Source organism: Pseudomonas sp. ES3-33, from assembly GCF_000952175.1.
Taxonomy (GTDB): domain Bacteria; phylum Pseudomonadota; class Gammaproteobacteria; order Pseudomonadales; family Pseudomonadaceae; genus Aquipseudomonas; species Aquipseudomonas gregormendelii.
Genome location: NZ_JZRI01000103.1, coordinates 1 through 57,069, shown reverse-complemented (window position 1 = coordinate 57,069; position 57,069 = coordinate 1). Strand labels below are relative to the sequence as shown.

Below are 57,069 nucleotides of genomic sequence, written 5' to 3'. Positions count from 1 at the left end.
GACCTTGAATTCCAGCTCTTTGCCTTCCAGGTGCGTGGTATCGCGCACAGGACGGACGTCAACCAGGGAACCTGGCAGGAACGCACGGATGCCGTTAACGTCGACAGTGAAGCCGCCTTTAACCTTACCGTTGATAACGCCCTTGACCACTTCCTCAGCTGCGAAGGCTGCTTCCAGAACGATCCAGCACTCAGCGCGCTTGGCTTTTTCACGGGACAGCTTGGTTTCACCGAAACCGTCTTCTACCGAGTCCAGAGCAACGTGAACTTCGTCACCGACATTGATAGTCAGATCGCCAGCGTCGTTGTAGAACTGCTCAAGCGGGATGAGTGCTTCAGACTTCAGGCCAGCGTGAACGGTTACCCAGCGAGCTTGGTAATCGATATCAACGATAACACCGGTGATGATGGAGCCTGCCTGAAGGTTCAGGGTTTTTAGGCTTTCTTCAAAGAGTTCCGCAAAGCTTTCGCTCATTTTAATTCCTGAGTATAAGGGCGAAGAATACGCCCATCTCCACATCCCAGACGACGTGGGTTACGTTCATTTAAAGAAGCACTGCAGGACTATGACTGGTCCCCTGTTGCGCTTCTTGGTCACCCGGCGATATCGCGAATGGCGATCTCGCTCATGATGCGTTGCAGCACCTGGTCGATGGATAATTCCGTGGAATCCAGCTGTATGGCGTCAGCCGCCGGCTTGAGCGGGGCTACCGCTCGCTGGGTGTCACGCTCGTCGCGGACACGTATCTCATCTAGCAGACTCGACAGACTAACACCATCGACTTTGCCCTTCAACTGCAAGTATCGACGGCGCGCACGTTCCTCGGCACTGGCGGTGAGGAAAATCTTCAATGGCGCGTCCGGAAAAACCACCGTACCCATGTCGCGGCCATCGGCTACCAGCCCCGGAGCTTCCTGAAAAGCCCGCTGGCGCTGCAGCAGAGCGTCGCGCACGGCCGGCAAGGCGGCCACTTGGGAAGCCCAGGCGCCGACCTGTTCGTTGCGCAAGTCATCGGTCACATCGTCGCCTTCGAGGATGATGCGCTGCGGATGACCTTCGGTTGCGCCGACGAACTGCACGTCCAGATGAGCGGCCAGCAGCTTCAGCGACTCTTCATTCGTCAGGTCGACACCGTGGTTGCGTGCGGCAAAAGCCAGCAGGCGGTACAGCGCACCGGAATCCAGCAGGCACCAGCCCAGGCGCTTGGCCAGTATGCCGGCGATGGTGCCCTTGCCCGACCCGCTTGGGCCGTCGATGGTAATGACCGGTGGCTTGATGTTCACGACTGAGCCTCTTGAGCAACGCGGATGCCGACCTGCGCGCACAGCGCGAGGAAGTTGGGGAACGAGGTCGCGACGTTCGCGCAATCATGGATGCGAATCGGCGCAGTGGCGCGCAGGGACGCAACGCTGAAGGCCATGGCAATCCGGTGGTCGCCGTGACCGTGCACTTCGCCGCCGCCAATCAGGCCGCCGTCGATGATGATGCCGTCCGGGGTCGGTTCGCATTTCACACCCAGCGCCAGCAGGCCGTCGGCCATGACCTGGATGCGGTCCGACTCCTTGACCCGCAGTTCTTCGGCGCCACGCAGGATGGTCCGACCTTCGGCGCACGCAGCTGCGACGAACAATACCGGGAACTCGTCGATCGCCAGTGGAACCAGCGCTTCGGGAATCTCGATACCCTTGAGCTTAGCTGCACGAACGCGCAGGTCCGCCACCGGCTCGCCGCCCACTTCACGCTGGTTTTCCAGGGTGATGTCGGCGCCCATCAGGCGCAGGATGTCGATCACGCCGGTACGGGTCGGGTTGATGCCGACGTGCTCAAGCACCAGCTCAGAGCCCTCAGCGATCGACGCCGCCACCAGGAAGAACGCCGAGGACGAGATATCGCCCGGCACTTCAATGTGGGTAGCGGTCAGTTTGTGCCCGGACTCGACCGACGCGGTAGCGCCCTCGACGCTGACCGGGTAGCCGAAGCCACGCAGCATGCGCTCGGTATGGTCGCGAGTCGGTGCCGGCTCGGTGACGGTAGTCTTGCCTTCGGCGTACAGGCCAGCGAGCAGCAGGCAGGATTTAACCTGGGCACTGGCCATTGGCATGGTGTAGGTCAGGCCTTTGAGCTTGTTGCCACCGCGAATGACCATCGGCGGACGACCTTCGGCCGCCGTCTCGATCACTGCGCCCATTTCGCGCAGCGGATTGGCGACGCGGTTCATCGGGCGCTTGGACAGCGAGGCATCGCCGGTCAGGGTGCTGTCGAAGTCCTGCGCAGCCAGCAGGCCGGACAACAGGCGCATCGAAGTACCGGAGTTACCCAGGTAGATCGGGCCTGGAGCAGGCTTGAGGCCATGCAGGCCGACGCCATGAATGGTCACGCGCCCGTGGTGCGGACCTTCGATCACGACGCCCATGTCGCGGAAGGCTTGCAAGGTCGCCAGGGCATCTTCGCCCTCGAGGAAACCTTCCACTTCGGTGACGCCTTCGGCGAGGGAGCCGAGCATGATCGAACGGTGGGAAATCGATTTGTCGCCTGGTACTCGAATCCGCCCAGTCAGGCGGCCACCAGGTTGTGCCAGGAAAATCAGGTCGTTGGAGTTCATAGCGTCCACATAAGCCCGGCGGGCCAGGATTTTACTGAAATGTTCGCGGGCAACCCGGGCGCGAGTGAATACGCCCAACAATTGGTGCCCATCCCCTGCATCGACCGCGTCGCGCAAGGCGTCGAGGTCGCTGCGAAATGTATCGAGTGTGCGCAGCACAGCTTCGCGGTTGGCGAGGAAGATGTCGTGCCACATGACCGGGTCGCTGCCCGCGATTCTCGTGAAATCGCGGAAACCGCCGGCAGCGTAACGGAAGATCTCAAGATTTTCATTGCGCTTGGCCAATGAATCGACCAAACCGAATGCGAGCAGGTGCGGCAAATGGCTGGTAGCCGCCAGTACTTCGTCGTGACGCTCGACCTGCATATGCTCGACATCGGCACCCAGTTCGCGCCACAGACGATCGACCACCGCCAAAGCGGCCGGATCCGTTTGCGCAAGCGGCGTCAGGATGACTTTATGGCGACGGAACAGCTCGGCATTGGAGGCTTCCACCCCACTCTGCTCGGAACCGGCGATCGGATGCCCCGGCACGAAGCGCGACGGCATGCCGCCGAACGCCTCGGTGGCCGCACGCACCACGTTGCCCTTGGCGCTGCCGACATCGGTCAGGATCGCCTGGCCCAAGTCCATGCCGGCCAACCGGGCGAGCATTTTCTCCATGGCCAGGATCGGCACGGCGAGCTGGATCACGTCGGCACCCTGACAGGCCAGCGCCAGGTCTTCTTCGCAGCGATCCACCACACCCAGCTCAACCGCCAGCTTGCGCGACTGCGGATCAAGATCGACCCCCACCACTTCGCGGCACAGGCCACTTTCGCGCAACCCCTTGGCAAAGGAACCACCGATCAAGCCCAGGCCGACCACCACCAGGCGCCCGATCATAGGCGCCGCAGGTTGCAGTGCAGTGACATCAACCACGGGCCAGAACCTTGGTCAGCGCCTCGAGGAAGCGGCTGTTTTCGGCAGGCAAGCCGATGGTGATGCGCAGGTGGTTCGGCATGCCGTAGTTGGCCACCGGCCGCACGATCACCCCTTCACGCAGCAACCCCTGGAAGACCGGCGCCGCAACGCGACCCAGGTCCACGCAGATGAAGTTGCCCTTGGACGGGATCCAGCTCAGCCCCAGCTCACGGAAACCCGCTTGCAGCTGCTGCATGCCGGCTTCGTTCAGGCGTCGGCTTTCAGCCAGGTAGTCGCTGTCCTGCAACGCCGCACACGCCGCGGCGAGGGCGAGGCTGTTGACGTTGAATGGCTGGCGCACCCGATTGAGCACATCGGCCACTACGGCGGTAGACAACCCGTAGCCAACGCGCAGCGCCGCCAGGCCATAGGCCTTGGAGAAGGTACGCGACACCAGCAGGTTCGGGTAAGCCGCCAGGTAGTCGAGGCCGTCCGGCAAGTCGCTGCCTTCGGCGTATTCGATGTAGGCCTCGTCCAGCACGACCAGCACATGCTCCGGAACGTCCTGGAGGAATTCATCCAGGGCTTCGGCGCCGAACCAGGTGCCGGTCGGGTTGTTCGGGTTGGCGATGAAAATCACGCGGGTATTGGCATCGATCGCCGCCAGCATGGCCGTCAGGTCGTGCCCCCAGTCTTTCGCCGGGATCACTCGCGCCTCGGCGCCAACGGCCTGGGTCACGATCGGATAGACGGCAAACGCGTGCTCGCTGAATATCGCGTTCAGGCCCGGCGCCAGGTAAGCCCGCGCGACCAGTTCGAGGATGTCGTTGGAACCATTGCCCAGGGTCACCTGATCAAGTTCGACGCGGCACTGCTGGGCCAGCAGGGTCTTGAGGGCAAAACCGTTGCCGTCCGGATAGCGGGTGAGCTCGGCCAGCGCTTCGCGGATGGCGGCCAGGACCTTGGAACTGGCGCCCAGCGGGTTTTCGTTGCTCGCCAGTTTGACGATGCTGGCCGGATCGATGTCCAGCTCGCGCGCCAGTTCGTCCACGGGCTTGCCCGGAACGTAAGGCGAAAGTTGTTGCACGCCCGGCTGTGCCAGAGCGAGGAAGTTACCACTCATGTGCTATCGCCCTTAGAGAACTGCTTTGGGGTAGGAGCCCAGCACTTTAAGCGCCACGGCCTCCTGACTGATCTTTTCCAGTACACCCTTGATCAACGGATCACGGTGATGGCCGACGAAGTCGATAAAGAACACATAGGTCCATTTACCACTGCGCGAAGGACGCGTCTCGATTCGAGTCAGGTCGATGCCATTGTCGTGGAAAGGCACCAGCAGCTCGTGGAGCGCGCCCGGCTTGTTGCTCATGGAAACGATGATCGAGGTCTTGTCATCACCGGTCGGCGGCACTTCCTGGCTGCCGATCATCAGGAATCGCGTGGAGTTATCCGGGCGATCCTCGATTTTCTCAGCCAGGCGCGTCAGCCCGTACAGGCCTGCGGCCATGTCACCGGCAATCGCCGCCGAGTTCCACTCGCCCTTGACCCGCTTGGCCGCTTCGGCGTTGCTGGAAACCGCCACGCGCTCGACGTTTGGGTAGTGCGCGTCCAGCCACTTGCGGCACTGGGCCAGGGACTGGGCATGGGAATAGATACGGCTGATGCTATCGGTCTTGGTGTTTTCACCGACCAGCAGATGGTGGTGGATGCGCAGCTCGACTTCGCCACAGATCACCATGTCGTGTTCCAGGAAGCTGTCGAGGGTGTGGTTGACCGCGCCTTCGGTGGAGTTTTCCACCGGCACCACGCCAAAATTCACCGCCCCCGCCGCCACTTCACGGAACACTTCGTCGATCGCCGCCATCGGCTTGCTGATCACTGCATGGCCGAAGTGTTTCATGGCAGCTGCCTGGGTGAACGTGCCCTCAGGGCCGAGGTAGGCCACTTTCAGCGGCTGCTCGAGGGCCAGGCACGAGGACATGATTTCGCGAAACAACCGCGCCATCTCTTCGTTGCCCAGCGGCCCCTGGTTACGCTCCATCACGCGCTTGAGCACCTGGGCTTCACGCTCAGGACGATAGAACACTGGCACTTCGCCTTCGGCCAGGGAGGCCATCTTTACTCGCGCAACTTCCTGGGCACACCGTGCACGCTCGCTGATCAGCTCCATGACCTTGGTGTCCAGGGCGTCAATGCGAACGCGCAGTGCCTTGAGTTCTTGCTCAGACATTAGCCGTGTTCCTTCTCGAACTCTGCCATGTACGAAATCAGTGCGTTGACCGCAACGATATCGACGGCGTTATAGATGGAGGCGCGCATGCCGCCCACGGAACGATGGCCCTTGAGGTTCAGCAGGCCACGTTCTTCGGCACCGGCCAGGAACGGCTTGTCTAGACGGTCGTCCGCCAGGCGGAACGGCACGTTCATCCACGAGCGGTCGGACTTGTTGATCGGGTTGCTGTACAGGCCGCTGGCATCGATAAAGTCATACAGCGTGCGCTGTTTCACTTCGTTGAGCTTGCCGATGGCCTCGACGCCGCCCTGCTCCTTGAGCCATTCGAACACCAGGCCGGACAGGTACCAGGCCAGGGTCGGCGGAGTGTTGTACATCGAGCCGTTGTCGGCCGCGACCTTGTAGTTGAGCATGGTCGGGCACAGGGAACGGGCGCGCCCGAGCAGGTCTTCGCGAACGATGTTGACCACGATACCGCTCGGGCCGATGTTCTTCTGGGCGCCGGCGTAGATCATGCCGAAGCGCGACACATCGATTGGACGCGAGAGGATGTCCGAGGACATGTCGGCAACCAGCGGGACGTCACCGGTTTCCGGGACCCACTGGAATTCCAGGCCGCCGATGGTTTCGTTCGGGGCGTAGTGGACGTAGGCGGCGTCTTTGGACAGCTGCCACTCGTTCTGGCCAGGAATGGCGAAGTAGTCGTAGGGCTTGGCAGTGCCGGCAACGTTGACGTGACCGTAGCGCGAAGCTTCTTCGATGGCTTTTTGCGACCAGATACCGGTGTCGATGTAGTCGGCAGAGCCGCTTTCCGGCAGCAGGTTCAGCGGAATCTGGGCGAATTGCTGGCTGGCGCCCCCCTGCAGGAACAGCACTTTGTAGTTGGAGGGGATATTGAGCAGATCACGCAGATCCTGCTCGGCCTTGGTGGCGATGGACACGAACTCATCGCTGCGATGGCTCATTTCCATGACCGACAGGCCCTTGCCATGCCAATCAAGGAGTTCACCCTGAGCGCGCTTCAGGACAGCTTCAGGAAGCGCCGCAGGACCGGCACAGAAGTTATAGGCTCTCTTGCTCACATCCAATCTCGCTCTGATTTGGTGGTAGTCACGCAATAAATCTGAAAACTGAAGACTCTGGAAACTCTGGATATCTGGACATGTTGATATCTGTAGGAGCTGCCGAGTGAAACGAGGCTGCGATCTTTTGATAGTACGGACAAGGCAAGATCAAAAGATCGCAGCCTCGTTTCACTCGGCAGCTCCTACGGGTTCTACATTCCATATTCAAACAGGCGAAACAACAAGGGGGCGAATTTTCATCCGCCCCCCTGTGTGTCCGCTTATTCCTGCGGTTCTTCGTCGGCTGCGGCGTCGAGTTGCTGGTCTTCACCAGCGTCGTCGATCACGACTTCACCGTCGAACACTGCACCTTCTTCACCTTCTTCCAGTTCTTCGCCCTCGACTTCCGAAGGCTCCTGGACCCGCTCCAGGCCTACCAGCGTTTCGTCGCTGGCCAGCTTGATCAGGGTCACGCCCTGGGTGTTACGACCCAGGCTGGAGACTTCGTCGACTCGGGTACGAACCAGGGTGCCCTGGTCGGAAATCAGCATGATCTCCTCGCCATCGAGCACCTGAACCGCGCCAACCAGGCGGCCGTTACGATCGTTGCTGACCATGGCGATGACGCCCTGACCACCACGCTTGTACTCAGGGAACTCGGAGATCGCCGTGCGCTTGCCGTAACCACGCGCCGAAGCGGTGAGGATCTGGCTGCCTTCTTCAGGGATCAGCATCGAAATCAGCTTCTGCCCTTCTGGCAGGCGCATGCCGCGCACGCCGCGGGCGGTACGGCCCATGGCACGTACGTCGGATTCCTTGAAGCGAGTGACCTTGCCGCCGTCGGAGAACAGCATGACTTCACGCTCGCCGTCGGTGATCGCGGCGCTGATCAATACGTCGCCTTCGTCCAGCTCCAGCGCGATCAGGCCAACGCTGCGTTGGCGGCTGAAGGATTCCAGCGGGGTCTTCTTCACGGTGCCTTTGGCAGTCGCCATGAAGATGAAGTGACCTTCGGTGTATTCCTCGACCGGCAGCATGGTGGTGATGTATTCATCACTGTCCAGCGGCAGCAGGTTGACCAGCGGACGACCACGGGCAGCGCGGGACGCTTCCGGGATTTCGTAGGTTTTGAGCCAGTACACCTTGCCTTTGCTGGAGAACAGCAGCAGCGTGGTGTGGCTGTTGGCTACCAGCAGGTGAGCGATGTAGTCCTCATCCTTGACGCCGGTGGCCGACTTGCCTTTACCGCCACGACGCTGGGCCTGGTACGCAGCCAATGGCTGGGTCTTGGCATAGCCACCGTGGGAGATGGTCACGACGCGCTCTTCTTCCGGGATCATGTCACCCAGGGTCAGGTCGAGACGGGCATCGAGGATTTCGGTGCGACGCACGTCGCCGTATTCGGCGCGGATCACTTCCAGCTCTTCGCGGATCACTTCCATCAGGCGCGTGGCGCTGTTGAGGATGCGGATCAGCTCGCCGATCTGGTTGAGAATCTCCTGGTATTCAGCCAGCAGCTTCTCGTGCTCCAGACCGGTCAGGCGGTGCAGGCGCAGTTCCAGGATGGCTTGCGCCTGCTCTGGCGACAGGAAGTACTTGCCTTCGCGCAGACCGTATTGCGGGTCCAGGGTCTCTGGACGGCAAGAATCAGCACCGGCGCGTTCGACCATCGCAACCACGGCGGAAGATTCCCACGCAGTCTTGATCAGGGCTTCCTTGGCTTCCGATGGTGTTGGCGAAGCCTTGATCAGGGCGATGACCGGGTCGATGTTCGACAGGGCAACCGCTTGACCTTCCAGGATGTGACCGCGTTCGCGGGCTTTACGCAGCTCGAACACGGTACGACGGGTAACGACTTCGCGACGGTGACGAACGAAGGCTTCCAGCAGGTCCTTGAGGTTCAGGATCCGCGGACGGCCGTCGATCAGCGCGACGATGTTGATACCGAACACTGCTTGCAGCTGGGTCTGGGCGTAGAGGTTGTTGAGGATCACCTCAGGCACTTCGCCGCGACGCAACTCGATCACGACGCGCATACCGTCCTTGTCGGACTCGTCGCGCAGTTCGGTGATGCCTTCGAGCTTCTTCTCTTTGACCAGCTCGGCGATCTTCTCGATCAGGCGGGCCTTGTTCAGCTGGTAGGGCAGTTCGGTGATGACGATCTGCTGGCGACCACCGACCTTGTCGATGTCTTCGATCGTCGAGCGGGCACGCATGTAGATGCGCCCGCGACCGGTACGGTAGGCTTCGATGATGCCGGCGCGACCGTTGATGATCGCGGCGGTCGGGAAGTCCGGACCCGGGATGTATTGCATCAGCTCATCGATGGTCAACTCAGGGTTGTCGATGAGGGCCAGGCAACCGTCGATGACTTCACCGAGGTTGTGCGGCGGGATGTTGGTCGCCATGCCCACGGCGATACCGCTGGAGCCGTTGACCAGCAGGTTGGGAATACGGGTCGGCATGACCGCCGGGATCATTTCGGTGCCGTCGTAGTTCGGCACCCAGTCCACGGTTTCTTTGTGCAGGTCAGCCAGCAGCTCGTGCGCCAGCTTGGTCATGCGCACTTCGGTGTATCGCATGGCTGCGGCGTTATCGCCGTCCACCGAACCGAAGTTGCCCTGGCCGTCTACCAGCAGGTAGCGCAGCGAGAATGGCTGCGCCATCCGAACGATGGTGTCGTACACCGCGGTATCACCGTGCGGGTGATACTTACCGATCACGTCACCGACAACACGGGCAGATTTCTTGTACGGCTTGTTGAAGTCGTTGCCCAGCTCGCTCATCGCGAACAGCACACGCCGGTGCACGGGCTTCAAGCCATCGCGCGCATCCGGCAGTGCCCGCCCGACAATTACGCTCATTGCGTAGTCGAGGTAGGACTGCTTCAGCTCGTCTTCGATATTGACCGGGAGGATTTCTTTGGCCAGTTCGCCCATGAGAAGCCTGATTCCTTTTTCTGGTGAAACCTCGTCACATCCATATGGGACGAACGAAGCTCGCCGCTGCAGGCTGAGTGCCATGCACCGACTTACGACAAATCACGAGTTATGCATGGATCTGCGCAGTAAAGACAGCCGCATCGGGCTACCTTGGAAACCGCCGAATGTTATCACAAGAGCCGCCACGCACCTATCCCCTTGATGCGCATGGAGTGTAGTTAGTTGACTGGTGGCGGGCTTGAAGAGGACGAGAGAGGCTCAGAGCTACTGAAAATGCAGAATCAGGCGCCAAATTACGACGGTTTACTGACTTTCAGACCCTAATCGCCAGCAGGCTGGCTCCCACATTGATCTGAAACGATCACAAACCCTGCAAGAGCCAGCCTTACTGACTTTCAGACCCTAGTCGCCAGCAGGCTGGCTCCCACATTGATCCGAATCGATCACAAACCCTGCAAGAGCCAGCCTTACTGACTTTCAGACCCTAGTCGCCAGCAGGCTGGCTCCCACATTGATCCGAATCGATCACAAACCCTGTGGGAGCCAGCCTGCTGGCGATGGCGTCCCGTGGAACGCCACTAATAATCAATGCAGACGCTTGCGGCACATCAACTGCGCCATCTTCGCGGTGTCCGGACGCTCGACAATGCCCTTCTCGGTCACGATCGCATCGATCAGGTCCGCAGGCGTCACGTCAAACACCGGGTTGAACGCATCGACATCCGCGCCGACCCGCTTGCCGCCGACTTCCAGCAACTCGCGCCCGTCACGCTCCTCGATCGGAATGTCGTCGCCGCTCGCCAGTTGCATGTCGATGGTCGAACTCGGCGCCACCACCATGAAGCGTACGCCGTGGTGCATGGCATTGACCGCCAGCTGATAGGTGCCGATCTTGTTCGCCACATCGCCATTGGCCGTGATCCGGTCAGCGCCGACGATGACCCAGGTAATGCCTTTGGTCTTCATGATATGCGCTGCCGCGGAGTCGGCGTTGACCGTGACCGGGATGCCTTCATTGGCCAGCTCCCAGGCCGTCAGCCGTGAACCCTGCAGCCACGGCCGGGTTTCGTCGGCATAAACGCGCTCGACCATGCCTTCGATGAACGCACCGCGGATCACCCCCAGCGCCGTGCCGAACCCGCCAGTGGCAAGCGCGCCGGTGTTGCAATGGGTGAGGATCGCCTGGGCGTTACCCTGGTGCTTGCGGATCAGGTCCACGCCCAGTTGTGCCATGGTCAGGTTGGCTTCGCGATCACTTTCGTGAATGGCAATGGCTTCAGCTTCCAGCGCCGCCAGCGGGTCAGCCTGACTCTTCACGCGATCAAGCCGATCATGCATGCGCCCCAGGGCCCAGAACAGGTTGACCGCAGTAGGTCGAGAGTCGGCCAGCAGGGCAAAATCCACTTCCAGCGCCGCATACCAGTCGCCGCCTTGGGCAACACGGGCGCGCGCCGCCAGCACGATGCCATAGGCCGCACTGATGCCAATCGCCGGAGCGCCACGCACCACCATCGAGCGAATAGCCTCGGCGACACCGGCGGCATCGGTATAGGCGATCCAGGTTTCCTCGAACGGCAGAACACGCTGATCCAGCAGGTACAGGGCGCCATCGCGCCAATCGATGGCCTTCACTTTCTCCGCAGCCAACAGTCGATCGCGCATTATTCACCCCGCACTCAGAAACAAAGCCGCCGATTATAGCGATCCCCCCGCCAAGACGCTCGGGTATACTTCGCCATCATTTACAAAAGCCCTGGAACCGATCCTCGATGCCGAACACTGCCGCTGCGCTCGACCTGTTGTTGCTGCCGACCTGGCTGGTACCCGTCGAACCCGCTGGCGTAGTCCTCAAGGAGCACGCCATCGGCATCCGCGACGGGCGCATCGTATTTATCGGCCCACGCAGCGCGGCATTGAAGCTTGAGGCCCGCGAAGTACGGGAATTGCCGGACATGCTGCTCAGCCCGGGCCTGATCAATGCCCACGGCCATGCGGCCATGACGCTGTTCCGTGGCCTGGCCGATGACCTGCCCCTGATGACCTGGCTGGAAAACCACATCTGGCCCGCCGAAGCCAAGTGGGTCGATGAAGAATTCGTGCGTGACGGCACCGACCTGGCAATCGCCGAACAGATCAAAGGCGGCATCACCTGCTTCTCTGACATGTACTTCTTCCCCAAGGTTGCCAGCGAGCGCGTGCACAACAGCGGTATTCGAGCGCAAATCGCGATTCCGATCCTCGACTTCCCCATTCCCGGCGCCAGCACGGCGGACGAAGCCATTCGTCAGGGCGTGGAGCTGTTTGGCGATCTCAAGCACCATGAGCGCATCAGGATCACCTTCGGCCCCCATGCACCCTACACGGTGGGCGACGAAAACCTGGAGAAAATCCGCGTGATCGCCGAAGAGCTGGATGCCTCCATTCACATGCACGTGCATGAGACAGCTTTTGAAGTGCAGCAGTCGGTAGAACAGCGCGGCGAACGCCCGCTGGCCCGGCTCGCTCGCCTGGGACTGTTGGGGCCGCGCTTCCAGGCGGTGCACATGACCCAGATCAGCGATGAAGACCTGCAACTGCTGGTAGAAAGCAATACCAACGTTATCCACTGCCCGGAGTCGAACCTCAAGCTGGCCAGCGGATTCTGCCCGGTGGAGCGTTTATGGCAGGCCGGGGTCAATGTAGCCGTGGGTACCGATGGTGCCGCCAGCAACAATGACCTGGATCTGCTCGGCGAAACCCGCACCGCTGCGTTGCTGGCCAAGGCCGTCGCCGGCTCGGCCACCGCCCTGGATGCCCATCGCGCGCTGCGCATGGCCACGCTCAACGGCGCCCGGGCGCTGGGGATCGATGCCGAAGTGGGTTCGCTGGAAGTCGGCAAGGCGGCGGACATCGTGGCGTTCGATCTGTCCGGGCTGGCGCAACAACCCGTGTATGACCCGGTTTCGCAGCTTATATATGCCACCGGTCGCGACTGCGTGAAACACCTGTGGGTCGCCGGCAAGCAATTGCTCGACGACCGTCGCCTGACCCGCCTTGACGAAGAGCACCTGTGTGCCACCGCCAAGGCCTGGGGCCAGCGCATCAGCGGCCGCACCGAATCGTAAGCCCCCCGGAACAGATTCCGGGGCAACAGGATTTTTCAAGTTTTAGAGGATTGAACCATGAGCAACGTCGACTACGCCGAAATCGCCAAATTCGAAGCCCTGGCCCATCGCTGGTGGGACCGCGAGAGCGAGTTCAAGCCGCTGCACGATATCAACCCGCTGCGGGTCAACTGGATTGACGAACGCGTCAACCTGGCCGGCAAGAAAGTCCTCGACGTCGGTTGCGGCGGCGGCATTCTCAGTGAGGCCATGGCCCAGCGCGGCGCGACAGTCATGGGCATCGACATGGGCGAAGCCCCGCTGGCGGTCGCTCAATTGCACCAGCTGGAATCGGGTGTCACCGTCGAATACCGGCAGATCACTGCCGAAGCCCTGGCCGAAGAAATGCCCGAGCAGTTCGACGTCGTTACCTGCCTGGAAATGCTCGAGCACGTACCGGATCCGTCCTCGGTGATCCGCGCCTGCTACCGCATGGTCAAGCCCGGCGGCCAGGTGTTCTTCTCCACCATCAACCGCAATCCCAAGGCCTACCTGTTCGCCATCGTCGGCGCCGAATACATCATGAAGCTGCTGCCTCGCGGCACCCATGACTTCAAGAAATTCATTCGTCCCTCGGAACTGGGTGCCTGGAGCCGCATGGCCGGCCTGACGGTCAAGGACATCATCGGCCTGACCTACAACCCGCTGACCAAGCACTACAAACTGGCCTCCGATGTGGACGTCAACTACATGATCCAGACCCTGCGCGAGGAGTAAGCCGATGCGTATCAGAGCGGTCCTTTTCGACATGGATGGCACGCTGCTCGACACCGCGCCGGACTTCATTGCCATTTGCCAGTCCATGCTCGCCGAGCGCGGCCTGCCGGCCATCAATGACAAGTACATCCGCGACGAAATCTCCGGTGGCGCCAAGGCGATGGTCGCAGCGACCTTTGCCATGGACCCGGAGGCGCCCGGCTTCGAAGCGCTGCGCCTGGAATTCCTCGAGCGCTACCTCAAGGGATGCGCGGTGCACAGCAAGCTGTTCGACGGCATGGGCGAACTGCTGGCCGACATCGAGAAAGCCAACCTGATCTGGGGCGTGGTCACCAACAAACCGGTGCGCTTCGCCGAGCCGATCATGCAGCAGTTGGGCCTGGCCGAGCGTTCGGCACTGCTGATCTGCCCGGATCATGTGAAGAACAGCAAGCCGGACCCGGAGCCGTTGATCCTTGCGTGCAAGATGCTCGACCTGGACCCGGCCAGCGTGCTGTTCGTGGGCGATGACCTGCGCGATATCGAGTCCGGCCGTGATGCCGGGACCCGCACTGCGGCGGTCACCTACGGCTACATTCATCCGGACGATAACCCGCGGCACTGGGGTGCGGATGTGGTGGTGGATCATCCGCTGGAGTTGCGCAAGGTGCTTGATAGCGCTTTGTGTAGTTGCTGATTAAAGTCAAAAGATCGCAGCCTTCGGCAGCTCCTACGCCGACCACTGTAGGAGCTGCCGCAGGCTGCGATCTTTTGGGCTCGCTAATGGTTTTTGTTCGAGGTTCTCATGTTTGATTATTCCGCCCCCCCCGACCTGCTCAACGGCCGGGTCATCCTGGTCACCGGTGCCGGCCGTGGCATCGGCGCTGCCGCAGCCAAGACCTACGCCGCTCACGGCGCCACCGTATTGCTGCTGGGCAAGACCGAAGCCAATCTGACCCAGGTCTACGACGAGATCGAAGCCGCTGGCCACCCGCAACCGGCCGTCATCCCGTTCAACCTCGAAACCGCCCTGCCCCATCAATACGATGAACTGGCGGCGATGATCGAAACCGAGTTCGGCCACCTCGACGGCCTGCTGCACAACGCCTCGATCATTGGCCCGCGTACGCCGATCGAACAGCTGTCGGGCGAAAACTTCATGCGCGTCATGCAAGTCAACGTCAATGCCATGTTCATGCTCACCAGCACCCTGCTGCCGCTGCTCAAGCTGTCCCAGGACGCCTCGGTGGTGTTCACCTCCAGCAGCGTCGGGCGCAAGGGCCGGGCGTACTGGGGCGCTTACGGTGTGTCCAAGTTCGCCACCGAAGGCCTGATGCAAACGCTGGCCGACGAGGTCGATACCGTTGCGCCGGTGCGCTCCAACAGCATCAACCCGGGCGCGACCCGCACCAGCATGCGCGCCCAGGCTTACCCCGGGGAAAATCCGCTGAACAACCCGACTCCCGAGGAGATCATGCCGGTCTATCTGTACCTGATGGGCCCGGACAGTTCCGGGGTCAACGGTCAGGCTTTTAACGCCCAGTAATACCGCACGTCGCCTTCGTGCCGCGCCGGCTTTTCGCCGCGGCACCTGTCAGGCGACGCAACTAACCCTTATTTAAGTCAAACATCCGTCACCGACTCCTGGCCAAACGCCTTAGCCAGCAGATAACCTGTTGATTTAAAGTAATTTTGATTCAAATGAACCGAATGGCATGAGTTTCGCTCTAACTTTGCTCAGACACGCGAGTGATAGCAGATAGGGGCAGGGCTCCAGTCGATAGGTTACTAATCGTCGGCAAAGCGGACTAGAATTGGCACAGATGTCCTACGGGACTGACGGATCAGTATGACGCGCAGCCCACAAGCCGCTCTCACCCAGCTTGTAAGACAGTCTTACTGCTCAGGGGCGCATGCAATATGAAATCACCTTCCCAGACCAACGCAATTGACTTCGACAGTGCCAAATTGCAACGCCTGGGCTTTGGTCAACAGCCCCGGATTCTGGAAAGGCCCATCAGTCTTGCGCAAGTACGCCAGCAGCTGGTGTTGCAACTGCAAACCAGCCTGGAACCACAGCGCATACTCGGGCTCTTCTTCCGCGAGATCCAGCGACTCGTGCCACTCGACGCCTTGAGCTACCAGCACAAGGCCAGCGACCTGCGCCTGGAATTCGGCCAGCGCGGCCACCACTCCATCAGCTACAGCCTGAGCCATGAGGGCGAACATCTGGGCGAGCTGACGTTCCGCCGCAATCAGCGCTTCACCGAACAGGAGCAGGGCAACCTCGAATCACTGTTGTCTGCACTGCTGTTTCCGATGCGCAACGCCCTGCTCTACCGAGTGGCCACGCAGAGCGCCTTGCGCGATCCGCTGACGGACACCGGCAACCGTGTCGCCATGGACCAGACGCTGCAGCGGGAGATCGACATGTCGCGCCGGCATTTGCAGCCGCTGTCGCTATTGATGCTGGACATCGACCACTTCAAGTGCATCAACGACACTCATGGGCACAGCGCGGGTGATGAAGTGCTCAAGGCCGTTGCTGCCTCGATCAAGGGCCAGTTGCGCAATGTGGACATGGTGTTCCGCTATGGCGGCGAGGAGTTTCTGATCCTGCTGTCCAACACCGGCCGTGAAGCGGCGGCCATGGTCGGCGAGCGCCTGCGTTTTGCCACCCAGACCAGGGAGTACCTGGCGGACGGTAAATCCATTGAATTGACGGTGAGCCTTGGCTGTTCGACCTTGCTGCCCGGCGAATCCGCCGAGAGCCTGTTGCGCCGGGCCGATAGCGCGCTGTACGTGGCCAAGCGCGAAGGCCGTAACCGGCTGGCCATGGCCGGCTGAGTTCGCCTGCGGGCACGCTGATGATGCGGCCCGCGGCGACTGTTTCAGCGCACTGCACCACGCAGCTCGCCCACCAGGTTCTGCAGCTTGGCCGGCTCGGCGTCCTCGACGGGCACTGCGGCCCCGGCCACCAGGGTCACCCTCGACCACAATCGACGAAATAATCCCTTGCCCGGATCGCGGCTGAAGAAACTTCCCCATAACCCCTGCAACGCCAGCGGAATCACCGGCACCGGTGTTTCTTCGAGAATGCGCGTCAAACCGCCCCTGAACTCGTTGATTTCGCCATCGACGGTCAGCTTGCCTTCCGGAAAGATGCACACCAGTTCACCCTCCTTGAGGTATTGAGCAATGCGCGTGAAGGCCTTCTCGTAGATCTGGATATCTTCCTGGCGCCCGGCGATCGGGATCGTCCCGGCTGTGCGAAAGATGAAATTGAGCACCGGCAGGTTGTAGATCTTGTAGTACATCACAAAGCGAATCGGCCGGCGCACCGCCCCGCCAATCAGCAAGGCGTCAACAAAGGATACGTGGTTGCACACCAGCAATGCCGCGCCTTCATCAGGAATCTGCTCCAGGTTGCGATGCTCGACGCGGTACATGGAATGGCTGAGCAGCCAGATCATGAAGCGCATGCTGAACTCGGGAACAATGCTGAAGATGTAGGCATTGACGCCGATGTTGAGCAGCGACACCACCAGGAACAGCTGCGGGATCGACAGCTCGACCATGCTCAGCAGAACGATCGAGACAATCGCCGAGACCACCATGAACAGCGCGTTGAGGATGTTGTTGGCAGCGATGACCCGCGCCCGCTCGTTCTCCGGCGTGCGCGACTGGATCAGCGCGTACAGCGGAACGATGTAAAAACCGCCAAATACGCCGAGTCCCAGGATGTCGATCAACACCCGCCAGGTATGGGCGAACCCCAGCACTTCAAGCCAGCCGTGGCCCGTGACGCTGTCCGGAATCCCGCCGGAATGCCACCACAGCAACAGTCCGAACACCGTCAGGCCAAACGAGCCGAACGGCACCAGACCGATCTCGACTTTGCGCCCCGAGAGCTTCTCGCACAGCATCGAGCCCAGCGCGATGCCCACCGAAAACACCGTCAGGATCAACGTCACTACGGTCTCGTCGCCGTGCATCCATTCCTTGGCGTAAGCCGGGATCTGCGTCAGGTAGATTGCGCCGACAAACCAGAACCACGAGTTGCCGACGATCGAACGCGACACCGCCGGAGTCTGCCCCAGGCCCAATTTCAAAGTCGCCCAGGACTGGCTGAAGATGTTCCAGTTCAGGCGCATCTGCGGGGATGACGCGGCAGCACGCGGAATGCTGCGACTGGCGAGGTAGCCGAGCACGGCCACGCCGATGATCGCGGTGGAAACAATCGGTGCGTAATGACTGGACGACATCATGATGCCGGCGCCGATGGTGCCCGCGAGAATCGCCAGGAAGGTGCCCATTTCCACTAGCCCGTTGCCGCCCACCAGCTCCTCATCGCGCAAGGCCTGGGGCAGGATCGAGTATTTCACCGGACCAAACAGCGCGGAGTGAGTGCCCATGGCAAACAGCGCCAGCAGCATCAACCACAGGTGGTCGAACATGAAACCCACCGCGCCGACCGCCATGATGGCGATTTCCCCGAGCTTGATCAGGCGGATCAGCGCGTCCTTGGCAAACTTCTCGCCGAACTGACCGGCCAGCGCCGAGAACAGGAAAAACGGCAGGATAAACAGCAACGCACACAGATTGACCCAGATCGAGCGATCGCCATCGATGGTCAGCTTGTACAGGATGGCGAGGATCAGCGACTGCTTGAATATGTTGTCGTTGAATGCCCCGAGGGACTGTGTCACGAAAAACGGCAGGAAACGCCGGGTGCGCAGCAAAGTGAACTGTGAGGGATGACTCATCTTCCGTGTGTCCCCGTGATGATTTTGGGTAATGAGTGGCGTCTAAACCAGTGCATACCGTACTTGGAATGACAAATCCTGCTTCAGGCCACAAATTACCTGTGTTCGCCGTTTATTTCCTTAAACCTGCAATGCAAGGTGAGACGAACAGCTCGCCGCGCCACGCGCCTTGCACCGTGCGTTTACCGACGATCAGCCACATCACCGCGAGCATGGCCACCAGCAGGCAGCCGAACAGGCTGAAGAACATCAGGCTCAGGACGTTGGCCAGTTTCAAGGTGGCCAGGGCATACACGCCGAGGGGAAAGGTGAAGCCCCACCAGCCCAGGTTGAATGGAATGCCCGCACGCAGGTAGCGCACCGTGATCAGCAGCGCAATCAGCATCCACCACAGGCCGAACCCCCACAGCGTGATCCCGGCGATCAGTCCCAGGCCGGCGGCTATTTCCCCGATACCGGCCATTGCATTGGCCGCGAAGATCGCCGGCGCATCGCCGCCCAGCAGCAACATGCCGAGCGCACCGGTGCCAATGGGGCCCAGCGCCAGCCAGCTCGAAGCGGCCATGTTTTCGTGAGGCAGTTTATGCAGCGCCATGCGCAGCATCAGGATGGTCAGGATGCTGAAGGCCACTGGCAGGGAGAAGGCCCAGAGTACGTAGCTGGTCACCAGCACCACCAGCTGCGAATGCGCGTCGGCCAGATGCGGTGCAAGCAAGCCACCACTGGCCGCGGCCACTTCCGCCGCGACCACCGGCAACAGCCAGACGGCGGTCATCTGGTCGATGCTGTGCTCTTGCCGGGTGAACATCATGTAGGGAATCAACACCCCACACGCCAGCGCCATCGCCACGTCCAGCCACCACAGCGCCTCGGCCAGTTGAATCACGCCCTCACCCCAGCGCGGCAGGCCGAACACCAGGAAGCCGTTGATGATGGTCGCCAGGCCCATGGGGATGGTGCCGAAGAACATCGATACCGTGGAATGCCCGAAGATGCGCCGCGCCTCGTGAAAAAACCAAGTCCAGCGCGCCGCGTACAGTACGGTGAACAACGCGAACAAACCGATATTGAACAGCCACAGCGCTTCGGCCGCAGCGCGCAGGCCCGGCACGTTAAATGGCAGCTGAGCCAGCGCCAGGGCCAATACGCCGGTGCCCATGGTGGCGGCGAACCAGTTCGGCGTGAACTGGCGAACGACTTCGCGGGGGTGCTGCAACTGAGTGAAGGGCTTGAGGGTGGTGCATGTCATGGCGAACTCCTGTCCTCTGGTGAGGTGGAATTCATGGTAGATCCGAATCGAATATCTATATAACGGGTAATATCTCTAACTGTTATCTGTTTTGCAGATATAGACCATAGCGGTTAACGGACCTCGCTACGCACTTTCACTGGCCGCTGGCGCACCAGCGTAAACAACGCCCCCAGCGCCAGGACTATCAATACCGCACCATAGCCGTCGGTGGAGGCCACTAGGCCAAAGGTGCGAGTCAGGCTGCCGGCCAGCAACGCCGGCAGGCAGAACGCCAGATAGCTGAGCACATAGAACGCCGACATCAAACCGGCCCGCTCGTGGGGCAAGGCCAGCGGTACGAGGCTGCGCACCGCGCCGAGAAAACCCGCGCCAAAACCGCACCCTGCCACCAGGGTGCCGACAAAGAACAGCGACAGGCTGGCAGTGTGCACGGCGATCAGAATCAACGCGACGCCCGCTGGCAGCAGGGTGGCGCCCAGTTGCAGCACCTTGTCGCCTGGCCGGTTGCGCAGGCAGTAGATCATCAGCGCTCCGGTCACCGTCAATGCCGCAACCGTCGCACCGCCAATCAGGTTCGACGTCGAGCCGGTCGCGGTGCGCACCAGCGAAGGGGCCAGGGATGCGTAGAAACCACCGAGGGCCCAGACCGCTGTGTTGATCGGCAACACCATCCACAAGGTGCGCCGGGCCTGGGGCGGTACATGCAGGGTCGGTCGCAACGAGGCCCAAGCGCCCGGTTGCCGGCTGACGCTTTCCGGCAAACGCCAGACATACAGCGCCTGCAGCACGAACATCACCAGCAACAGCCAGTAGGTGAGCTGCAATGGCAGCGGCGCAAACTCAGCCAGCAGGCCACATCCCATTGCCCCCATTGCCATTCCCAGCAGCGGCGCAACACTGTTGATCAGCGGCCCCTGCTGTCGATTGGCATCCAGCAATGCGGCGCTCAACACCGCCGTGGCCATGCCGGTGGCGAAGCCCTGCAGGACGCGGGCGGCAATCAGCCAGGCAACCGAGTCGGCATTGATAAACAGCAGCATCGCGAGGATGTTCAGCATCACGGCGGTAAAAATCACCGGCTTGCGCCCGAGGAAATCCGATAGCGACCCCACCGTGAGCAACGCGACGAGCAGACTGATGGCGTAGACCCCGAAAATCACGGTCAAGGTAGCCGCTGAAAAGTGCAGATGCTCCTGATACAGGTGATAAAGCGGCGTTGGCGCAGTGGAAGCGGCGAGAAAACTGAGTAAGGTGAACGCCAGAAACCACAGGCTGGAACGGTTGGACGTTGTACCGGGCATGCTATATCTCCGCAAAAGCTAATATTTTGCTTTTGCGGAGTGTGCGGCTGGCTGGCGCTTAAAGCAAATTCTTTGTGTTAAGGTCCGATGCATGGCTATTAAAGAAGGTTTACGCCCCGGTGGCCGCAGCGCCCGGGTGCAGGAGTCGATTCATTCGGCGGTCCGCGAACTCCTGGAAACACACCAACGCTCGACCCTGACCGTGCCGCAGATCGCTGCGCGCGCCGGTGTCACGCCGTCAACCATTTACCGGCGCTGGGGCGATCTGTCCGTGTTACTGGCCGACGTCGCCCTGGCACGCATGCAGCCCGATGGCGAGCCGGCCAACACCGGCAGCCTGCGCGGTGACGTGCGAGCCTGGGCCGAGCAATATCTGGACGAGATGAGCTCCGAACCGGGCAGCAACATGCTGCGCGATGTCCAGTGCAGCCAGACCCCGGGTTATTGCGTGGCGATCATCGGCGCCCAGTTACAGGCCATTCTGGAGCGTTACCCCGATCAGCCCGGGCCGAGCGTTGATCGGCTGATCAATTTGCTGGCGGCACCGACCGTGTTTCGCATCCTGTTTTCGGCGGCGGCGCTGGAGGTGGAGGAGCTGCATCGGTTGGTTGATATTGCGCTGGGGCAGTGACAAGGCCATGCATACGTCCTGCGACACCCCGCCACGCCACGACCTTGGTCGACACTGACGAACCCCTTGCATCGTGCGAGACTGTCTGACCGGGATGGAGTCCCGGATGTCTTTGCCCTGGAGTTCTCATGTCGCTGTCCAGCGGGCTGATCGCCGCCGTCGCCCTGGCCTATATGGCCATCATGTTTGCCATCGCCTTCTACGGCGACCGTCGCGCCACGCCGCTGCCGCCGCGGGTGCGTGCCTGGGTCTATAGCCTGTCGCTGGCGGTGTATTGCACCAGCTGGACGTTCTTCGGCGCCGTGGGACAGGCCGCCGAACAGCTCTGGTCATTCCTGCCGATCTACCTCGGGCCGATTCTGCTGCTGGTGTGCGCGCCGTGGGTGCTGCAGAAAATGGTGATGATCAGCAAGCAGGAGAACATCACCTCCATTGCCGACTTCATCGCCGCGCGTTATGGCAAATCCCAATCCCTGGCGGTAGTGGTGGCGTTGATCTGCCTGGTCGGGGTATTGCCCTACATCGCCCTGCAGCTCAAGGGCATCGTGCTCGGCGTAAACCTGCTGATCGGCGCCGGTGCCGACGCGATGGGCGTGCGGGCCCAGGACACGGCACTGATCGTGTCACTGGTGCTGGCACTGTTCACCATTGTGTTCGGCACTCGCAACCTGGACGCCACCGAACACCACCGCGGCATGGTGCTGGCCATTGCCTTTGAATCGCTGGTCAAGCTGTTCGCCTTCCTCGCGGTGGGTGCGTTCGTGACTTATGGTTTGTACGACGGTTTCGAAGACCTGTTTGACCAGGCCATGCTGGCCCCGCGCCTGGAGCAGTACTGGAAGGAGACGATCAACTGGCCATCGATGATCGTGCAGACCGGGGTGGCGATGATGGCGATCATCTGCCTGCCCCGGCAATTCCACGTGACCGTGGTGGAAAACATCGACCCGCAGGATCTGCGCCTGGCCAAGTGGGTGTTTCCGGCCTATCTGGCCCTGGCCGCGCTGTTTGTCGTGCCGATCGCACTGGCCGGGCAGATGCTGTTGCCCAGCTCGGTGCTGCCGGATTCGTTCGTCATCAGCCTGCCGCTGGCCCAGGCCCACCCTGCCCTGGCGCTGCTGGCGTTTATTGGCGGTGCCTCCGCGGCGACAGGTATGGTGATCGTGGCGAGTGTCGCGCTGTCGACCATGGTTTCCAACGACATGCTGTTGCCATGGTTGCTGCGGCGCAACAATGCAGAGCGCCCGTTCGAAGTGTTCCGCCAGTGGATGCTGTCGGTGCGCCGGGTCAGCATTGTGGTGATCCTGCTGCTGGCGTACGTCAGCTATCGCCTGCTGGGCTCCACCGCGAGCCTGGCGACCATCGGCCAGATCGCTTTTGCCGCCGTAACCCAACTGGCCCCCGCCATGCTGGGCGCACTTTACTGGAAGCAGGCCAACCGCCGCGGCGTTTTCGCCGGCCTGGCCGCCGGGACCTTTCTCTGGTTCTACACCCTGGTGCTGCCGATTGCGGCGCACAGCCTGGGCTGGTCGCTGAGCACCTTCCCCGGCCTGGGCTGGCTGCAGAGCAATCCGCTGAATCTGCCCATTACCCCACTGACTCAAGGGGTGGTGCTGTCGCTGGTGGGCAACTTCACGCTATTCGCCTGGGTCTCGGTACTGTCGCGCACACGGGTGTCCGAACACTGGCAGGCCGGTCGATTCATTGGCCAGGAAATCAGCGCCCGGCCAAGCGCTCGCTCGATGCTGGCGGTGCAGATCGACGACCTGCTGCAGCTCGCTGCACGCTTTGTCGGTGAGGAACGTGCCCGCCAGAGTTTCATCCGCTTCGCCTATCGCCAGGGCAAAGGCTTCAACCCGAACCAGAATGCCGACGGCGAGTGGATCGCCCACACCGAGCGCTTGCTGGCGGGCGTCCTGGGTGCCTCGTCTACTCGCGCAGTGGTGAAAGCGGCGATCGAAGGCCGCGAGATGCAACTCGAGGATGTCGTCCGAATCGCCGACGAAGCCTCCGAAGTCCTGCAATTCAACCGTGCGTTGCTGCAAGGCGCGATCGAAAACATCACCCAGGGTATCAGCGTGGTCGACCAGTCGCTGAAGCTGGTGGCGTGGAACCGGCGCTACCTCGAACTGTTCAACTACCCGGATGGCCTGATCAGCGTCGGCCGGCCGATTGCCGACATCATTCGGCACAACGCCGAGCGCGGCCTGTGTGGCCCGGGCGAAGCGGAAGTGCACGTCGCCCGCCGCCTGCACTGGATGCGCCAGGGCCGCGCCCACACGTCCGAGCGGCTGTTTCCGAATGGCCGGGTGATCGAGCTGATCGGCAACCCGATGCCCGGTGGCGGCTTCGTCATGAGTTTCACCGACATCACCGCGTTCCGTGAGGCCGAACAGGCGCTGACCGAAGCCAATGAAGGCCTGGAACGCCGGGTGACCGAACGCACCCACGAACTGTCGCAACTCAACGTCGCCCTCACCGAGGCCAAAGGTACCGCCGAGTCTGCCAATCAGTCCAAGACCCGCTTCCTCGCGGCGGTCAGTCACGACCTGATGCAGCCGCTGAACGCCGCCCGACTGTTCTCCGCCGCCCTCTCCCATCAGGACGACGGCCTGTCCAGCGAAGCACAAAAACTGGTACAGCACCTGGACACCTCGTTGCGCTCTGCCGAAGACCTGATCAGCGACTTGCTGGACATTTCCCGCCTGGAAAACGGCAAGATCAACCCCGATTCGAAGCCGTTCGAGCTCAATGAGCTGTTCGATGTGCTGGGTGCGGAGTTCAAGGCGCTCGCCAGGGACCAGGGCCTGAAATTCCGCGTGCGCGGCAGCAAGTTGCGGGTCGAAAGCGACATCAAATTGCTGCGGCGCATTTTGCAGAATTTCCTTACCAACGCTTTCCGTTACGCCAAAGGCCCGGTGCTGCTGGGCGTCCGGCGACGCCAGGGCGAGGTGTGGCTGGAGGTCTGGGATCGCGGGCCGGGCATTGCCGAGGACAAGCAGAAGGTCATTTTCGAAGAATTCAAACGCCTCGACAGTCATCAGACTCGCGCCGAGAAAGGCCTGGGCCTGGGCCTGGCGATTGCCGACGGCCTGTGTCGGGTTTTAGGCCATCGCCTGCAAGTCCGCTCACGGCCCGGGCGTGGCAGTGTGTTCAGCGTGTGCGTGCCTTTGGCCCGGGCGCAGGCGGCGTTGCCGGTCAAGACTGCCGAGCTCAACGGCAAATTGTTGAGTGGTGCTCAGGTGCTCTGCGTCGACAACGAGGACAGTATCCTTATCGGCATGAACAGCCTGCTGACTCGCTGGGGCTGCCAGGTGTGGACTGCGCGCAATCGCGATGAGTGCGCGGCCCTGCTCAGCGAGGGGATGCGCCCGCAACTGGCGCTGGTCGATTACCACCTGGACGACGGCGAAACCGGCACCGAATTGATGGCCTGGCTACGCACTCGCCTGGGTGAGCCGGTGCCGGGAGTGGTGATCAGTGCCGATGGTCGGCCGGAGATGGTCGCCCAGGTGCATGCGGCAGGGCTTGGTTACCTGGCCAAACCGGTTAAGCCGGCGGCGCTGAGGGCGTTGTTGAGCAAGCATTTGCCGCTTTAAAAAGATCGCAGCCTTCGGCAGCTCCTACAGGGCTGTACACCATCCGATGTAGGAGCTGCCGAAGGCTCGGGCCGCGTTCGGACGATCTTTTGATTCTGGGGCTTCTACTCCGGCAACTCCGCCAAACCATCCACATCCGTCATCGCCCGCTCCAGCAGATCCGCCGGCAGGCTCTTGCTCGCCCGCGCGCCCAGCAACTTCAGCTGCTCACTGCGACTGACCAGGTTGCCCCGGCCCTCTGTCAGCTTGTTGCGCGCCGAGCTGTAGGCCTTGTCCAACTGTTGCAGGCGATTGCCGACCTCGTCCAGGTCCTGGATGAACAACACGAACTTGTCATACAGCCAACCGGCCCGCTCGGCGATTTCCCGCGCGTTCTGGCTCTGGCGCTCCTGTTTCCACAGGCTGTCGATCACCCGCAGAGTCGCCAGCAAGGTGGTCGGGCTGACGATCACGATGTTGCGGTCGAATGCTTCCTGGAACAACGTCGGCTCCGCCTGCAGCGCCGCCGAGAACGCCGCTTCGATCGGCACGAACAGCAACACGAAATCCAGGCTGTGCAAGCCGTCGAGACGCTTGTAGTCCTTGCCGGACAAGCCTTTGACATGGGTGCGCAGGGACAGCACATGTTGCTTGAGGGCGATCTGGCCGATGGCCTCATCATCAGCCGCCACGTACTGCTGGTAAGCCGTCAGGCTGACCTTGGAGTCGACCACCACCTGCTTGTCGCCCGGCAAATAGATGATGACGTCCGGCTGGAACCGCTCGCCGTCGGGACCTTTGAGCGTGACCTGAGTCTGGTACTCGCGGCCCTTCTCCAGGCCCGCGTGTTCCAACACCCGCTCAAGGATCAGCTCACCCCAGTTGCCCTGGGTTTTCTGCCCTTTGAGTGCGCGGGTCAGGTTGGTGGCTTCGTCGCTCAACCGCAGGTTCAACTGCTGCAGGCGCTCCAGTTCCTTGGCCAGCGAGAAACGCTCCCGCGCCTCAGCCTGGTAACTTTCTTCGACACGCTTTTCGAATGACTGGATGCGCTCTTTCAGCGGATCCAGCAACTGGCCCAGGCGCTGCTGGCTGGTCTCGGCGAACCGCTGCTCGCGCTCATCGAAGATCTTGCCAGCCAGTTCGGCGAACTGGGCACGCAACTCATCCCGCGAGCCCTGGAGGTCGCTGAGCCGTTGCTGATGGCTTTCCTGTTGTTCGCGCAGCTCGGCATGCAGGGAAGCGGCCTGGGCGTCGAGACGGCGCAGCTCAGCCTCTTTGCCAGCGCGCTCGATGTTCCAGGCATGCGCGGCGTCCCGGGCGTCGTCGCGCTCGACCTGCAACAGTTCGACTTCGCGGCGCAGTGCGGCCAGCTCGGCCTGCCTGGACGTGTTGATCTGACTGAGGTCAGCGATTTCATCTCGGCTGGTTTCCAGCTGGGCGTTCAGGCCATCCTGCGCCAGCAGGGACATCGCCAGCCGCTCCTGCAGCAATGCCACTTGCGCCTGCGTCACGCTGGCGCGGCGCTGCAATTGCCAGGCGAGTACCAACAACGGCAGGGCAGCCCCCGCAAGACCAAGCAAAATGCTGGTCAAGTCCATAGCCATAGCCGCTCCTGCCGATGAGATAAAGCTTGAAGGTTAACCAAGGCGTCAGGTCTTGGACAGCTCAGTCTTCGACCAGCCCCAGTTCCCGCTGTGCGCGCCGATCCCCTGCCCGCGCCGCCTGGCGCAGCAGGTCCTGGCCGATGCGGCGATCGCGGGCATTGCCGCACTCACGACACATCAGCTGGCCGAGGCGGCTTTGCGCTGCCACCACGCCTTCCCGTGCCGGCTGCTTGAGCAGACGTCCGGCGAGGTGTTTCACGTTCGGGTTGTCGCCCAGGCGCGGGCTGTCCAGAAGCCACTCGGCCACACGCATGGAAAAGCGTTTGGGAGGGACAGCGGCGGTGGGTGAAGAGGTTACGGAAACTGATACTGAACGAAACTTCATAAAACACTGTAGGGCAGATCGGAAGGCGCGCCACTCTACTCTTTTTTTCCTACAGGTAAAGCTTAAAAAACCCGGCACGCCCGTCCTAGAGCAAGCGCTCGGGACAATCCACAGAAGCTGTGGATAACTCAGTGGACAACCTGCCTTGAACTCTCGCAAACCCCTGTGGAATGGGGCTCGCAGTCAAACTGACGATTTTTTCACCAGTAAAAAAAAGCGATGTTTTTCATTGACTTAAATTTTGGTTACAGGCACCCACTGCGCTTGCGAGTCAGATGACAGTGCCGTGACAGCGTGCGCAACTAATGTGCACAAGTACCTTCGCGACGGTTATATCAATGCGCTTTTTCGGCGCATTTTGCGCTACGAACCTGTTGATTACTCGTTCACAACCCTTGATCCAGACCGGTCTGGGGCCAAGCCTGCGTGCTCAACCAGCGGTCGGATTCTGTGCTACTGGACAGCGCACCCGACCAACGGCCATACCTGAAAAACTCGTTCGATTGTGATCACAAAGGTTTCTTTGCTTATACCCCTTCCATTACCAAAATCGTTTTGTTAGTATCTACGGCGTTAGTACCAAGCTGAAAGTCAATTCTGGTCGAACAAATCCCCCCGGACAGCCTTCATAAACGAAGCCCATCCGAACAAGCGGGACCGACTACCTCGATGGTTTCCAGGTAAACCTTGCGTCAATACAGCCTTTGATCGAAAGCAAAGGGTATTGCCAGGCCCACTTACTCTGACCGAACCAGCCTGCAAATTGATCAGGATCTTCACCCCGGGCCCAGAACCTTTGCCCTTGATGTGTTGCCTGCCCTCCTAAGTACCTACCTGCCAGCCCAAGCGCGCCAATTATCAGCGCTTCAAACTGGCTGCTTTGTTCCAGTCGGGTTCTTCGGTCGACCAACGGTGGTCGTCGTCACTGGAACGTTTTAATTTTGCACGGCTCTTATCCGTGTCGCTTGTAGGAACACCCAATAATGACTACTCAAATCCACACCCAGGATGCTATCCGCACCCTAACCAACGCTTTTGCACCAATGAACTGCCTGATCATGGCCGCTCGCAAAGGCTGCTTCAGCTTCACTCTGGTCAACGAACACGGCATCGCTCGTCACAGCGAACGCCTCTACCCCGATCAGTACTCCAGCGCCGAACCGCTGCAGGCCGTGATCGAGCGTACCCGTCAGGCACTGGTTGCCTGATACGCCAGAAAGACTGAAACATCAAAAGCCTCGCTTAAAACGCGGGGCTTTTTATTGCCTGATATTTCCCTTCCAGCCGCCAAAGCTTAAGCACCAACCGATATAACGGTTATAACTGGCCGGCGGAAATATTTTAAAAACAGGCCTTTACGTCGCGAATATGACACTACACTTCAACTCAAGCGGCTTGATCCGCTTCCGGCGAGCCTGAACCGATCCATCGCTGCCAAGGCCCCCTTTCAGGTATCGCCGACCACTTCCGCTCCGAGGGCTTTATGGGTATCGCTGCCAGCGAACTGTGCCGCTATGTGATCCGTCCGACCTTGCTCTACCTCGGACGCCACAGCGCAACTGCCGAATCCCTGCTGCTGGGTATCGCCGCCAGCCAGTCAGCCCTTGGTTCCGCCCTGCACGACCGCCGTGGCCACGGCCTGTACCGTATCGCCGAACCGCGCCACCAGGCGCTATGGGATCATTACCTGGCCCTGGACCCGGAGCGTGCCAGCCTGGTGCGGGGCCTGGCGAGCCAGCATGCATTCCTCAGCAGCCCGCATCTGGAATTGACCGTCAACCTGCGTTACGCCACCGCCATCGCCTGGCTGCTGGTAGAAGAACAAAACACCTCGCTCCCCGAAGCCGATGATCTGCTAGGGATGGCCCGCATCTGGCGCCAGACCTTCCAGCCCCAAGGCCGCCTCCGTGATTTCACCTACGCCTGGCATACCTGTGTTTCAACGCTGAATCAGGTCGCCTGCTGATCCACCCACTTCACAAAATCGCCCAACTCGCGGCGAATCCGGTCTGATTGTCCTACAAAACCGCTCTAACTCAAGCATTACAGCCTATAGCGCTGGGACGAAAATGTTGGTAATTTTCGCCCCGGTGATCACCAGGAGTTCTAATAATGAAAAAAGTAATGCTCAAAACCACCCTTAGCCTCGCCGTTACCTTGGCATCCACCCAGATCTTTGCAGCTGGCTTTGCCATCAACGAACAAAGTATCAGCGGGATGGGTACAGGTTTTGCCGGGCGATCTTCCTCTGCCGATGACGCAAGCACCATTTTTGGCAACCCTGCCGGCATGTCGCGCATCAAGCGCGAACAAGTCACCGGCGGCGCTGCAATGCTCGACGCACACACCGATATCAGCCGCGCCAGCTCCAGCCCGAACGGCGGCACCAACCACGGTGACATGGTCCCGTTCATCGCTGTGCCGATGGGCTACTACGTCAAGCCGATCGATGACAAGTGGGCAGTGGGCGTAGGCGTCTACGCACCCTTCGGCCTGGTGACCGACTACGAGAGCAACTTCGGCGGTCGCTACTTCGGCAGCAAGAGCGACGTTAAAGTCGTGACCCTGCAACCGACCGTCAGCTACGCCTTCAACGACAAGGTGTCGATCGGCTTCGGTCCGACCATCAACCGCATCGACGGCAAACTGGAATCGAACCTGTCGATCACCCAGGCCGCCGGCGATGGCGAAGTCAAGATCAAGGGTGACGACACCGCGCTGGGCTACAACATCGGCGTGCTGGTACAAGCCACCGACAGCACCCGCATGGGCCTGACCTACCACTCGAAAGTGAAGTACAAGCTCGAAGGCAACACCAAGGTCAACTACAACGTCCTGGGCCTGATCGGCCAGAACCCGAGCCAGAAGTACGACGCGTCCCTGGACCTGACGACGCCTGAGTCGGTCGACTTCTCGGTGACCCATCAGCTTGATGACCAGTGGACCCTGTACGCCGGCAGCACCTGGACTCGCTGGAGCCGCCTGAAAGAAATCACCGTGGAAAACAGCGGTGTACCCGGGGTGCTCAATGGCCAATTCGGCAGCATCACCGAAGAGCAGAACTGGCACGACACCTGGGCTCACGCCATCGGCGCGTCCTACCAGCTTAACAAGCAATGGGTCCTGCGCACCGGCCTGTCCTTCGACCAGTCGCCGACCAACAACGTCGACCGCTCCCCACGCATTCCGACTGGCGATCGCAAGATTTTCAGCCTGGGCGCCGGCTGGAGCCCGACCGACGACCTGACCATCGACGTGGCGTATTCGTACCTGCGTGAAGAAGCAGTCAAGGTCAACAACAGCAACGACCGCGGCCAGAGCTACAACGCCAAGTATCAAAACTGGGCGAATGGTTTCGGTGTAGGCGCGACCTACCGCTTCTGATGAAAGACGCCTTGAGCGCCTGAATCAAAAAAGCCCCGCTCTGTGCGACAGAAGCGGGGCTTTTTAATGGGCGTCAATCAGGGTTGCGAGGCGATGGCCTTCTCGACAGCAGCGATGAATTCAGGGTCATCCGGCTTGGTCAGGCTGGAGAAATTGGCAATCACCTTGCCCTGGCGATCAACCACGTATTTGTAGAAATTCCATTTGGGCGCGCCAGTCTGTTCGGCAAGCACCTTGAACAGGTGAGTCGCGTCGTCACCGCGCACTTTCTGCGGCTCGGTCATGGTGAACGTCACACCGTAATTGACGTAGCAGACCTTGGCGGTCTCGGCGTCGTCCTTGGACTCCTGCTTGAAGTCGTTGGAGGGCACGCCGATCACCTCCAGTCCCTGAGCCTTGTAGCGCTGATTGAGCGCTTCAAGGCTCTTGAACTGCGGGGCGAACCCACAGAAGCTGGCGGTATTGACCACCACCAGCGGCTTGCCAGCAAAGCGCTGGCACAAATCGATCGATTCCTTGGCGCGCAACTTCGGTAGCGAGCCCTGTAGCAGTTCCGGGCATTCGGCTGGCTGGGCCAGTCCAGAAAACGCAATCAGTAACGCGGGAACGGCTAACCAGCGCGTCAACATATCCGTGCATCCTTGAGAAGGTCGTCAGAGCAAAGTTACTCGCGCGCACCTCTTTCTAGCAAGCACCAGTCAGGCAAACAGCTCTAACAAACGCCCATGCCCAACTGCATCAATGCCAGCCCGCCCTGGTGCCAGCCCCACCACACCAGGGCCAGCAGCAAGGCGCCAGCAGCCGCCAGGGCAACACGCGGCCAGATACGACTCATGATGCACTCAACTGCGTCTGCAACCGCGCCACGGGCCGCTCGCGCACCGGCCAGTTAAGGGCCGCCGCCAACAGGCTGAGAAGAATCGCCACTTGCCAGATCAAGTCATAGCTCCCGGTCCGGTCATACACCACCCCGCCCAGCCAGCCGCCCAGGAACGAGCCCAACTGGTGAAACAGGAAAACAATGCCCCCGAGCATGGACAGGTTTCGCACGCCAAACAAGGTGGCGACGGTGCCGTTGGTCAATGGCACCGTGGACAGCCACAGGAAGCCCATCGCCATGCCGAACAGGTACGCGGTGGTGGTGGTGACGGGCGCCCACAGGAACAACCCGATGACCACCGCGCGCAGCAGGTATAAGCCGGTCAACAGGCGCGGCTTGGACATGCGCCCGCCGAGCCAGCCAGCCGTGTAGGTGCCGAAGATGTTGAACAGGCCGATCAGCGCCAGCACCGTGGTGCCGACCGTTGCCGGCAGGTGCTGATCCACCAGGTAGGCCGGCAGGTGCACGCCGATGAATACCACCTGGAAACCGCAGACGAAAAAGCCGAACGCCAGCAGCCAGAACCCCGAATGGGAGCAGGCTTCGTGCAGCGCTTCACCCAGCGTTTGCTCATGACCGAGGGACGGCAGGGGTTTGTCCTTGAGCATGCCGACCAAGGGGACGATCAATGCCACCAGCAAGCCCAGCACCAGCAAGGCTGCAGACCAGCCCAGCCAACCGATCAGCCCCAGGGTGCCGGGCAGCATGGCGAATTGGCCAAACGAGCCGGCCGCACTGGCGATGCCCATGCCCATGCTGCGTTTTTCCGGTGGTACCGCGCGCCCCACCACCCCGAGAATCACCGAGAACGACGTGCCTGACAATCCGATCCCGATCAGCAGGCCGGCACTCAGGGACAAGGTCACCGCCGAATCGGAAAGGCCCATGCACACCAGGCCAGCGGCGTATAGCACCCCGCCGATCAACACGACCTTGGCCGCGCCAAAACGATCCGCCAGGGCGCCGGTGAAGGGTTGCGCCAGGCCCCAGATCAGATTCTGCAGAGCGATGGCAAAGGCAAAGGTTTGGCGGCCCCAGCCAAACTCGGCACTCATCGGCGCCAGGAACAGGCCAAAGCCATGGCGAACGCCCAGCGACAACGCAAGAATCAGCGCACTGCCCAGCAACACCCAACCGCACGTACGCCACATCGATGTCATTATTATTCTCCGATAGCGGGTATATACCCGCTTATATTCGAACGCGCCGGCTTCAAGCCAGTTCGTCCAGCAGTTTGAGCAAGGTTTCGCGTTTTTCCGCGCCCAGGCGATCAACCAGCCGCTGTTGCGCAGCCTCCCAGGCTGGCAAGGCCGCCGCCAGGCGTTCGGCGCCAGCGTCGGTGAGTTTGACGATGCGATTGCGCATGTCCTCGCCCTCGACCAGCATCACCAGCCCTTCCCCTTCCAGTACCCGCAGGTTGCGCCCCAACGTGCTGCGATCCAGCCCCATGGCCTCGGCCAGGGTGGAAATACTCGGCTGGTCCAGGCGTTGCAGGTTGCACAGCAAAGAATACTGGGCAACGTTGATTCCGAAGCCATCGAGAGCGCCGTCGTAATGCCTGCTGACGCCACGAGCGGCGCGACGCAGGTTGATGCATAAACATTGGGAGTCGAGCATGATGCGTGTATATACCCGCGAGTGAGATTAATCAAGTTTTCTACAGTAACTGCAGGAGCAAAGCGTGCTCGCGCTGGCGATGTGACATTCAGTGGTCATGTCGCCTGGTAGCACGCGATCGAGAGCAAGCTTTGCGCCCACAGGTAATCATGTCTAATCAGACCAACACCAACCCAACCAACACCCCAACCTCCAGCAACTCCAGCAGCGCCCCCGCCGTGTCCCCGGTGGTACCGCCCAATCGCCGCAGCATCAACTGCCGCAGCCAGGCAAACGCCAACCCCGCCATGACCAGCGCAGAAACGCCATTGAGCTCCGCCAGCAACACACAGGCCAACGCACTGAGTGCCAGCACCAGCTTGCCCGCCGAGCGCGGCAGATGATCAGCCAGCGCCTGCCCCAGCCCGCCGGCACGCACATAAGGCGTGGTCAGAAACAGCCCCAGCAAGGCAGCGCGCCCAATCAGCGGGACTACCAGCAAATAAACCCCATGTTGCTGCTCGATCAACGCCAGCAACGCGGCAAATTTAAGCAGCATTACCAGCACCAGCGTAACCACTGCGATGGGTCCGCTGCGCGGGTCCTTCATGATGGTCAGGGTGCGTTCACGGTCGCCAAACCCGCCAAGCCACGCATCAGCGCTGTCGGCCAGGCCATCGAGGTGCAAGCCGCCGCTCAACAGCACCCAGGCCGTCAGCACCAGTGCAGCGTGCAGCACTAAAGGGCTGCCATTGAGGAGGCCGTTCAGCCCCCACAAAATTACGCCAAACAGCAACCCCACCAGCGGATAAAACAGCAGTGAGCGCCCGAGCTCCAGAGGTGTCGGCATGCCCGGGAGGCGTACCGGCAGGCTGCTGAGGAATTGCAGGGCGATCCAGAATGGCAGCATGCTCAGTTCGCTTCCCGCAACAGTCCAGCGGATTCAACGGCCAACGCAAACATCGTACCGTGGCCAACTTCGACATTCAGCAGTTGCTCACGGGGCAACCCTCGGGCCCGCGCCAGCAACAGGCGCATCACTCCGCCGTGACTGACCAGCAAGACCCGCTCCCCCGCATAAGTGGCGTGCAAGCGCTCGACGGCGCCCAGCACCCGCGCGGAGAAATCCTCGACCGGCTCGCCCTGAGGCGGGGTGAACGAATACGGATCGGCCCAGAACAAGCCCAGGCCCTCGGCGTCGGTTTCCATCAGCGCCGCAGCGCTCTGCCCTTCCCAGGCGCCGAAATGCAGCTCCTGCAGAGCCTTGTCCTGATGCACCGGCACGCCCAGTTGCGCGCCGAGTTCCTCTGCAAACCGCGCACAGCGCTGCAAGGGTGAGCTGACCAGGCGATCCCAAGGCCCCTGATCCGCCACCGCGGCACGCATCTGTGCCCAACCGGCGTCGGTGAGCGCGTCATCGATGCTGCCGCGCAGGCCGCCGCCCAGTTCGGTTTCGCCGTGGCGCAACAAGTCCAGGCGCAGGGTCATGCCGGGCGGTCCGCAACGGCGGCTTCGGCAAAGGTCGCCATCTGCCCGTGAAGGTCACAGGCCAGGCGCAGCAAGGGCACGGCCAGCGCGGCACCACTGCCTTCGCCCAGGCGCAGGCCCAGCGCCAGCAAGGGTTCGGCGTCGAGCGTCTCGAGCACGTGCCGATGCCCCGGCTCGGCGCCACAATGCCCAAACAACAGCCATTGACGGCACGCCGGATTCAGCCGCACGGCCACCAGCGCGGCAACGCTGCAGATAAAGCCGTCCACCAGCACCGCTACCCCTTCCTGGGCACAGGCGAGATAGGCGCCCACCAGTGCGGCAATCTCGAAACCGCCGAGGTTGTACAGCGTCGGCAACGGATCGCCACGCTGGGCACTGTGCAGTGCCAGCGCGCGCTCGATGACCTGGGCCTTATGGCTGACGCCTGCGGCGTTCAGTCCGGTGCCAGGCCCGGTCATTTGCACTACCGGGCAATCGAGCAATGCACAGGCCAGGGCGCTGGCGGCGGTGGTGTTGCCAATGCCCATTTCACCACCGATAAACAGCTGGGCGCCGCCAGCTATGGCGCGGTGCACGCTGTCGCGACCCGCCTGCAAAGCCAGCGCACCCTGCGCTGCAGTCATCGCCGCAGTCACGGCGAAATTCGCCGTGCCCGGGCCGATGTTCAGGTGCCGCACGCCTTTGAGGTCGAGGCCCGGGTTGACGGTACCCAGATCGACCACTTCCAGTGCCGCGCCCAGTTGCCGTGCCAGCACGCTGATTGCCGCGCCGCCGCTGACGAAGTTGTGCAGCATCTGCCCGGTCACTTCCTGGGGATACGCAGAGACGCCTTCGGCAACGACGCCATGGTCGCCAGCAAAAATGCCGATCCACACTTGATCAAGCGTCGGCTTCAGTTGACCCTGCAACCCGGCCAGTTGCACCGCCACAGACTCGAGCCGACCCAGCGAACCCGCGGGCTTGGTGAGCTGCTGTTGGCGGGCCTCAGCCTGTTCGACGGCGTGACTATCTATGGGTTTGCACGGGTTGAGCCACCAGGCTTGGGTCATAACGCGGTTCCTTTGAGAGTCAGGGGCAGGCCGGCCACGGTGAGGACGACTCGCTGGCAGCGCTCGGCCAGCGCCTGATGCAGCCAGCCGGCCTCATCGACGTAGCGCCGGGTCAACTCGCCCAGCGGTACCACGCCCATGCCGGTCTCGTTGCTGACGAAAATGATTTCACCCGGCAAGGTCGCCAGGCAGTCGAGTAAAGCGTCGCGTTCGACCGACAGGCGTTCGGCGTTGTCCAGCATCAGCAGATTGGTGAGCCACAGGGTCAGGCAATCCACCAGCAGGCAGCGATCGGCGCTGGCGTTTTCGCGCAGTACGCGGGCCAGTTCCAACGGTTCTTCGATCAATGCCCATTCGGCTGGCCGCCGCGCACGATGGTGGGCCACCCGCTGGTTCATTTCGCCGTCCAGCGGTTGGCTGGTGGCAATGTAGGTGACAGCCAGCTCACTGTCAGTGGCGAGCCGTTCGGCCAGGCGGCTTTTGCCGGAGCGGGCGCCGCCGAGGATTAATTGCAACATGGTGGGTTCCTTGAAATCTTCGGTGGGGCGATAGGGCACTCAGATACCACACAGTTCACGCAACAGCCCGGTATCCAGGTGCTTCTCCACCAGATCCGCCAACCGCTCGATATCCCGCTCTCGCAGGCCGTGATAGTCCACCTCCTGCACATCCTGCAAACCGGCCCAGCGCAGCAGTGCACTGCAGGCCGCCGGCGACTCGAACAAACCATGCAGGTATGTGCCGAAAATCTGCCCGTCGGCGCTCTGTGCTCCATCACAGCGGCCATCGTCCAGCAGCACTGCCGAATTCTCCAGCGCAGGGCCGGTAGTCACGCCCGCATGGATTTCGTAGCCGCTGACCGGCGCATCTTCCAGTGCCAGGCGACCACGCACATTGCGCAGTTGCTTCTCCTGTTCCAGCCGGGTTTCAAAGGCCAGCAGGCCCAGCCCTGCGCTGGAACCGGGCGTTCCTTCCAGACCCAGCGGATCATGCACCTGCGCACCGAGCATCTGCAGGCCGCCGCAGATTCCCAGCAGCTTGCCGCCATAACGCAGGTGACGGGCAATCGCCGTGTCCCAGCCATTGGCGCGCAGGTAGGCAAGATCACTGCGCACGCTTTTCGAGCCGGGCAGGATGATCAGGTCGGCGGGGGGAATGGCCTGGCCGGGGCCGATGAACTGCAAGTCCACCTGCGGGTGCAGGCGCAGCGGATCGAAATCTGTGTGGTTGCTGATGCGCGGCAAGACCGGCACCACCACCTTGAGCACCTGGTCCGCCTTGTCGGTCTGGCGTTGATCGATGCCATCCTCGGCTTCCAGGTGCAGGTCCATCACGTACGGCAGTACACCGATCACCGGTTTGCCAGTGCGCGCTTCCAGCCAGTCCAGGCCAGGTTGCAACAAGGCGATGTCACCGCGAAAACGGTTAATGATGAAGCCTTTGACGCGCGCCTGCTCACTGGCGGACAGCAACTCCAGGGTGCCCACCAGGTGCGCAAAAACCCCGCCGCGGTTGATGTCTGCAATCAACACCACCGGACAATCGACAGCCTCGGCGAAGCCCATGTTGGCGATGTCGCCGGCGCGCAGATTGATTTCCGCAGGCGAACCGGCGCCTTCCACCATCACCACCGGATAGGCTGCGCTCAAGCGTTGATGCGAAGCGAGCACCGCCTGCATCGCAATGGCCTTGTAGTCGTGATAGGCGACCGCGTTCATGCTCGTCACCGCCCGCCCATGGATGATCACCTGGGCGCCCGTGTCGCTGTTGGGCTTGAGCAGCACCGGATTCATGTCGGTGTGCGGCTCGAGATTCGCGGCCTGGGCCTGCACCGCCTGCGCACGACCGATCTCGCCCCCGTCGGCCGTGACCGCACTGTTCAGCGCCATGTTCTGCGGCTTGAACGGCACCACGCTCACGCCCTGGCGCACCACCCAACGACACAGCGCGGTCACCAGCGTGCTCTTGCCGGCGTCGGACGTCGTGCCCTGCACCATCAAAGTAGTCATTGTGCTTCCTCGACGAAGGCTTCAAGGGCTGACACCAGGCGTGCCCAGTCTGCTTCCTCGGCGGGCAGGCCAAAACGCAGGCTGCTGTTGTGGGTGAACAGGCGCAACAGGATGCCGCGCCGCGCCATGAACTCATACAGTGCTTCGGCGCGCTCGGTGATCAGCCACTGGAACAGCGCGCAGCCGCCCTGTGGTACGAAGCCGTATTGCTCGAGCAGCAGCGCCAGGCGTTTGCTGGCGGCCTGGGTGCGCAAACGTTGCCCGATTTGCCCTTGGGTATCCAGCAGACAGGCCTGGCCGAGGATGCGGGTCGGCCCACTGACCGCCCAGGGCCCGACTTGCTCGGCGAGCAATTTAAGGAATTTGCGCTCGGCCAGTACAAACCCCAGCCGCACGCCCGCCAGGCCAAAGAATTTGCCGAACGATCGCAAGACGATCAAGCCGACCTGATGGGTATAAGCAGCCACGCTCAATTGCGGCGTGTTGTCCATGAAGGCCTCGTCCACCACCAGCCAGCCGCCGCGCTGGGCCAGTCGCGAATGCCAGTCGAGCAGGCGCTTGGGGGACAGGCCAAGGCCCGTGGGGTTGTTCGGATTAACCACCACCAGCACGTCCAGGTTGTCGATAAAAAAATCCACTTCCTGCTCCAGCACTTCGCGCACGATGTAGCCGCTGCGGCGCCAGGCTTCGGCGTGCTCGGCGTAACAGGGTGACAGCACGCCGACCTTGCCGGCCCGGCGCAAACGCGGCAGCAGCTGGATTGCCATTTGCGAACCGGCCACTGGCAGCACCTGGGCAGCACCGTAATAATCGCAGGCAGCCTGCTCCAGGCCGTCATCGCTTTCCGGCAGCCGCGCCCACGCTCTCAGCGGGATCTGCGGGATGGGAAACGGCCAAGGCGCCAGGCCAGTGGACAGGTCGAGCCAGTCGGCTTCGGCGATACCGTAGTCGATTGCCGCCTTACGTAAGCGCCCGCCGTGTTCAAGCATAAAACTCCGCCCCCACGCAGATAATCAACAACCACAACCATACCCCGCGCTGGACCAATTGCCAGCCACGGTCGATGGAATCCGCGTCCGCCGGTACGCCCTCACCCAACGGCGGGCGCTGGTGCAGCTCACCGTGGTAAATCGCCGCCCCGCCCAGCTCCACGCCCAGCGCGCCGGCACCTGCGGCCATGACCGGACCGGCATTGGGGCTGTCCCAGGTCGGCCCCTGGGTCCGCCAGCATTTGAGTGCCAGTCGGGTTTTGCCCAGCAAGGCGTAAGTCAACGCCACCAGCCGCGCAGGAATGTAGTTGAGGACGTCGTCGATTTTCGCCGCCGCCCAGCCAAACCGCTCGAAGCGTTCGTTGCGATAACCCCACATGGCATCCAAAGTGTTGCTCAAGCGGTAGAGCACCACCCCCGGCGCGCCAGCGACGACAAACCAGAACAGGGCGGCAAATACCGCGTCGCTACCGTTCTCCAGAACGGATTCGGTGGCCGCGCGGGCGACTTCGGTTTTATCCAGCTCGCTGGTCTGGCGGCTGACCAGGTAACCGACGCGAGTGCGCGCTTCATCCAGGTCATCGCTGCGCAGGGCCCTGGCCACCGGCTCGACGTGCTCGCCAAGGCTGCGCATGCCCAGTGCGCAATAAAGTGCCAGGATCTCGACGATCCAACCCACCAATGGCGCCCAGGACAACGCGGTCGCCAGTAAGGTCAGCGGCACTACGGCGAGTACCCAGGCCGTCACGCCATGGCTGCGCCAGCCTCTACCACCACTGTTGAAGCGCTGCTCGATGCGATCGGCAAAGCGCCCGAACGCCACCAGCGGATGCCAGCGCCTGGGCTCGCCCAGCAGCGCATCCAGCCCCACGGCAGCGACGGTCAACAACGCCACACTCATTGACTCTCTCCCCAGACATTTTCATACAGCAATTCACCCAGCGGCCGCGACTGCGCCCAGCCTTCGAGGACCAGCATCGGCGCCGGATAAAATTCCTGCACCGGCCCCAGGCACAACACCGCCATCGGTTTTGCTCCCGGCGGCATGCCCAGCAGATCGGCCAGGGCTTGCGGCTCGAATAGCGAAACCCAGCCCATGCCCAGCCCTTCGGCACGGGACGCCAGCCACAGGTTCTGGATGGCGCAGGACAACGAGGCGATGTCCATTTCCGGCAAGGTGCGCCGGCCGAAGATGTGGCGTTCGCGATCATCCATCAGCGCGGCGACCAGCACTTCGGCGCAGTCGTTGATGCCTTCGACTTTGAGCTTCATGAATTCGTCAGTGCGCTCGCCCAGGGCTTCGGCGGTACGGATCCGCTCTTCTTCCACCAGGCCCTGGATTTGAGCGCGCACAGTGCGATCGCTGATGCGCAGGAACCGCCAAGGCTGCATCAGGCCGACACTGGGGGCCTGGTGCGCGGCTTCGAGCAGGCGCCGCAGCAGCTCGGGCTCGACAGTGCCACCGCTGAAGTGGCGCATGTCGCGGCGTTCGGCGATGGCACGGTAGACCGCGTCGCGTTCGGCCTGACTGAATGTGGCGTCGGTCATGGCCTTTTCGCGAGCAAGGCGCCCTCCCGGTCAGGCAAAAACAGTGCAGCCACCGCCACCGGATTCGACGGAAAATAAAAGTGCACATAAGAAGCCGTCATCCGCCCCTGACGATAAACCGCCTCCGCCCCACGTCCGCCATTCGGGCTCAGCCCACGGGCAATCGGTGCCAGCTCGGTGCTGGTCAGCGAGTGATGGTAGGTATGCCCACGTAACGCGCCCTCAGGCAGTTCCACCACCTGCAAGGCCAATGCAGCCAGGCGCTTTTGCATGACCGCATCTCCGGCCAGCAACCCCACCAGTTCGGCACGCGTGCCGTCGACGTCGGTCAACGAATCGAGCAGATAAAGCATCCCGCCGCACTCGGCCAGCAACGGTTTGCCCGCGCCATGGTGCGCGCGGATCGCCGCCAGCATCGAGGTATTGCCTGCCAACGCCGCATGGTGCAATTCCGGGTAACCGCCTGGCAGGTAAAGGCTGTCCGCCTCGGGCAAACTGGCATCACGAATAGGCGAGAAAAACCGCAACTCGGCGCCCATCGCCCGCAACAGGTCCAGGCTCGCACCGTAGGTAAATGCGAAGGCCTCATCACGGGCCACGGCGATACGTACGCCCGCGAGCAAGGGTTCGGCAACAACCAGATCAGGCGCGGCAAATTCCACCGCCGGGGGCAACGCTACCTCGCAACTGCTGGCCAAGGCGTTCGCCGCGGCATCCAGACGCAGGTCGAGGTCGTTCAATTCGCTGGCCTGCACCAGGCCGAGGTGACGACTGGGCAGCTCGATCCCGGTCTCCCGGGACAACGCGCCATACCAGCGCAACCCCTCAGTCAGGCTTCCTTCAAGCAACTGCGCATGGCGCAAGGTGCCCACGCGATTGGCCAGCACCCCGGCAAACGGCAAATCCGCCTGATAGCGCGCCAGCCCCAGAGCCAGGGCGCCAAAGGTCTGCGCCATGGCGGTGCCGTCGATCACCGCCAGCACCGGCACGCCAAAATGCCGCGCAAGGTCGGCACTGGAAGGCGTGCCGTCGAACAGCCCCATGACCCCTTCGATCAGGATCAGGTCCGCCTCGCCAGCGGCCTCCCACAAGAGGCGTCGACTGTCCTGCTCGCCGACCATCCACATGTCCAGTTGATAGACCGGCGCACCGCTGGCGCGCTCAAGGATCATCGGGTCGAGAAAGTCCGGGCCGCACTTGAACACGCGCACCTTGCGTCCCTGGTTGCGATGCAACCTGGCCAGCGCAGCGGTCACGGTGGTCTTGCCCTGACCGGAAGCCGGCGCTGCAATCAATACCGCCGGGCAACAGCGAGGCTGACTCACAATTCGACGCCTTTTTGCGCCTTGATCCCGGCCTGGAACGCGTGCTTGACCACGCCCATCTCGGTCACGGTGTCGGCCAGTTCAATCATCTCCGGCTTGGCACCGCGACCGGTCACCACCACGTGCTGCATGGGCGGACGAGCCTGCAAGTCACTGAGCACCTGATCGAGATCGAGATAACCGTGCTTGAGCGCGATGTTCAATTCATCCAGTACCACCAGGCCGATCGAGGGGTCACGCAGCAGTTCACGGGACACTGCCCACGCCGCTTCGGCGGCGGCGATATCGCGCTGGCGATCCTGGGTTTCCCAGGTGAAGCCTTCGCCCATCACATGAAACCGCACCTGCTCCGGGAAGCGTCGGAAGAACAACTCTTCGCCGGTGCTGTTGCGGCCCTTGATGAACTGCACCACACCGCACTGCATGCCATGGCCCATGGATCGCGCGAGCATGCCGAATGCCGAGCTGCTTTTGCCCTTGCCATTGCCGGTGAGCACCAGCAGCAAGCCGCATTCATTCGGCGAGTTGGCGATGCGTTCGTCGATCACGGCTTTTTTGCGCAACATGCGCGCCAGGTGACGTTCGTCACGATCGGGGGTATCAGTCATGGGGAAGCTCTCCGTTGGGGCTGGATAACGGCGGGCAGGCACAAGAATAGACGGCAAGAAGCCTGGCATCGCCCACCGTGATGCCGCTGGATGGATCAGGCCGGTCTCCGGGCTCATGAGCGGCTGATAGCCTGACTGCGCGCCTTCCCATCTCGATTGCTCGACACAGTGGCACAAGGCGCAGTCTTCACTCATTTACCGTTGCGGGGGCAGCGCCGGGATCATGATCAGTCTTTGCTCGAAAGCGACCACTCACCGGCTTCCCTGTTTCACCCTGTCGACGACGTCACAGGGCACCTGAAACAAGCCGCGAAGGTTAGAGGGTTGGGGGTGGAGCGTCAATTAAAGTCCGGCCTGCGGTGCTGAATTGATTTACCCCCGTTGAACCATCGCGCATTTGCGCTTCTCTACTAAACAGGTCAATGCATTCATAGGGAAGGTCAGCATGCGCAAGTCCCAGCTCGTTTTCGTCATCGCCCTCGCCGGAGGACTCGCCGCTTGCGGTGAAACCTCCAGCCTGCAAGTCTCTGACGGCACCGGTCCGTCACCCAAATTGCCGGAACCGAACAAGACCCTGATACCGACGGTGAACATCGCCCCGGCCATCGGCTGGCCCGACGGTACCAAGCCGACCGCTGCCGCCGGCACCCAGGTGGCCGCTTTCGCCGAAGGCCTCGACCACCCGCGCTGGCTGTATGTGCTGCCCAACGGTGATGTGCTGGTGGCTGAAACCAACGCCCCGCCCAAACCCGAGGACGGCAAAGGCATCAAGGGCTGGGTCATGAAAAAAGTCATGGGCCGCGCCGGTGCGGGCGTGCCCAGCCCGAACCGCATCACGCTGCTGCGGGACAAGGACCATGACGGCGTCGCCGAGACCCGCACGGTGTTTCTGGAGAATCTCAACTCGCCGTTTGGCATGACCCTGGTGGGCAACGACTTGTATGTCGCGGACACCGATCGGTTGCTGCGCTTCAACTATGAAAGCGGCGATACGACGATCAAGTCTCAGCCGATCAAGGTGGTCGACCTGCCGGGCGGTACGCTGAATCACCACTGGACCAAAAACGTCATTGCCAGCAAGGACGGCAGCAAGCTGTACGTCACGGTAGGATCGAACAGCAACGTCGCGGAAAACGGCATGGACCAGGAAGAAGGCCGCGCAGCTATCTGGGAAGTGGATCGTGCCACCGGCAATCACCGCATCTTCGCCTCCGGCCTGCGCAACCCGAACGGCATGGCCTGGGAACCCCAGACCGGTGCCCTATGGACCGCTGTCAACGAACGTGACGAAATCGGCAGCGACCTGGTGCCGGACTACATCACGTCGGTCAAGGACGGGGCGTTTTACGGCTGGCCTTACAGCTACTACGGCCAGCACGTCGATGTGCGCGTCGAGCCCCAGAATCCGGACCTGGTCGCCAAGGCCATTGCCCCTGATTACGCGGTCGGCCCGCATACCGCCTCCCTGGGCCTGACCTTCGCCGAAGGCAATACCTTACCAGCGCAGTTCAAGGAAGGCGTTTTCATTGGCCAGCACGGTTCGTGGAACCGCAAACCCCACAGCGGCTACAAAGTGATCTTCGTGCCGTTCAACGCCGGCAAACCGACCGGGCAACCGATCGATGTGCTCAGCGGTTTCCTCAACGACGAGGAAAAAGCCATGGGCCGGCCGGTGGGTGTGGTGATCGATCAGCAGGGGGATTTGCTGGTGGCGGATGATGTAGGGAACAAGGTGTGGCGGGTGTCGGCTACTCAGTAACGCTGCACGCCGAAACCTGTAGGGGCCGGCTTGCCGGCTCCTACGGATTGCGTGCCAGATGTTCCGGCTGCAACACGCGCTTGGCACTCAGATACGCTTTTTGCCAATAGGCCTTGGACAGGCTGTCCAGCTTGACCGTCCCACCCGTGGCAGGCGCATGCACAAAGCGCCCTTCGCCGACATAAATTCCGGCATGACTGACCTGTGAACCGCCATTGGTGGCGAAGAAAATCAGGTCGCCCGTCTGCAACCCTTCCTTGCCCACACTGGCCGCCTGCATCCCGATCATCTCGCGGGTCGTGCGCGGCAGCGTGATACCGGCGACATCGCGGTACACATAGCCGATCAGCCCACTGCAATCAAAACCGGCGTCTGGCGTATTGCCGCCCCAGCGGTAAGGCGTACCCACCAGACCCAGGGCGAGAAACAACACGTCTTCGGCTTCAGGGGAAAAGGGTTGGGCAGGACCAAAAACCAGGGGGGCGCGAATCACCGGTGCCGGAGCGGGCGGCGGAGTGCGGCTGGCGCAGGCGCTGAGCAGCGCTGCGGCGATCATGAGTACAAGGCGGGCCGACGTCTTCATATACAGAACACCCTGATCTGGCTGCGGCTGTTTCCACCGGAAGGGCAGAAAAGAAAACCGCCGGCGCAGTGCGCAGGCGGTCAGCCATCAATAATAGATCAGGATTCTAGACGCTATACAGCAAACTTCAAGTAAGACTTTAAGTTCACCTTACAAACTGTAGGTTTACTTGCGAGCAGTGACGATGGTCGGTGCCATCGCGAGTGCTCGCTTGGCCTCAATGAAGGTCTTGCTCCAGTAGCTGTCACCCAGGCTATCGACCCGGACGCCACCGCTACGGCGGCTGCTGGAGTGGATGAACTGGTCATCACCCAGGTAGATGCCGGCATGGCTGACGCGACCGCGACGCCCATTGGTCGCGAAGAACAGCAGGTCACCCGGCTTGAGGTTGCTGCGAGAAACCAGCGGGGCATCCACGTTGATCATCTCCCGAGTCGAGCGCGGCAGGTTCATGCCGGCCTCTTCACGGAACAGGTAGCCGATGAAACCGCTGCAGTCGAAACCGGCTTCAGAAGTACCACCAAAACGGTAACGGGTACCGATCAGGGACATGCCGCGTTCAAGGATGCTGTCTGCCAGAACCGGCAGCTGGTACGACTTGCCATCAGCGAAGCTGGCGAGTTGTTTATCGATAGTCGACTCTTCCTGGAATGGAGTTTCCAGATAACGAACGGAAGAGGATTGGGCGGTAACGGAAGATTTAACCGGTTGCTGGGGCGCTGGCTCGGAGACTGGAGAGTGAGCGGCGCAGCCGAACAACAGGGTGACGAGTGCGAGAGGCACGAGGGGTGCGAAGCGATTTAGCATGGGCACGACCGTGGCTGATAGTTGTAAAGAAGCCGAGACTATGCCCGCTATCATCCTCATTTGCAAATTCAATCGAACTTTATGTGACTTTTCGGTTTCGCGATTTCATCTAAGCGCTAATGCCCTATTTAGACACTCGCGCGGCCTGCACCCAGCAGGAAAGCGGATATTCTCGCGCCTGAGAACCAGCAAAAAGCCTGCAGGGCCTGGGTTTTACCAGCCCAGGGTTTCTTTCAGAAACGGAATGGTGAGCTTGCGCTGTGCTTGCAAGGACGCCTGATCGAGCTGCTCCAGCAATTCGAACAGGGCACTCATGCTGCGCGTGCCGCGGGTCAGGATGAAGTGCCCTACTTCATCGGTCAGGTGCAGGCCGCGACGGGAAGCGCGCAATTGCAAAGCGCGCAATTTGTCTTCGTCGGACAGCGGACGCATCTGGAATATCAGGGCCAGGGTCAAGCGTGACTTGAGGTCCGCCAGCTTCACCGGCAGTTCCCGGGGCGAAGTCGATGCGGCTATCAACAGACGCCGACCACTGTCGCGCAGGCGATTGAACAGATGGAACAGCGCCTCTTCCCAATCCGCGCGCCCGGCCACCGCCTGCAGATCATCGAGGCAGACCAGTTCGTATTGTTCGAGGTTGTCGAGAATTTCGATGCCGCGATCCAGCAGCTCGGCCAGTGGCAGATACACCGCTGGCTCGCCCATCTGTTCGAAGCGCAGACAGGCGGCCTGCAGCAGGTGCGTGCGCCCCACGCCGTCCTTGCCCCACAGGTAAATCAGGCTTTCCGTCCACCCGGCGTCGGCTTCGCAGAGTCGCTCGACATAGCCGAGTGCAGCGGCATTGGCGCCTGGGTAATAATTGATAAAGGTAGCGTCATCACGCAGACGCACACCTAGGGGCAGCTGAATCGGTTTCATGCTGACTGAACAGTTCCGACGGAACCGTTAGTGGCCTCTGTGTAAAGTTTGCGAAGTTTATACCCGTGAGGCTGACCGCACAATGCGACAGACCACAAGCAAAATCAAAGGTTTGCGTTAGCTTGCCGGTTTGGTGACAGATTCTCTGACGGTGTGGGCGCCTGCAGCAAGCGTGAAACACACCGCCCGGTACGGGACCGGGCGGCAGTCAGGCCTCAATGCCGCCCGCTACAGCTCGGGCTCATCCTCGCCATTGTAGATGTCCGAATCCTTATACAAATCATGCATGTGGCGCACCAGCACCATGATCACCGCCGCCACTGGCAAGGCCAGCAGGATGCCGGTGAATCCGAACAGCTCGCCCCCGGCCAGAATGGCAAATATCACGGCGACCGGGTGCAGGCCGATGCGGTCACCCACCAGCAATGGCGTGAGCACCATGCCCTCCAGCGCCTGCCCCACCATGAACACGGCAACGATGCCGATCATGGGGTACAAATCGCCACCGAACTGGAACAGCCCGGCGATCAGCGCAGCACCGATACCGATCACGAACCCCATGTATGGCACGATGGCCGCGAGGCCAGCGATTAAGCCGATCAACAGCCCAAGCTCAAGCCCGATGAGCATCAGGCCCGCTGCATAGATGACGCCCAGCGCCACCATCACCAGCAATTGCCCGCGCACAAACGCGCCCAGCACTTCGTGGCATTCGCCCGCCAGGCTGACCACGCGCTCTTCGCTATCGCGCGGCAGCAGGCTGCGGATCTTGGCCATCATCAGGTCCCAGTCCCGCAGCAGGTAGAAACTCACGACCGGAATCAACACCAGGTTCGCCAGCCAGCCGATCACCGCCAGGCTGGAAGCCGTTGCCTGGCTCAGCACCACACCGACGATGTCAGTCGTCTGCCCCATGTGCTCGCTGATTGCCGCCTTCAGCTTGTCGAACTTCCAGAAGCCGTCCGACAAGCCGAATTTCGACTGAGCCCATGGCAGTGCCGTGTGCTGCAGCCAATCGAGCATCTGCGGGGCCAGCTCATAGAGACGCAGCATTTGCTTGGCCAGCATCGGCACCAGCACCAGCACCAGCGTGGTGACGATCAAGGTGAACAGCGCAAACACCGCGATCACACCCCAAGTGCGTGACAGCCCGGCCTTCTCCAGCCTGTCCACCAGGGGATCGAACAGATAGGCCAACAGCAACGCCACCAGGAACGGCGTCAGGATCGGATGCAACAACCAGACAAGCGCGCAGAGCAGGACGACTCCACCCAACCAGAACCAACGCCGCGTATCGGCCATGAACCACTCCTGCTTCTATATAAGGAAAGAAAAACTACCAGCGAAAACGTAACTGCGGAACCGGGGCCGGGGCTGGCGCTACGGCAGGCGCCGCACCATCGGCTGCAGGCTGAACCGGCGGCACCGGTGCAGGTGCCTCCCCGGCTGGCAACTCCTGCAACTTCGCCAGGGACAGCTGCGCCTTCAACTGTTCGGCACTGCCGCGAACCCGGTAGAGAATCCGGTCGCCATTGACGCTCTGCAGGCGCATGCCGAAGGGTTCCAGCAACCGCCCGAGGGCGGCATAGCGCTCCAGGTTCATGCCCTGGACCTCAAGTAACTGCTCGCCAGAAGCGCCTGGCTTGACCACAAAACGCGGCGCCAGTCGCTCACTGACCGCGAGCATGACGGCATCCGCGACAGCGGCCTGATCGGCACCCTGCACGCTGCCTGCTTCTTTCTTGTCGCCCATCCACAAATTCCAGGTTGCCTGCCACTGGCCGCCCTCCTCCTTGGCATGCACGGCGAGCAGGGCATCGGCGTTGTAACGCTCCGAGGCGCTGCGCAGTGGCGCCGCGTCACCGCCTTCCAGGGTCGGTCCGGTCGCCACCAGTTGTTCGCTCAGGTCCGCCAGCGGCAAGCGCAATGGCAGCCCTCGATGCTGGGCCGCGCGACGCAGCGGCGTCGCGCTGGCCTGGCCATCACCGACCAGGCTCGAACCCTCAGTGGCGTCGTTCAACCACCAGCTCAGGATCGACGGGCGATTGGCACCCCACAGGGACAAACCGGCGCGACGCAGCGCCTGCTCGGTGGTCGCAGGGTCAAAATCGACTTTCAGCACTTGCGGCGGTCCCGCTTCGAAGCCGTACTGGCTGATGATCTGCTGCGGGTCCTTGCGGATGGCGGCCAAGGCGGGATTCTGTGCGGCCTTGGGATCGCCGGTCAGGCGCAGTACCAGCGTATCCAGTGCTTCCTGGGTCGCCTGGTCGCGAATCTCCGGCGACTGGCCACTCACAGGTTGACGCACCTGATACAGACTTTTAACCGTCTCGGCATGGCCGGCCAGGCTGAAGAGAGACAAACAGCCCACAAACAAACATTTCGGAAAAAAACCCATGAAAGATTCCTGACTATTGGAGCGGCTGGAACAGGCCGCGTGAACCGGACGAGCATGGCTGTGACCACACCCTTCGGCAAAACATTCACCCGGCCCGGGCAAGTTTTTGCACTGTCATAACGATAGACGGTTAATGGCGCTACCTTATACAGCCATGAGCCAGACGACCAATACGGCCTGTGACGGTTTTTTTTCGGCCGATATGCCCCTGCCGTCGGCGTGAGGATGGCCGCTGCCCTTCAAGCCTGATAAAATCGCGCGCCTTCGCAGACCGGCAACAGCCGGGCACCCTGGAATTCGCGCACGGCACCCGCCCTCGTCTGTTCCTGCGGTCCCGCTGGACTCGGTCGTTACCCCTGAATCCCCCCTAAAGGCCTGGATCATGAGCAAGCAACCCTCCCTGAGCTACAAGGACGCCGGTGTAGACATCGACGCCGGTGAAGCATTGGTCGAACGCATCAAGAGCGTCGCCAAGCGCACTGCGCGCCCGGAAGTCATGGGCGGCCTGGGCGGTTTCGGCGCCCTCTGCGAAATCCCGGCCGGCTACAAGCAGCCTGTTCTGGTTTCCGGCACCGACGGCGTGGGCACCAAGCTGCGCCTGGCACTGAACCTGAACAAACACGACAGCATCGGCATCGACCTGGTAGCCATGTGCGTGAACGACCTGGTGGTCTGCGGCGCCGAGCCACTGTTCTTCCTCGACTACTATGCCACCGGCAAGTTGAACGTCGAGACCGCTACCCAGGTTGTCACCGGCATTGGCGCTGGCTGCGAACTGTCGGGCTGCTCCCTGGTCGGCGGCGAAACCGCTGAAATGCCTGGCATGTACGAAGGCGAAGACTACGACCTGGCCGGCTTCTGCGTCGGTGTCGTGGAAAAATCCGAAATCATCGACGGTTCGAAAGTCGCTGCCGGCGATGCCTTGCTCGCCCTGCCGTCTTCGGGCCCGCACTCCAACGGCTACTCGCTGATCCGCAAGATCATCGAAGTGTCCGGTGCCGACATCGAAAACATCCAGCTCGACGGCAAGCCGCTGACCGACCTGCTGATGGCCCCGACCCGCATCTACGTCAAGCCACTGCTCAAGCTGATCAAGGACACCGGCGCCGTAAAAGCCATGGCCCACATCACGGGTGGCGGCCTGCTGGACAACATCCCGCGCGTTTTGCCAAAAGGCGCCCAGGCGGTGGTTGACGTTGCAAGCTGGACTCGCCCTGCCGTGTTCGACTGGCTGCAAGAGCAAGGCAACGTCGACGAAAACGAAATGCACCGCGTGCTGAACTGCGGCGTTGGCATGGTGATCTGCGTAGCTCAAGAGCACGTTGAAAGCGCCTTGAACGTCCTGCGCGAAGCTGGCGAACAGCCTTGGGTCATAGGTCAGATCTCCACCGCTGCCGAAGGCGCGGCTCAGGTCGTACTGAATAACCTTAAGGCCCACTGATGCAAGAGCGGATGTCCGCCACCTGTGATGTCGTGGTGCTGCTTTCCGGCACCGGCAGTAACTTGCAGGCCTTGATCGACAGCACGCGGACCGGCGACAGCCCGGTCCGCATCGCTGCGGTGATTTCCAACCGCGCCGACGCCTTTGGCCTGCAACGCGCCAGGGACGCGGGTATCGACACCCGCTCCCTGGATCACAAGGCTTTCGATGGCCGCGAGGCCTTCGATGCCGCGCTGATCGAACTGATCGACGCCTTCAACCCCAAACTCGTGGTGCTGGCCGGATTCATGCGCATTCTCAGCGCTGATTTCGTGCGTCACTATGCGGGTCGTCTGCTCAATATCCATCCCTCGCTGCTACCCAAATACAAAGGGTTACACACTCATCAGCGCGCGCTGGAAGCCGGCGACACTGAACACGGCTGCTCCGTACACTTCGTCACCGAGGAACTCGATGGCGGACCACTGGTCGTACAGGCAGTAATACCGGTAGAGTTGCATGATTCGCCGCAGAGTCTGGCGCAGCGAGTCCACACCCAGGAACACCTGATCTACCCGATGGCCGTACGCTGGTTTGCCGAAGGTCGCTTATCACTGGATGAGCAAGGTGCTTTACTGGACGGACAGTTACTCGCCGCCAGCGGCCACTTGATTCGAACCTAGGAGATATTATGCGTCGCGCCCTGCTCTTCGCTTGCGCTCTGCTCGCCCTGCCCCTGGCACAGGCTGCAGAACTTCAACCTTTCTCCGCCAGCTACACTGCCGACTGGAAACAGTTGCCCATGAGCGGCACGGCATCGCGCAGCCTGACCAAGGAAGCCAATGGCGTCTGGAAGCTCAGCTTCGAGGCTTCGATGATGATCGCCAGCCTGTCCGAAGAAAGCACCCTGACACTGGACAAGGATACCCTGCTGCCGCAGTCGTATCACTTCGAACGTGGTGGTCTGGGTAAAGCCAAGAAAGCCGACCTGGATTTCGACTGGACCACCAAAATGGTGACCGGCACCGATCGCGGTGACCCGGTCAAGCTGCCGTTGAACCGCGGCATGGTCGACAAGTCCACGTATCAGCTCGCGCTGCAGCATGACGTGGCGGCCGGCAAGAAAAGCATGAGCTATCAGGTGGTCGATGATGGTGAAGTCGATACTTATGACTTCCGCGTGCTGGGTTCGGAAAAAGTCGACACCAAGGCTGGCCAGATCGACGCGATCAAGGTCGAGCGCGTGCGCGATCCAACTCAGAGCAAGCGCATTACCGTGCTGTGGTTTGCCAAGGATTGGGATTACCTGCTGGTCCGCCTGCAACAGGTTGAAACCGACGGCAAGGAGTACAACATCATGCTCCTGGACGGTACGGTGAACGGCAAGGCTGTCAAAGGCAGCTGATCCGCAGTTGACAAAAAAAGCCCCGCAATCGCGGGGCTTTTTTTCGCCTCGACGCCTGACACCCTGCAGCGCCCCCAGGCTTTGCGCGAGCAGGCGCCTGCAATGCAACTCTAGGAGCGAGCTCGCTCGCGATGGTGGTTAACGATGACACTGGGCACCTGACACCCCGCGGCGCCCTCAGGTTTTTCGCGAGCAAGCTCGCTCCTACAAGGGGCGTGGCAGGATTGCGAGGAAATTGTCGCGGGCGACCTTTTTGGCAACGTCCTCGGGCAACGCATCCAGAAACGGATCGAAGCTGCGCATTTCCTTGCCGAGCTTGTTGAAGCGGCCCACCACGTCCGAACCGACCATGAAACGCTCCGGAAAGCGCTCCACCAGTGCCAGCCACTCCTGGCGCGGCTTGCCCTGCTCATCCAGCAGATACGGGGTCAGCAGGCTCCAGGACAGATCGATGAATAAATTGGGATAGGCCTCCAGCATGCGAGTCAGGGTCGGCAGCAGGAAATCCAGCTGGACCTGGTGCCGGTGAATTTCCGCACTGGTACCGGCATGGGCCCAGATGAATCGGGTGTGCGGATGGTTGCGCAACGGCTCTTCGATTTCCGCGAGGTAGAGCGGATTTTTCTCGCGCTTGGAGGTGATGTTGGAATGCACCATCACCGGTAGATCATTTTCCGCAGCCAGGTGATAAATCCGCGTCATGGCCTCGTTATTGGCCCGGGGGGTGTCACCGGAGGTCAAGGCGGTGACGTCGTCATGCCGGGTGAAGACCTCGCCGATGCCCTGCCACAAGCCTGGATAGAGGTCGAGCATGCGCTGGATATGCGCCGCTGAGTTTTTGTCGTTGGGATTGAAGCCCGACAGGAACGGGTGAAAACGTTGACGCTGTTCGGGCGTCAACTTGCTCACTGCCGCCGCCACTATGACGTCGGTTGCGCTGTACCAGTACGCATCCGCATCATCACCTGCGTAGTAACGAGGTCGCTTGGGCTCATCTTCATGCCATTTCTTCGCGACCGGAATACCGGAGATCATCACATGCTCGATGCGATTGTCAGCCATCGCCTTGAGCAGCTTGGGCATGCCCGCCGTTTCCTGGAAAAAATCCACGTAATGCAGATGGGCATCGCTGTAGGCATATTCGCGCGCATTGGCCGCCGCGCTTGATAGCGCCAGCAGGCAGGCAAGGCTGAGTCGGAACGGATGCAAGGGCTATCTCCAGCGGTCAGGAACAGCGTAGACCCTCGTGGGAGCATCAGGGTTCACCGGATAGGAAAGTGGAACGCTCATTCATCAGAATGCTCTATAACTTCACGGTCCGTTTTCATTGAACGATTTTTCCTACTGCCTGCGAGGTGCACCATGACAGTTACCGTCAATACCGTCTCCGCCGAAGGTTTTCGCCACAGCGTACACATCGACGACCATGAACTCTTTGCCGATGTGCCAACCAGTTCAGGGGGTGAAGGCACCGCGCCGGAGCCGCATGACTATTTCGATGCAGCCCTGGGCGCCTGCAAGGCCCTGACCCTGAAGATGTACGCCAAAAAGAAAGACATCCCGCTGACCGGCGTAACAGTCGAGGTCAAGCGCGACAACAGTGAAGAGCAGAAAGGTAAATATGCCTTGCACGTCAAGCTGACGCTCAAGGGCGTACTCACCGACGCCCAGCGCGAAGAACTGCACCGCGTGGCCGATCGCTGCCCTATCCACAAGCTGATGACCACCACCGACGTCAGCATCGAAACCCATCTGGCCGAGGGTGCATTCAGCCAATAGCGGCAGGGGTTGCGCAGGCGGGTTATGCTCTTGGCGTCACCCGCTCAGCCTGGAATGCACCATGAACTCTCCGCTCGTGATCCGCCCTCGCATCGAAGATGTCGCGGGCCAGCCGATTCTTCGCCCGTTGCCGTCGGCCAAGTGCCGCAGCGTCGGGCCCTTCGTTTTTTTTGACCACATGCTCGAAACCCGTTATGCCGCAGGAACGGGCATGAATATCCGCCAGCATCCGCATATCGGCCTTTCCACCCTCACCTACCTGTTTCAGGGACAGCTGCAGCACAAGGACAGCATTGGCTCCGATCAGATCGTCGCGGCAGGTGATGTCAGCTGGATGACCGCGGGCAGCGCCATTGCCCATGTGGAGCGTACGCCCGCCGCCTTGACGGAAAGCGGCTTCACGATGCATGGCTTGCAGGTCTGGCTCGCCTCTCCGAAGGCGCATGAACAGGGGCCGGGACATTACAGCCACCATCCAGCGGCCACCTTGCCGGTGAGTGACAACCTTGGGGTACAGATCCGCATGATTGCCGGCTCAGGCTTTTGCCTGGAATCGCCGGTGCCGGTGCTTTCTCCTACGTTGTACGCGGAACTGCACCTGCAAACGGCCACCACCCTGCTGATTCCCACCGAACATGAAGAGCGGGCGCTCTATGTACTCGATGGCGAGGCACAGCTCAACGGCGAGCCGGTTGAAGCGCATTCGCTGGTGGTGCTGCCGGCCGGGGAACAGATGACCCTGTTCGCCGAGAGCGACTGTCATGCAGTGTTGTTTGGTGGCGCGCCACTGGACGGTCCGCGACGCATCAACTGGAATTTTGTCGCGAGTGACTCGGCAGCGATCGATGAAGCGCGACGGCGCTGGGCGGCTGGGGATTGGCCGACAGTGCCGGGGGAAAGTGAGCGTATTGAGTTGCCTTGAGAGCTGCTTTGTAAATGCCTCCGTCATCCAGCAAGCCGGTTCTTGCAGGGAAAGCAGAAAACTCGATATAAAAAAACCCGCCGAAGCGGGTTTTTTATTGCAGCTCGGTTAAACCGACAATTCAACCAACAGCTTGTTGAGACGACGCACATACGCCGCCGGGTCCTTCAAGCTGTCGCCGGCCGCCAGGGCCGCCTGATCGAACAGGATATGCGACAGGTCGCCGAAGCGCTCGTCGCTCTGCTCGCTGTCGAGTTTCTCGATCAACGGGTGAGCCGGGTTGAATTCGAAAATCGGCTTCGAATCCGGCACCTTCTGCCCACTGGCTTCAAGGATCTGGCGCATCTGCAGGCCCAGGTCCTGTTCGCCGATGGCCAGGATCGCCGGCGAGTCGGTCAGGCGGTGGGAAACCCGCACTTCGGCAACGGAATCGCCCAGCGCAGTTTTCAGACGCTCAACCAGCCCTTCTTTGGACTTGGCAACTTCTTCAGCGGCTTTCTTGTCCTCCTCCGAGTCCAGGTTGCCCAGGTCCAGGTCACCGCGTGCCACGTCAACAAAGGTCTTGCCGTCGAAATCGCTGAGGTAGCTCATCAGCCACTCGTCGATACGGTCAGTCAGCAGCAGCACTTCGATGCCTTTCTTGCGGAAGACTTCCAGGTGCGGGCTGTTCTTGACCTGGGCATAGGTCTCGCCGGTCAGGTAATAGATCTTGTCCTGACCTTCCTTGGCGCGAGCCAGGTATTCGGCCAGCGACACGACCTGCTCGCCTTCTTCGCCCTGGGTGGAGGCGAAACGCAGCAGGCCGGCGATTTTTTCCTTGTTGGCGAAATCTTCTGCCGGGCCTTCTTTCATGACCTGACCGAAGTTCTTCCAGAAGCCTTTGTATTGCTCAGGCTCGTTCTTCGCCAGTTTTTCCAGCATGTCGAGGACGCGCTTGGTCAGCGCCGATTTCATCGAGTCGATGATCGGGTCTTTCTGCAGGATTTCCCGCGACACGTTCAGCGACAGGTCATTGGAATCGACCACGCCTTTGATGAAACGCAGGTACAGCGGCAGGAACGATTCGGCCTGATCCATGACGAACACGCGCTGCACGTAAAGCTTCAGGCCTTTCGGCGCTTCGCGCTGGTACAGGTCAAACGGGGCACGGGCCGGTACGTAGAGCAGCGAGCTGTATTCCAGCTTGCCTTCGACCTTGTTGTGGCTCCAGCTCAGCGGGTTTTCGAAATCGTGGGCGATGTGCTTGTAGAACTCCTGGTATTCCTCTTCCTTCACGTCATTGCGCGGGCGGGTCCACAGGGCACTGGCGCGGTTGACGGTTTCCCATTCAACGGCCGGCTGTTCTTCGCCTTCTGCTGCCGTGACTTCTTTTGGCAGTTCGATCGGCAAGGCAATGTGATCGGAGTACTTCTTGACGATGTTGCGCAGGCGCCAGCCATCAGCGAATTCGTCTTCACCGGATTTCAGGTGCAGCACGATGCGGGTGCCGCGCTCGGCTTTCTCGATAGTCGCCACTTCGAAGTCGCCTTCGCCCTTGGACGACCAGTGCACGCCTTCGCTGGCAGCATCGCCGGCACGACGGCTGTACACGTCGACTTTGTCGGCGACGATGAATGCAGAGTAGAAACCGACGCCGAACTGACCGATCAGGTGCGAGTCTTTCTTCTGGTCGCCCGACAGGTGTTTCATGAAGTCGGCAGTGCCGGACTTGGCGATGGTGCCCAGGTGGGTGATCGCGTCTTCGCGATTCATGCCGATGCCGTTGTCTTCGAGGGTGACGGTTTTGGCGTCTTTATCGAAGCTCACGCGGATTTTAAGTTCCGCGCCACCTTCCAGCAGCTCGGGCTTGGCCAGGGCTTCGAAACGTAATTTGTCGACAGCGTCAGAGGCGTTCGAGATCAATTCGCGAAGGAAGATTTCCTTGTTGGAATACAGCGAATGGATCATGAGGTGCAGCAGCTGCTTCACCTCGGTCTGGAAGCCCAGGGTTTCCTTTTGAGTTTCCACACTCATGGTCATCAAACTCCAATCAGATGGCAGTGGCCGCGACCTTCAGGGTCGGCGGCGGGTTGTCATCAGAGTTGGGGGCATGGATCAGGATTTCAAGGGCTCATCGATTTTGAAATGCGCTCGCGCCGTGGCAATCGGTTCATGTTGGGTGCTTTGCCAGGCGGTAATGGCCACGTTGGCAACACGCCGCCCCTGGCGGCACACCTGGCATCTGGCCCAGGTATCACGAAACTGCCCGGCCCGCAGGTAATCCAGGGAAAAGTCGATGATCTTCGGCACGCCCGGCGAACCGGTAAACACCAGCAGGTGCAGCGCTGCAGACAACTCCATGAACCCGGCAATCACTCCCCCATGGATCGCCGGCAATAAAGGGTTACCAATGTTGTCCTTGTTCGCCGGCAAGCGAAACAGCAACTCATCCCCCACTCGCGAGCATTCGACACCGATCAGCTTGGCGTAGGGAATCAGGTGCAACAGCGAGGCATAGTCGCCCTGCTCATGAGCCTGCTGCAGTTGCGTCTTGAAGGCGTCATTCATTTTGCACCTCCAGCCACAGCGGCGCCTGTGCCTTTGCTGCCCTTGATCACCTTGCCCATGCGCATGAAGGTGCCCACCACATGGGCTATGGGTTGCCCGGGATCGTCCTGGTAAGCGAAACCGCGGGCGAAGATCACGTCGGTGGTCACGCGGTAGCATTGCGCGAAACCGTACACGTCCTTATGCGGTTCAGCCGCGTGCATGTAGTCGATGCGCAGGTCGAGTGTGGGACAGACTTCGAATTCGGGCAGGACACAGAGGGTGGACATGCCGCAAGCGGTGTCCATCAGCGTGGTCAGGGCACCGCCATGGATGACGCCGGTCTGCGGATTGCCAACGATTTGGGCGCTATAGGGCAGGATGACGGTGAGCCCCTCCTGGCTAGCGCTGTGGACGCTCAGCCCAAGTACGTGACAGTGTCTCAACGCCGAAAGAAACCGCGTCGCGCGCTCAAAAACGGGGTTTTCAGCCATTTATCAAAATCCTTCCAAATGTTAAAGAATCGCATCAAGCACTGTCGCCAAAAGTTCCTGTAAGAATATTCTTATATAT

General features: G+C 61.3%; 52 protein-coding genes, 1 pseudogene and 1 riboswitch (1 of these 54 only partly in view). Of the genes and pseudogenes, 17 read left to right on the top strand and 36 right to left on the bottom strand.

Going from position 1 to position 57,069, the window contains the following annotated elements; all coding sequences use genetic code 11:
• The 8 genes from rpsA to mtnA form a co-directional block, all read right to left on the bottom strand.
• A protein-coding gene (gene rpsA / locus UB23_RS17665) for a 30S ribosomal protein S1 (protein ID WP_045060593.1) crosses the window boundary here: on the bottom strand, nt 1-474 show its beginning. The gene continues 1,221 nt to the left of window position 1, outside the view; only the first 474 of its 1,695 coding nucleotides appear in the window; it begins with the start codon at nt 472-474; its stop codon lies off the left edge, out of view.
• Between the two features lie 119 nt (nt 475-593).
• Nucleotides 594-1,283, bottom strand: coding sequence for a (d)CMP kinase (gene cmk / locus UB23_RS17660; protein ID WP_045060592.1), 690 nt, complete (start codon nt 1,281-1,283; stop codon nt 594-596).
• Nucleotides 1,280-3,487 (bottom strand): bifunctional prephenate dehydrogenase/3-phosphoshikimate 1-carboxyvinyltransferase, encoded by a 2,208-nt coding sequence (locus UB23_RS17655; RefSeq protein WP_045060595.1) that lies wholly within the window; start codon nt 3,485-3,487, stop codon nt 1,280-1,282. Before UB23_RS17655 ends, cmk begins: the two co-directional genes overlap by 4 nt.
• Before the next feature lie 28 nt (nt 3,488-3,515).
• Nucleotides 3,516-4,628, bottom strand: coding sequence for a histidinol-phosphate transaminase (hisC, locus tag UB23_RS17650; RefSeq protein WP_045060591.1), 1,113 nt, complete (start codon nt 4,626-4,628; stop codon nt 3,516-3,518).
• Nucleotides 4,629-4,640: 12 nt separating this feature from the next.
• A complete protein-coding gene (gene pheA, locus UB23_RS17645) occupies nt 4,641-5,735 on the bottom strand; it encodes a prephenate dehydratase (RefSeq protein ID WP_045060590.1) in 1,095 nt (364 codons plus the stop codon).
• Nucleotides 5,735-6,820 (bottom strand): 3-phosphoserine/phosphohydroxythreonine transaminase, encoded by a 1,086-nt coding sequence (gene serC, locus UB23_RS17640; RefSeq protein ID WP_045060589.1) that lies wholly within the window; start codon nt 6,818-6,820, stop codon nt 5,735-5,737. The genes pheA and serC overlap by 1 nt, the downstream gene beginning before the upstream one ends.
• 263 nt (nt 6,821-7,083) lie before the next feature.
• Entirely contained in the window at nt 7,084-9,741 is a 2,658-nt protein-coding gene (gene gyrA / locus UB23_RS17635) for a DNA gyrase subunit A (protein ID WP_045060588.1), read from the bottom strand.
• Between the two features lie 588 nt (nt 9,742-10,329).
• Nucleotides 10,330-11,406, bottom strand: a complete 1,077-nt coding sequence (gene mtnA / locus UB23_RS17630; protein ID WP_045060587.1) for an S-methyl-5-thioribose-1-phosphate isomerase — start codon at nt 11,404-11,406, stop codon at nt 10,330-10,332.
• Between the two features lie 107 nt (nt 11,407-11,513).
• On the opposite strand from mtnA, the gene UB23_RS17625 reads away from it, so the two are divergent.
• From UB23_RS17625 to UB23_RS17605, 5 genes are all read left to right on the top strand, one after another.
• Nucleotides 11,514-12,848: a TRZ/ATZ family hydrolase gene (locus UB23_RS17625; protein ID WP_045060586.1), complete on the top strand. Its 1,335-nt coding sequence runs from the start codon at nt 11,514-11,516 to the stop codon at nt 12,846-12,848.
• A gap of 57 nt (nt 12,849-12,905) precedes the next feature.
• Entirely contained in the window at nt 12,906-13,604 is a 699-nt protein-coding gene (gene ubiG, locus UB23_RS17620) for a bifunctional 2-polyprenyl-6-hydroxyphenol methylase/3-demethylubiquinol 3-O-methyltransferase UbiG (RefSeq protein WP_045060585.1), read from the top strand.
• A 4-nt stretch (nt 13,605-13,608) separates the two neighbouring features.
• Complete coding sequence (gene mupP / locus UB23_RS17615) at nt 13,609-14,280, top strand: N-acetylmuramic acid 6-phosphate phosphatase MupP (RefSeq protein WP_045060584.1); 672 nt, start codon at nt 13,609-13,611, stop codon at nt 14,278-14,280.
• 108 nt (nt 14,281-14,388) lie between these two features.
• The gene (locus tag UB23_RS17610; RefSeq protein WP_045060583.1) at nt 14,389-15,129 is read left to right on the top strand and encodes a YciK family oxidoreductase; all 741 of its coding nucleotides are present in this window, start codon (nt 14,389-14,391) and stop codon (nt 15,127-15,129) included.
• Nucleotides 15,130-15,503: 374 nt separating this feature from the next.
• The gene (locus UB23_RS17605; protein ID WP_045060582.1) at nt 15,504-16,430 is read left to right on the top strand and encodes a GGDEF domain-containing protein; all 927 of its coding nucleotides are present in this window, start codon (nt 15,504-15,506) and stop codon (nt 16,428-16,430) included.
• A gap of 44 nt (nt 16,431-16,474) precedes the next feature.
• On the opposite strand, the gene UB23_RS17600 is transcribed toward UB23_RS17605, so the two are convergent.
• From UB23_RS17600 to UB23_RS17590, 3 genes are all read right to left on the bottom strand, one after another.
• Complete coding sequence (locus UB23_RS17600; RefSeq protein WP_045060581.1) at nt 16,475-18,349, bottom strand: MFS transporter; 1,875 nt, start codon at nt 18,347-18,349, stop codon at nt 16,475-16,477.
• 112 nt (nt 18,350-18,461) lie between these two features.
• A complete protein-coding gene (locus UB23_RS17595; RefSeq protein ID WP_045060580.1) occupies nt 18,462-19,598 on the bottom strand; it encodes a TDT family transporter in 1,137 nt (378 codons plus the stop codon).
• Between the two features lie 113 nt (nt 19,599-19,711).
• A complete protein-coding gene (locus tag UB23_RS17590; protein WP_045060579.1) occupies nt 19,712-20,902 on the bottom strand; it encodes an MFS transporter in 1,191 nt (396 codons plus the stop codon).
• Nucleotides 20,903-20,993: 91 nt separating this feature from the next.
• Between UB23_RS17590 and UB23_RS17585 the strand changes: the two genes are divergently transcribed.
• Nucleotides 20,994-21,533 carry a TetR/AcrR family transcriptional regulator gene (locus UB23_RS17585; RefSeq protein WP_045060578.1) on the top strand — a complete coding sequence of 180 codons (540 nt, stop codon included), beginning with the start codon at nt 20,994-20,996 and terminating at the stop codon, nt 21,531-21,533.
• 128 nt (nt 21,534-21,661) lie between these two features.
• The gene (locus UB23_RS17580; protein WP_045060577.1) at nt 21,662-25,132 is read left to right on the top strand and encodes a hybrid sensor histidine kinase/response regulator; all 3,471 of its coding nucleotides are present in this window, start codon (nt 21,662-21,664) and stop codon (nt 25,130-25,132) included.
• Between the two features lie 104 nt (nt 25,133-25,236).
• Here the strand turns inward: UB23_RS17580 and rmuC are convergent, their stop codons facing one another.
• Nucleotides 25,237-26,601, bottom strand: coding sequence for a DNA recombination protein RmuC (gene rmuC / locus UB23_RS17575; protein ID WP_163019378.1), 1,365 nt, complete (start codon nt 26,599-26,601; stop codon nt 25,237-25,239).
• A gap of 175 nt (nt 26,602-26,776) precedes the next feature.
• On the bottom strand, nt 26,777-27,100 hold the full coding sequence (locus tag UB23_RS17570) for a hypothetical protein (protein WP_082069201.1): 324 nt from the start codon (nt 27,098-27,100) through the stop codon (nt 26,777-26,779).
• 983 nt (nt 27,101-28,083) lie between these two features.
• On the opposite strand from UB23_RS17570, the gene UB23_RS17565 reads away from it, so the two are divergent.
• From UB23_RS17565 to UB23_RS17555, 3 genes are all read left to right on the top strand, one after another.
• Nucleotides 28,084-28,308, top strand: coding sequence for a hypothetical protein (locus UB23_RS17565; RefSeq protein ID WP_008031832.1), 225 nt, complete (start codon nt 28,084-28,086; stop codon nt 28,306-28,308).
• Nucleotides 28,309-28,583: 275 nt separating this feature from the next.
• Nucleotides 28,584-29,066, top strand: a complete 483-nt coding sequence (locus UB23_RS17560; protein WP_045060574.1) for a hypothetical protein — start codon at nt 28,584-28,586, stop codon at nt 29,064-29,066.
• Between the two features lie 146 nt (nt 29,067-29,212).
• On the top strand, nt 29,213-30,484 hold the full coding sequence (locus tag UB23_RS17555; RefSeq protein WP_045060573.1) for an OmpP1/FadL family transporter: 1,272 nt from the start codon (nt 29,213-29,215) through the stop codon (nt 30,482-30,484).
• Between the two features lie 77 nt (nt 30,485-30,561).
• Here the strand turns inward: UB23_RS17555 and UB23_RS17550 are convergent, their stop codons facing one another.
• From UB23_RS17550 to cobO, 14 genes are all read right to left on the bottom strand, one after another.
• Nucleotides 30,562-31,113: a glutathione peroxidase gene (locus UB23_RS17550; RefSeq protein WP_045060572.1), complete on the bottom strand. Its 552-nt coding sequence runs from the start codon at nt 31,111-31,113 to the stop codon at nt 30,562-30,564.
• An 83-nt stretch (nt 31,114-31,196) separates the two neighbouring features.
• Nucleotides 31,197-31,319, bottom strand: a complete 123-nt coding sequence (locus UB23_RS30525; protein ID WP_269082904.1) for a hypothetical protein — start codon at nt 31,317-31,319, stop codon at nt 31,197-31,199.
• Nucleotides 31,316-32,524: an MFS transporter gene (locus tag UB23_RS17545; RefSeq protein WP_045060571.1), complete on the bottom strand. Its 1,209-nt coding sequence runs from the start codon at nt 32,522-32,524 to the stop codon at nt 31,316-31,318. The genes UB23_RS30525 and UB23_RS17545 overlap by 4 nt, the downstream gene beginning before the upstream one ends.
• A gap of 52 nt (nt 32,525-32,576) precedes the next feature.
• A complete protein-coding gene (locus UB23_RS17540; RefSeq protein WP_045060570.1) occupies nt 32,577-32,981 on the bottom strand; it encodes a MarR family winged helix-turn-helix transcriptional regulator in 405 nt (134 codons plus the stop codon).
• A gap of 157 nt (nt 32,982-33,138) precedes the next feature.
• The gene (locus UB23_RS17535; RefSeq protein WP_045060569.1) at nt 33,139-33,870 is read right to left on the bottom strand and encodes an adenosylcobinamide-GDP ribazoletransferase; all 732 of its coding nucleotides are present in this window, start codon (nt 33,868-33,870) and stop codon (nt 33,139-33,141) included.
• A 2-nt stretch (nt 33,871-33,872) separates the two neighbouring features.
• A complete protein-coding gene (cobC, locus tag UB23_RS17530; RefSeq protein WP_045060568.1) occupies nt 33,873-34,448 on the bottom strand; it encodes an alpha-ribazole phosphatase family protein in 576 nt (191 codons plus the stop codon).
• Complete coding sequence (gene cobT, locus UB23_RS17525; RefSeq protein ID WP_045060567.1) at nt 34,445-35,500, bottom strand: nicotinate-nucleotide--dimethylbenzimidazole phosphoribosyltransferase; 1,056 nt, start codon at nt 35,498-35,500, stop codon at nt 34,445-34,447. Before cobT ends, cobC begins: the two co-directional genes overlap by 4 nt.
• Entirely contained in the window at nt 35,497-36,018 is a 522-nt protein-coding gene (gene cobU, locus UB23_RS17520) for a bifunctional adenosylcobinamide kinase/adenosylcobinamide-phosphate guanylyltransferase (RefSeq protein ID WP_045060566.1), read from the bottom strand. The genes cobT and cobU overlap by 4 nt, the downstream gene beginning before the upstream one ends.
• A 39-nt stretch (nt 36,019-36,057) precedes the next feature.
• On the bottom strand, nt 36,058-37,509 hold the full coding sequence (locus tag UB23_RS17515) for a cobyric acid synthase (protein WP_045060565.1): 1,452 nt from the start codon (nt 37,507-37,509) through the stop codon (nt 36,058-36,060).
• On the bottom strand, nt 37,506-38,498 hold the full coding sequence (cobD, locus tag UB23_RS17510; protein WP_045060564.1) for a threonine-phosphate decarboxylase CobD: 993 nt from the start codon (nt 38,496-38,498) through the stop codon (nt 37,506-37,508). Before cobD ends, UB23_RS17515 begins: the two co-directional genes overlap by 4 nt.
• Entirely contained in the window at nt 38,491-39,399 is a 909-nt protein-coding gene (gene cbiB, locus UB23_RS17505) for an adenosylcobinamide-phosphate synthase CbiB (protein WP_045060563.1), read from the bottom strand. The genes cobD and cbiB overlap by 8 nt, the downstream gene beginning before the upstream one ends.
• On the bottom strand, nt 39,396-40,046 hold the full coding sequence (gene bluB, locus UB23_RS17500) for a 5,6-dimethylbenzimidazole synthase (RefSeq protein WP_045060562.1): 651 nt from the start codon (nt 40,044-40,046) through the stop codon (nt 39,396-39,398). The genes cbiB and bluB overlap by 4 nt, the downstream gene beginning before the upstream one ends.
• A complete protein-coding gene (locus UB23_RS17495; protein ID WP_045060561.1) occupies nt 40,043-41,371 on the bottom strand; it encodes a cobyrinate a,c-diamide synthase in 1,329 nt (442 codons plus the stop codon). The genes bluB and UB23_RS17495 overlap by 4 nt, the downstream gene beginning before the upstream one ends.
• On the bottom strand, nt 41,368-41,979 hold the full coding sequence (gene cobO, locus UB23_RS17490) for a cob(I)yrinic acid a,c-diamide adenosyltransferase (RefSeq protein ID WP_045060560.1): 612 nt from the start codon (nt 41,977-41,979) through the stop codon (nt 41,368-41,370). The genes UB23_RS17495 and cobO overlap by 4 nt, the downstream gene beginning before the upstream one ends.
• 81 nt (nt 41,980-42,060) lie before the next feature.
• A riboswitch (cobalamin riboswitch) is annotated at nt 42,061-42,295 on the bottom strand.
• Nucleotides 42,296-42,424: 129 nt separating this feature from the next.
• On the opposite strand from cobO, the gene UB23_RS17485 reads away from it, so the two are divergent.
• A complete protein-coding gene (locus UB23_RS17485) occupies nt 42,425-43,738 on the top strand; it encodes a PQQ-dependent sugar dehydrogenase (RefSeq protein WP_045060559.1) in 1,314 nt (437 codons plus the stop codon).
• Between the two features lie 40 nt (nt 43,739-43,778).
• Here UB23_RS17485 and UB23_RS17480 read toward each other — a convergent pair whose 3' ends face one another.
• The 5 genes from UB23_RS17480 to UB23_RS17460 form a co-directional block, all read right to left on the bottom strand.
• A complete protein-coding gene (locus UB23_RS17480) occupies nt 43,779-44,321 on the bottom strand; it encodes a C40 family peptidase (RefSeq protein ID WP_045060558.1) in 543 nt (180 codons plus the stop codon).
• 165 nt (nt 44,322-44,486) lie between these two features.
• Nucleotides 44,487-45,128 carry a C40 family peptidase gene (locus UB23_RS17475; protein ID WP_045060557.1) on the bottom strand — a complete coding sequence of 214 codons (642 nt, stop codon included), beginning with the start codon at nt 45,126-45,128 and terminating at the stop codon, nt 44,487-44,489.
• A gap of 213 nt (nt 45,129-45,341) precedes the next feature.
• A complete protein-coding gene (hda, locus tag UB23_RS17470) occupies nt 45,342-46,046 on the bottom strand; it encodes a DnaA regulatory inactivator Hda (protein WP_045060556.1) in 705 nt (234 codons plus the stop codon).
• A gap of 228 nt (nt 46,047-46,274) precedes the next feature.
• Nucleotides 46,275-47,348, bottom strand: a complete 1,074-nt coding sequence (locus tag UB23_RS17465; protein WP_045060555.1) for an AI-2E family transporter — start codon at nt 47,346-47,348, stop codon at nt 46,275-46,277.
• Between the two features lie 34 nt (nt 47,349-47,382).
• The gene (locus tag UB23_RS17460; RefSeq protein ID WP_045060554.1) at nt 47,383-48,444 is read right to left on the bottom strand and encodes a DUF2066 domain-containing protein; all 1,062 of its coding nucleotides are present in this window, start codon (nt 48,442-48,444) and stop codon (nt 47,383-47,385) included.
• A gap of 382 nt (nt 48,445-48,826) precedes the next feature.
• On the opposite strand from UB23_RS17460, the gene purM reads away from it, so the two are divergent.
• From purM to UB23_RS30310, 4 genes and pseudogenes are all read left to right on the top strand, one after another.
• Nucleotides 48,827-49,885, top strand: coding sequence for a phosphoribosylformylglycinamidine cyclo-ligase (purM, locus tag UB23_RS17455; RefSeq protein ID WP_045060553.1), 1,059 nt, complete (start codon nt 48,827-48,829; stop codon nt 49,883-49,885).
• A gap of 11 nt (nt 49,886-49,896) precedes the next feature.
• Entirely contained in the window at nt 49,897-50,547 is a 651-nt protein-coding gene (gene purN, locus UB23_RS17450) for a phosphoribosylglycinamide formyltransferase (protein WP_045060552.1), read from the top strand.
• An 8-nt stretch (nt 50,548-50,555) separates the two neighbouring features.
• A complete protein-coding gene (locus tag UB23_RS17445; RefSeq protein ID WP_045060551.1) occupies nt 50,556-51,269 on the top strand; it encodes a DUF3108 domain-containing protein in 714 nt (237 codons plus the stop codon).
• Nucleotides 51,270-51,400: 131 nt separating this feature from the next.
• Nucleotides 51,401-51,478 (top strand): annotated as a pseudogene (locus UB23_RS30310) (outer membrane lipoprotein carrier protein LolA); the annotation flags it as partial.
• On the opposite strand, the gene UB23_RS17440 reads toward UB23_RS30310, so the two are convergent.
• Nucleotides 51,474-52,478: an amidohydrolase family protein gene (locus UB23_RS17440; protein WP_045060550.1), complete on the bottom strand. Its 1,005-nt coding sequence runs from the start codon at nt 52,476-52,478 to the stop codon at nt 51,474-51,476. The pseudogene UB23_RS30310 and the gene UB23_RS17440 overlap by 5 nt on opposite strands.
• A gap of 153 nt (nt 52,479-52,631) precedes the next feature.
• Here UB23_RS17440 and UB23_RS17435 point away from each other — a divergent pair, with 153 nt between their 5' ends.
• Both UB23_RS17435 and UB23_RS17430 read left to right on the top strand, forming a co-directional pair.
• A complete protein-coding gene (locus UB23_RS17435) occupies nt 52,632-53,048 on the top strand; it encodes an OsmC family protein (protein WP_045060549.1) in 417 nt (138 codons plus the stop codon).
• Nucleotides 53,049-53,109: 61 nt separating this feature from the next.
• Nucleotides 53,110-53,970, top strand: a complete 861-nt coding sequence (locus tag UB23_RS17430; RefSeq protein WP_045060548.1) for a pirin family protein — start codon at nt 53,110-53,112, stop codon at nt 53,968-53,970.
• A 108-nt stretch (nt 53,971-54,078) separates the two neighbouring features.
• Here the strand turns inward: UB23_RS17430 and htpG are convergent, their stop codons facing one another.
• The 3 genes from htpG to UB23_RS17415 all read right to left on the bottom strand — a co-directional run bounded on the left by htpG (nt 54,079) and on the right by UB23_RS17415 (nt 56,990).
• Nucleotides 54,079-55,983 carry a molecular chaperone HtpG gene (gene htpG, locus UB23_RS17425; protein WP_045060594.1) on the bottom strand — a complete coding sequence of 635 codons (1,905 nt, stop codon included), beginning with the start codon at nt 55,981-55,983 and terminating at the stop codon, nt 54,079-54,081.
• An 81-nt stretch (nt 55,984-56,064) separates the two neighbouring features.
• Nucleotides 56,065-56,517: a PaaI family thioesterase gene (locus UB23_RS17420; RefSeq protein WP_045060547.1), complete on the bottom strand. Its 453-nt coding sequence runs from the start codon at nt 56,515-56,517 to the stop codon at nt 56,065-56,067.
• Nucleotides 56,514-56,990, bottom strand: a complete 477-nt coding sequence (locus UB23_RS17415; protein WP_045060546.1) for a PaaI family thioesterase — start codon at nt 56,988-56,990, stop codon at nt 56,514-56,516. The genes UB23_RS17420 and UB23_RS17415 overlap by 4 nt, the downstream gene beginning before the upstream one ends.
• Between the last annotated feature and the right edge of the window lie 79 nt (nt 56,991-57,069).

Bases quoted from the DNA above. Each gene is read 5' to 3' on its own strand.
- UB23_RS17475 (WP_045060557.1), bottom strand. From the start codon at position 45,128: ATGCTAAATCGCTTCGCACCCCTCGTGCCTCTCGCACTCGTCACCCTG.
- purM (WP_045060553.1), top strand. From the start codon at position 48,827: ATGAGCAAGCAACCCTCCCTGAGCTACAAGGACGCCGGTGTAGACATC.
- cobT (WP_045060567.1), bottom strand. From the start codon at position 35,500: ATGACCCAAGCCTGGTGGCTCAACCCGTGCAAACCCATAGATAGTCAC.
- UB23_RS17465 (WP_045060555.1), bottom strand. From the start codon at position 47,348: ATGGCCGATACGCGGCGTTGGTTCTGGTTGGGTGGAGTCGTCCTGCTC.
- UB23_RS30525 (WP_269082904.1), bottom strand. From the start codon at position 31,319: ATGAGTCGTATCTGGCCGCGTGTTGCCCTGGCGGCTGCTGGCGCCTTG.
- UB23_RS17555 (WP_045060573.1), top strand. From the start codon at position 29,213: ATGAAAAAAGTAATGCTCAAAACCACCCTTAGCCTCGCCGTTACCTTG.
- UB23_RS17565 (WP_008031832.1), top strand. From the start codon at position 28,084: ATGACTACTCAAATCCACACCCAGGATGCTATCCGCACCCTAACCAAC.
- UB23_RS17460 (WP_045060554.1), bottom strand. From the start codon at position 48,444: ATGGGTTTTTTTCCGAAATGTTTGTTTGTGGGCTGTTTGTCTCTCTTC.
- mtnA (WP_045060587.1), bottom strand. From the start codon at position 11,406: ATGCGCGATCGACTGTTGGCTGCGGAGAAAGTGAAGGCCATCGATTGG.
- bluB (WP_045060562.1), bottom strand. From the start codon at position 40,046: ATGACCGACGCCACATTCAGTCAGGCCGAACGCGACGCGGTCTACCGT.
- pheA (WP_045060590.1), bottom strand. From the start codon at position 5,735: ATGTCTGAGCAAGAACTCAAGGCACTGCGCGTTCGCATTGACGCCCTG.
- UB23_RS17655 (WP_045060595.1), bottom strand. From the start codon at position 3,487: ATGATCGGGCGCCTGGTGGTGGTCGGCCTGGGCTTGATCGGTGGTTCC.
- UB23_RS17420 (WP_045060547.1), bottom strand. From the start codon at position 56,517: ATGAATGACGCCTTCAAGACGCAACTGCAGCAGGCTCATGAGCAGGGC.
- UB23_RS17415 (WP_045060546.1), bottom strand. From the start codon at position 56,990: ATGGCTGAAAACCCCGTTTTTGAGCGCGCGACGCGGTTTCTTTCGGCG.
- UB23_RS17485 (WP_045060559.1), top strand. From the start codon at position 42,425: ATGCGCAAGTCCCAGCTCGTTTTCGTCATCGCCCTCGCCGGAGGACTC.
- UB23_RS17610 (WP_045060583.1), top strand. From the start codon at position 14,389: ATGTTTGATTATTCCGCCCCCCCCGACCTGCTCAACGGCCGGGTCATC.
- UB23_RS17430 (WP_045060548.1), top strand. From the start codon at position 53,110: ATGAACTCTCCGCTCGTGATCCGCCCTCGCATCGAAGATGTCGCGGGC.
- purN (WP_045060552.1), top strand. From the start codon at position 49,897: ATGTCCGCCACCTGTGATGTCGTGGTGCTGCTTTCCGGCACCGGCAGT.
- UB23_RS17605 (WP_045060582.1), top strand. From the start codon at position 15,504: ATGAAATCACCTTCCCAGACCAACGCAATTGACTTCGACAGTGCCAAA.
- UB23_RS17550 (WP_045060572.1), bottom strand. From the start codon at position 31,113: ATGTTGACGCGCTGGTTAGCCGTTCCCGCGTTACTGATTGCGTTTTCT.
- UB23_RS17580 (WP_045060577.1), top strand. From the start codon at position 21,662: ATGTCGCTGTCCAGCGGGCTGATCGCCGCCGTCGCCCTGGCCTATATG.
- cobU (WP_045060566.1), bottom strand. From the start codon at position 36,018: ATGTTGCAATTAATCCTCGGCGGCGCCCGCTCCGGCAAAAGCCGCCTG.
- UB23_RS17625 (WP_045060586.1), top strand. From the start codon at position 11,514: ATGCCGAACACTGCCGCTGCGCTCGACCTGTTGTTGCTGCCGACCTGG.
- UB23_RS17480 (WP_045060558.1), bottom strand. From the start codon at position 44,321: ATGAAGACGTCGGCCCGCCTTGTACTCATGATCGCCGCAGCGCTGCTC.
- gyrA (WP_045060588.1), bottom strand. From the start codon at position 9,741: ATGGGCGAACTGGCCAAAGAAATCCTCCCGGTCAATATCGAAGACGAG.
- hisC (WP_045060591.1), bottom strand. From the start codon at position 4,628: ATGAGTGGTAACTTCCTCGCTCTGGCACAGCCGGGCGTGCAACAACTT.
- ubiG (WP_045060585.1), top strand. From the start codon at position 12,906: ATGAGCAACGTCGACTACGCCGAAATCGCCAAATTCGAAGCCCTGGCC.
- htpG (WP_045060594.1), bottom strand. From the start codon at position 55,983: ATGAGTGTGGAAACTCAAAAGGAAACCCTGGGCTTCCAGACCGAGGTG.
- UB23_RS17560 (WP_045060574.1), top strand. From the start codon at position 28,584: ATGGGTATCGCTGCCAGCGAACTGTGCCGCTATGTGATCCGTCCGACC.
- UB23_RS17445 (WP_045060551.1), top strand. From the start codon at position 50,556: ATGCGTCGCGCCCTGCTCTTCGCTTGCGCTCTGCTCGCCCTGCCCCTG.
- UB23_RS17535 (WP_045060569.1), bottom strand. From the start codon at position 33,870: ATGCTGCCATTCTGGATCGCCCTGCAATTCCTCAGCAGCCTGCCGGTA.
- UB23_RS17595 (WP_045060580.1), bottom strand. From the start codon at position 19,598: ATGACATGCACCACCCTCAAGCCCTTCACTCAGTTGCAGCACCCCCGC.
- UB23_RS17570 (WP_082069201.1), bottom strand. From the start codon at position 27,100: ATGAAGTTTCGTTCAGTATCAGTTTCCGTAACCTCTTCACCCACCGCC.
- UB23_RS17590 (WP_045060579.1), bottom strand. From the start codon at position 20,902: ATGCCCGGTACAACGTCCAACCGTTCCAGCCTGTGGTTTCTGGCGTTC.
- UB23_RS17585 (WP_045060578.1), top strand. From the start codon at position 20,994: ATGGCTATTAAAGAAGGTTTACGCCCCGGTGGCCGCAGCGCCCGGGTG.
- cobC (WP_045060568.1), bottom strand. From the start codon at position 34,448: ATGACCCTGCGCCTGGACTTGTTGCGCCACGGCGAAACCGAACTGGGC.
- UB23_RS17435 (WP_045060549.1), top strand. From the start codon at position 52,632: ATGACAGTTACCGTCAATACCGTCTCCGCCGAAGGTTTTCGCCACAGC.
- UB23_RS17545 (WP_045060571.1), bottom strand. From the start codon at position 32,524: ATGACATCGATGTGGCGTACGTGCGGTTGGGTGTTGCTGGGCAGTGCG.
- hda (WP_045060556.1), bottom strand. From the start codon at position 46,046: ATGAAACCGATTCAGCTGCCCCTAGGTGTGCGTCTGCGTGATGACGCT.
- cbiB (WP_045060563.1), bottom strand. From the start codon at position 39,399: ATGAGTGTGGCGTTGTTGACCGTCGCTGCCGTGGGGCTGGATGCGCTG.
- mupP (WP_045060584.1), top strand. From the start codon at position 13,609: ATGCGTATCAGAGCGGTCCTTTTCGACATGGATGGCACGCTGCTCGAC.
- cobO (WP_045060560.1), bottom strand. From the start codon at position 41,979: ATGACTGATACCCCCGATCGTGACGAACGTCACCTGGCGCGCATGTTG.
- UB23_RS17540 (WP_045060570.1), bottom strand. From the start codon at position 32,981: ATGCTCGACTCCCAATGTTTATGCATCAACCTGCGTCGCGCCGCTCGT.
- UB23_RS17600 (WP_045060581.1), bottom strand. From the start codon at position 18,349: ATGAGTCATCCCTCACAGTTCACTTTGCTGCGCACCCGGCGTTTCCTG.
- UB23_RS17515 (WP_045060565.1), bottom strand. From the start codon at position 37,509: ATGACTACTTTGATGGTGCAGGGCACGACGTCCGACGCCGGCAAGAGC.
- cobD (WP_045060564.1), bottom strand. From the start codon at position 38,498: ATGCTTGAACACGGCGGGCGCTTACGTAAGGCGGCAATCGACTACGGT.